The following is a 55,729-nucleotide window of genomic DNA, read 5'->3' on the forward strand; positions in this document are numbered from 1 at the left end:
GGTGACCTCGACCTCCGTCACGACCGGCTGGGCCAGGCAGACCCCGGCCAGCCGCTCCGCGAGCGTCTCGATCAGGTCGACGGGTTCCCCGGTCACCACGTCCACCAGCAGGCCGGACAGCGCGCCGTAGTCGACCGTCAGGGAGAGGTCGTCGGTCGCGGCGGCCGGCCGGGTGTCCAGCCCGAGCACGACGTCGACCACGAACTCCTGGCCCAGCTCCCGCTCGGCTGCCAGCACGCCGTGCCGGCCGCGGGCGCGCAGCCCGCGGATCGCGATCCGGTCGGCGGTCACTCTTCCTCGATCTGGTTGAGCACGGGGGACCCGTGGTGCAGGCAGAGCCGCCACTCGTCCCCGACGCGAACGAACACGTTGGTGGTCACCAGGCTGCCGCCGGCGACGAAACCCACGTCGGAGCCCTCCTCGGCGGTCAGGATGTGCTCCGAGCAGGTCACCACCCCCCGGTCGCCGAAGATCTCGGCCCGGACGTCGGTCAGCACGAACTGGATGTAGGGGGTGTTCGCCATGATCAGCGCCCATGACCGCATCACCTCCTCCCGGCCGCGCAGCATGGCCCAGCCGGGATGGACGCACGCCACGTCGGGGCCGTCGGCCCACAGCGCCTCCATCCGGTCGAGGTCGGCGCCCTCGAAGGCGGCGAAGAACTCCTCGTTCGCCGCCTCCAGATCGGTCAGGTCAGCCACCGGCGGCCTCCATCGCGGCGACGACGCGGACCGCGTCGGCGTTGGGCCGGACCCGATGCACCCGGACGCACCAGACGCCGGCCGTGGCGGCCAGCGCGGTGATCGCCAGGGTGGCGTCGTCGGATTCGGCGAACGAACGGGGGGTTCCGTCGGGGGCGGCCAGCAACCGGCCGAGGAAACGCTTGCGGGACGCCCCGATCAGCACCGGCACACCCAGCCCGACCAGCTCGTCCATCCGCCGCAGCAGCCCCCAGTTGTGCTCGGGCCGCTTGGCGAAGCCCAGCCCGGGGTCGAGCACCAGCAGGCCGGGGTCGACACCCTCGGCGACGACGCTGTCGACGCGCTTGCGCAGCTCCTCGGAGACCTCGCGGACGACGTCGTCGTAGTGCGCCCGGTTCTGCATGTCGCTGCTGTGACCGCGCCAGTGCATGACCACGTACGGCACCCCGGCCCGGCCCACCACCTGCGGCATCTGCGGGTCGGCCAGCCCGCCGCTGACGTCGTTCACCAGCCGGGCCCCGGCCGTGAGGGCGGCCTCGGCCACCTCGGCACGCATCGTGTCGACGCTGACCGGCACGCCCTCGGCCGTCAACGCCTCGATCACGGGCACCACCCGGCGCAGTTCCTCGGCCAGCGAGACCCGCTGCGCGCCGGGCCGGGTGGACTCGCCGCCCACGTCGACGATGTCGGCGCCCTCGGCCACCAGCTCCAGGCCGTGCCGGACCGCGGCGTCGTGGTCGAACCACTCGCCGCCGTCGGAGAACGAGTCGGGGGTCACGTTGACCACGCCCATGACGAGGCAGCGCCCCGGCTCGGGCAGCCCTGGTACGGCACTGGTCATGAGATCAACCCTATGCCCCGCGTCCACCGGAACGTCAGGGTCTCGCCACCAGGAGACGTCGGGGCGTCACCGGCGGTCGAGGATCAGGCTCATCGCCTCCGCGCGGGTCTCGGCGTGCTCGCGGAAGTCGCCGCGGACCGCGGAGGTGACCGTCTTGGCCCCCGGCTTGCGGACGCCCCGCATCGTCATGCACAGGTGCTCGGCCTCGACCACCACGATGACCCCGCGGGGCTCCAGCACGTCCATCATCGCGTCGGCGATCTGGCTGGTCATCCGCTCCTGGACCTGCGGCCGGCGGGCGTACACGTCGACCAGGCGGGCCAGCTTCGACAGCCCGGTGATCTGCCCCTTCTTGTTGGGGACGTAGCCCACGTGCGCCACCCCGTGGAAGGGCACCAGGTGGTGCTCGCAGACGCTGTAGACCTCGATGTCCTTCACCAGGACCAGCTCGTCGTGGTCGGCGTCGAACACCGTGGTGAGCGCGTCCTCGGGCCGCTGCCGCAGGCCGGCGAACTGCTCCGCGTACGCCCGGGCGACCCGGGCGGGGGTGTCGCGGAGCCCGTCGCGATCGGGGTCCTCACCGATCGCGAGCAGGATCTCGCGCACCGCCCGCTCGATCCGCGCATGGTCGAAGCCGGGTCGTTCGTTCGTGCTCGCCAAGCGGATCAGCCTTCTCCGCCGGGTTTGTCGAGCTCCACGGAACTACCCTGGCCATTGCCCTGGGTGAGGTCCTGGACATCCTTCGGGCCGAGCAAAGCGAGCTCCTTGGGGGTCAGCACCGGCGGCCGGTCGGACGGGGTGCGCTTGCCGTAGCCAGTGTAGGAGTTCTGCTTCGGCCGCTTCTGGATGGGGGCGAAGATCTCCAGCACCTGGTCCTTGGACAGCGTCTCCTTGTCCATGAGCTGGAGCACCAGATCGTCGAGGACGTCGCGGTACTGGACCAGGATCTCCCAGGCCACGTCGTGGGCCGACTCGATGTAGCGGCGGACCTCGTCGTCGATCGCGGAGGCGATGTCCTCGGAGTAGTCGCGCTCGTGGCCCACGTCACGGCCGAGGAACACCTCGCCGGCGCCGGTGCCGAACTTGCGGGCGCCCAGCCGCTCGCTCATGCCGTACTCGGTGACCATGTTGCGGGCGATCGCGGTGGCCTTCTCGATGTCGTTGGCCGCGCCGGTGGTCGGCTCGTGGAACACCAGTTCCTCGGCCGTCCGGCCGCCCAGCAGCATCGCGAGCTGGTCGTTCATCTCCGAGCGGGTGGTGAGGAACTTGTCCTCCATCGGGAGGGTCATCGTGTAGCCCAGGGCCCGGCCGCGCGGCAGGATCGTCACCTTGTGCACGGGGTCGGCGTTGGGCAGCGCGTGCGCCACCAGCGCGTGACCGCCCTCGTGGTAGGCGATGATCTTCTTCTCGGACTCGGACATGACCCGGGTCTTGCGCTCGGGCCCGGCCATCACCCGGTCGATCGACTCCTCCAGCGTGGCCATGTCGATCAGCTTGCGGTCGAAGCGGGCGGTCAGCAGCGCCGCCTCGTTGATCACGTTGGCCAGGTCGGCGCCGGTGAAGCCGGGGGTGCGCCGGGCGATCACGTCGAGGTCGACGTCGGGGGCGAACGGCTTGCCCCGGCCGTGCACCCGGAGGATGCCCTTGCGGCCCTCCAGGTCGGGCCGGTCGACGGTGACCTGGCGGTCGAAGCGGCCCGGGCGCAGCAGCGCCGGGTCGAGGATGTCGGGCCGGTTGGTGGCCGCGATCAGGATCACGCCGCCCTTGACGTCGAAGCCGTCCATCTCGACCAGCAGCTGGTTGAGGGTCTGCTCGCGCTCGTCGTGGCCGCCGCCCAGGCCGGCGCCGCGGTGCCGGCCGACGGCGTCGATCTCGTCGATGAAGATGATGGCGGGTGCGTTGGCCTTGGCCTGCTCGAACAGGTCGCGCACCCGGGAGGCGCCGACGCCGACGAACATCTCGACGAAGTCGGAACCGGAGATCGAGTAGAACGGCACCCCGGCCTCGCCGGCCACCGCGCGGGCCAGCAGCGTCTTACCGGTGCCGGGCGGGCCGTACAGCAGGACGCCCTTGGGGATCTTGGCGCCGATGGCCTGGAACTTGGCCGGGTTCTGCAGGAAGTCCTTGATCTCCTGCAGTTCCTCGATGGCCTCGTCGGCTCCCGCCACGTCCGAGAAGGTGGTCTTCGGGGTGTCCTTGGAGATCAACTTCGCCTTGGACTTGCCGAAGTTCATCACCCGCGAGCCGCCGCCCTGCATCTGGTTCATCAGGAACAGGAAGATCAGCACGATCACGACGATCGGCAGCAGGCTGAACAGCAGGCTCAGCAGGAGGTTCTGCTTGGGCACCTCGACGTTGTAGCCGCCGGACAGCTGGCCGGCCTGCGCCTGCGCCTGGAGCTGCTTCTGCAGATCCAGGCCCTGGCCGCTGACCCAGGACGACTGCCACTCCTGGTTGTTCTTGAGGGTGACCTCGATCCGCTGATCCTTGTCGATGATCTTGGCGGACTTGACCTGCCCGGTCTGGATCGCCTGGATCACCTTGGAGGTGTCCTGGTCCTTGCTGGACCCGTTGGAGCCGGCCCCCCACGTGAAAAGGAGGACTACCAGGCCGAACAGCAGGATCCACAGCAGCGGCCCGCGGAAATAGCGCTTCACGTCCATTTATCCGGCAACCTCATGCAGAGGTCCCGTCCCTCCTGACCAGCGTCTGTGAATACCTCGCCCGGCCGTGGCGCGTGCGCCCGGTCCGTCGAGGCGGCCTCCCTCAAAGCGGTTCCCCGGCAACGGGGCCGAGAACACCGACGGTACACCGGCCGGCGCGGACGACGCAGCCGCCGCCGTGCCGTCGTTCCCGGCGGCATGCCCGCGACCTGTGTCCATGATGTGCGCTCGTCGACGTCGGTCCGATGATTCGTTGTGCTCAACGAGTCGCGCCGTCCGGTTGTTCCCCGGGTGGGCCCTTCTCAGGACCCTCCGCCGCCGTACACGTGCGGCGCCAGGGTGCCCACGAACGGGAGGTTACGGTACTTCTCCGCGTAGTCGAGCCCGTAGCCGATGACGAACTCGTTGGGGATGTCGAACCCGATGTACCGCACGTCGAGTTCGGCCTTGACCGCCTCGGGCTTGCGCAGCAACGCGCAGATCTCCAGCGACGCGGGCTTGCGCGAGCGCAGGTTGCTGACCAGCCACGACAGCGTCAGGCCCGAGTCGACGATGTCCTCGACGATCAGCACGTCGCGGCCCATGATGTCGGTGTCGAGGTCCTTGAGGATGCGCACCACCCCGGACGACGTGGTGCCCGACCCGTACGACGACACAGCCATCCAGTCCATCGAGACCGGGGAGCTCAGCGCGCGGGCCAGGTCGGCCATGACCATGACCGCGCCCTTGAGCACGCCCACGAGCAGCAGATCCCGGCCGGCGTAGTCCGCGTCGACCTGCGCGGCCAGTTCGCGGATCTTCTCCTGCAGGGCGTCCTCGGGGATCAGCACGTCTGCGAGATCGGCGCCCAGATCCTTCTCGTCCACAATCCCACCGTCTCAGCTCGTGCGGCGCTCGGCCGCCCCTTCCACCAGGCCCGTTCGGCCGTCAGGCCGGACCGAAGATCAGCCTGCCACACCGTCTCCCGGCCCGGACCCGTCCGGGCAGATCGACGTGCCGCTGGCCGTGCCAGGCCGTCACCAGCCGGTCGACCTCGTCGACGTGGCCGGCCGCGAGCGTACCCGCAGGACAGCCCGCCTCGACCGCCGCCCGGCGCAGCACCCGGGTCCGCACGGCCCGCGGCAGGGCGGCGAGAACCTCCAGGTCGAGGTCGGTGCCGCCGGCCTGCGCGTGTGCCCGGGCCGCCCACTCGTCGAGGGCGGCGGTGTCCTCGCGGAGCATCCGGGCGGTCCGGGCGAGAGCGGCCGCGACCCCCGGCCCCACCGCGGTTTCCAGCGCCGGCAGCGCGTCGCGGCGGACCCGTACCCGGGCATAGGCGGGGTCCTCGTTGTGGGGGTCGTCCCAGGGCTCCAGACCCTGCGCCGCGCACGCCCGGCGGGTGGTCGCACGGTCGAGGTCCAGCAGGGGACGAAAGTAACGAACATCACTCCGGACGAACTCGACCGGCATCCCGGCCAGGGAACGGGCGCCCGAGCCGCGCGCCAGGCCCAGCAGGACGGTCTCGGCCTGGTCGTCCCGGGTGTGGCCGAGCAGCACCGCGGCGCCCAGCCGGGCCGCGGCGTCGTCCAGGGCGGCGTAGCGGGCGTCCCGGGCGGCGGCCTCCGGCCCGCCCGCGCGGCCCACCGTGACCGCCACCGAACCGGCCGGGTCCAGGCCCAGCCCGTACATCAGCCGGACGACCGCGTCGGCGCGGGCCGCCGACCCCTCCTGCAACCCGTGGTCGATCGTGACGCCCCCCGCCGGGCGGCCGGCCCGGGGCGCCTCGAAGGCCAGCGCGGCGGCCAGCGCCAGCGAGTCGGCCCCGCCGCTGCACGCGACGAGCACCGGCATGCCGGACGGCACCTCGGCCAGCGCGTGCCGCACCGCCACCCGCACGGTCGCGACCGCCGGATCGGGCCCCATCGGTTCCTCCCTGTTCCCGCCCGTGATCCTCCCGCATGCGGGGGCGTGGCGGAACCCGGACAGGACGGCGGGGTCAGGCCTGGTCGGCCTCCGCGGCCGGGCCGAGGGAGCGGGTGCCGACGACCCGGGCGATCCAGGCGGTCGGCTCCTGGATCTCGTCGATGGTGGGCAGCGACTCGGCCGACGCCCACACCTTGTTGAAACCGTCCATCCCCACCTCGGCGACCACCCGGCGGACGAACTTCGACCCCTCGGCGTACTGCTTCATCTTGAGGTCGATGCCGAGCAGCCGGCGGATGGTCTTGTCCAGCCGGGACCCGCCGTCGCGGCGGCCCTGGAACCGGGCGCGGATCTCCTTGACCGACGGGACGACCTCGGGCCCGACCGCGTCCATCACGAAGTCGCCGTGCCCCTCGACCAGGGTCATCACCGCGGTGAGCCGGTCGAGGATCACCCGCTGCTCGGGCGACTGGATGGCGTCGATCAGGCTGGACTCGCCGCCGCGCACCGCGTCCGCGATCGCCTCGGCGGCCTCGCGCATCCGGTCGAGCATGGCGCCGGGGTCGAGGTCGGAGGCCAGCAGGAACTCCGTCATCTGCTCCTGCACGTACGCCCGCAGCCACGGCACGCCGGTGAACTGCGCCCGGTGGGTCTCCTCGTGCAGGCACACCCACAGCCGGAAGTCCCGGGTGTGCACGCCGAGGTCGTTCTCGATCTGCACGATGTTCGGCGCGACCAGGGTGAGCCGCCCGGTCGGCGTCCGGCCGGACGGGTCCGGCGGCAGGAACAGCTCGTACTGCCCGAGCACCCGGCTGGCCATGTACGCCAGGATGGCGCCGACCTGCACGCCGGTGACCCGGGCGCCCAGCGCCTGGACGACCACGCCGCCGGGCCCGCCGAACGGGCTCGCCGGCCGGCGCTCCGCGAGCCGGTCCATGAGCGGTTCCAGGACCACCCGGAAGCCGTCGACGTTGGCCTTGATCCAGCCGGGCCGGTCGACGATCGTGGCGGGGCCTGGGTTGAGTTCGGCGTCCATGCCGGTGAACTCGCGCACGTGCCCCTGCGCCAGCCGCGACAGCTCGCGGAGTTCCGTGACCACCGCGCGGGCCTCGTCCTGGCCGATCTGCGGGCCCGGCCGGACGAGCCGGGTGCCCGTCTGCACGGCGAAATTCCAGTCGATCATCGAGGTGCCCACTAGCTCACCGCTTCCCTTGCACGACATGACGCCGTGGCGCCCCTTTGATGTCTCTAACGAATTGATGTCCTGGTTTATCTCCCGCAGGTGGCCCCCCACACCCGGCAGATCACCCGCACCCGCATCCGGCCACGGCCGCGGCGAGCAGGTCGAGCCGGCCCGGATCGACGGCGCCCTTGCCGTCGCCGGCCATGAACGCGAACGCCAGCAACCGGCCGTCCACGTCGTAGGCCATGCCCGCCAGCGTGCTCACCCCGTCCAGGGTGCCGGTCTTGGCCCGGACGTACCCCGCGCCGATCCGGGTGGCGGGGCCGGCATAACGGTCGGCCAGCGTGCCGGAGAACCCGGCCACCGGCATCCCGGTGATCGCGGCGCGCAGTCCGGGATGGTCCGGGGCCGCGGCCAGCGCCGCCAGCCGGGCCAGGGCCAGCGGAGTGATCCTGTTGCGGGTCGACAGCCCGCTGCCGTCGAACACCGTCACCCCGCCGGCCGCCCGCAGCCCCGCCAGCACCTCCTGGACGGCCTGCGCGCCCCCGGCGAAGGAGGCGGGACGGCCGCGGGCCAGCGCCGCCTGGCGGACCATCGCCTCGGCCATGTCGTTGTCGCTCTCGGTCATCAGGTGCTCGACCATCGCGGAGACCGGCGGCGACCGCACCGAGCCCAGCGCGGCGGCGGAGGGGTGCGCCCGGACCCGGGCGCCCCTCGTCGCGGCGACCCCCTGGCGGCGGAGCAGCCCGGCGAAGACCGCGGCGGCGGTGGCCGGCGGGTCGGCCACCCGGGTCCGCTTCCCGGCGGCGACCCGGCCCTGGTCGACCATCAGCGCGGTGACCGGGGCGACCTCTCCGTCGGGGATGTAGTTGGGCTTCCAGCCCGGAGCGGAGCGGGGCCCGGTGTACAGCGTGTCGTCGAAGTCCACCTTCACCCTGGCCGTCCCGGACGCCCGGAGCGCGGCGGCGGTCTGGCGGGCCAGTTCGGTCAGCGAGGCCGACCCCGGCAGGCTCGCCGGGGGCCGGACGGCGAGCGTGGGATCGCCCCCGCCGACCAGCACGACGCGCCCGGGCGCACCCTGCACCGTTTTCGTGGTGAGGCGGTACTCGGGGCCGCGCGTCGCCAGCACCGCGACCGACGTCACCAGCTTGGTGGTGGACGCCGGGGTGGCGGGCCGATCGGGGTTCCGCCCGTACAGGACGCGCCGGGCGGCGGCGTCGATCACCGCACCGCTGATCTTGGTGTCGGAGCCGGCCAGCACCGCGTTCAGCCGGGCGGACAGTCCCGCGGCGCCGGGGATCCGGGCGGCGGGGTCGGCGGACGGCAACGGCTGCGCGGCGGCCTGGACGACGGGACGGGCCGCCACGGACGGGGGCGAGAGCACCAACTGGGGGGCCGGTGTGACGTTAACCACTGCGATCCCGGTCGCAACAGTGAAAAAATGAAGGAGAAAGAGTGTGATCACTGCCATGATGCGGTCTCGCCTCGGCACGCGACCACCCCTCCCGCCCACCCGTCACTAGCCGATGTGCGACATCCTTGTATACGGCAAGTGCGACCCGGGGCGGCTGAGCCGGCACGGGTCCCCCCGAAGATTAGACACATCGACCGCACGGGGAGCGGAGGACAAGTTGGAATTCGACGTCACCATCGAGATCCCTAAGGGTCAGCGCAACAAGTACGAGATGGACCACAAGACGGGGCGCATCCGGCTCGACCGGATGCTGTTCACCTCGACGCAGTACCCGGCCGACTACGGCTTCATCGAGGAGACCCTCGGTGAGGACGGCGACCCGCTCGACGCGCTGGTCCTGCTCCAGGAGCCGACCTTCCCGGGTTGCCTGATCCGCTGCCGCGCGGTCGGGATGTTCCGGATGACCGACGAGGCCGGGGGTGACGACAAGGTGCTGTGCGTGCCGGCCACCGACCCGCGCAGCGAGCACCTGCGTGACATCCACCACGTGCCGGAGTTCGACCGGCTGGAGATCCAGCACTTCTTCGAGGTCTACAAGGACCTGGAGCCCGGCAAGTCGGTCGAGGGCGCGACCTGGGTCGGCCGGGTCGATGCCGAGATCGAGATCGAGCGCTCGCGCAAGCGCCTCATCGAGTTCGGGCACTGACGAAGCACGCTCCCCGTCATCGCCGCAAGGTCACATTCCTCTCGGAGGGGTGTGGCCTTGCGGCGGTGCTGGGCGGAAAAACCCTCACGTCACCGGCCTGACGGCGCCGATCAGACCGTTCCGCCAGATGCTGGAGATCCTGACGTGCGCCCCGGTGTAGGGGGCCTCGACCATCTTGCCCCCGCCGATGTAGATGCCGACGTGGTGGATCGTGTCCGGGTCGCCGGTGTCGTAGGCGAAGAACACCAGGTCACCGGGGCGCAGCATGCCGGTCGGGACGCGCGGCCCGGCCGTCCACTGGGTGCCCGTCCAGTGGTCGAGGCGGACCCCGACCTTGTCCCAGGCGTACAGCGCGAGCCCGGAGCAGTCGAAGCCCCTGATGTGCCGGCCGTGCGCGATGCCGTAGCTCGGGCCCGCCGCCGTGCCGCCGCCCCAGGAGTACGGGGTGCCGAGCCAGCGCAGCGCGGCCCGCACGACGGTCATGCCGCGGGCCGAGCCGTGCAGCTTGGCCAGTGACCGGCCGCTGCCCGCCGGATCGCGGCGCGCGGCCGCCCGCGCCGCCGCCAGCCGGGCCCGCCGGGCGGCCGCCAGCCCCTCGGCGCGCCGCCGGGCCAGCGCGGCGGCATGTGCCCGCGCCCCGTACAACTGCCGTTCGAGCTCCCGTTTCTCCTGCTCGATCCGCAGGGTCGCGGCGCGCTGCCGGGCCACCGCGGTCTCGGCCGCGCGGCGTGCCCGGTCGGCGCGGGCCGCCGCGGACCGCTGCTCGACCAGCGCGTTCCACGCGCGGCGGCGGAACAGGTCGGCGACCGTGCGGGCGGCCTCGACGCGGTCGATCATCCCGGCCTGCCGGCGGGCCATGATCTCGACCATGCCGGCCCGGTCCAGGAAGTGCTGCGGGCCGCCGGGCACGGCCACGCCCCAGGAACTGGTCCCGGTGCCCGTCCGGTAGGCGGACGCGGCGAACGCGGCCATGTCGGCTCGTTCACGCTCGTACCGCTGCTCGGCCTCGGCGAGCCGGCGCCGCGCGTCCTCGTACGCGCGGCCGGCCCGGGCGAGGTGGACCATCTCGCCGTGGTAGCGCTCGACCGCCGCCGCGGCCTGCACCGACAGCTGGTCGAGCTCGCCGTCCGCCCGGGCCAGCCGCCCCTTGGCCCGGCCGACCTCCTCGGCCCGCGCCCGGACCTTGCGCTTTCCCTCGGCGACGTCGCGCGCGCTCGGGACAGGATCGGCGGCGGCGCGCGGTGCGGGCACGCCGAGAACGGTCAGCGCGAGCGCGGCCCCCATCGACGCCGCGACAGGACGAAGCGATGCTTGTGGGTGCAGTGGCACGATCTCCCCCCTCGATCTGCCGGCACCAGGCAATCGTGACCGAGGGTAATTCACTCACGCCACTCTGTGAATTTTCGTCACGTGAGTCACAGGAGTGTCGCGAATCAGCCCGCCGAGGGCGAAGCCCCCTGATCGCTGGGTGGGGGCGGCGTCTCCGGCCCGGGGGCCGGGTCGCTCGGGGGCGGATCGGAGCGCTGCCCGGCCGGTGACGACGGGGTGTCGCGGGTGGGCGTCCCGCCCCCGGACGGGCGGGTCGGGGTGGGCGCCGGGCCGGACGGCGTGGGCTGCTGGGGGGCGCCGGAGGATCCGGGCCGCCAGGTGACCGTGACGGTGTCACCGCCGGGCCGGAACGAGATGCACCCCTCCCCCTTCGCCTGGGCGGCCCGGTCGACCCACACCCTGATCGTGACCGACTCGCCCGGAGCGAGCCGCCCGGAGTACCGGTCGAGCCGGATCGGCCCCTTGGTGCCGGCCCGCCACTCGACCGGCCGGTTGCGCGCGGCGAACGTGACCGAGCCCGCCGGGCCGGTGCCCAGGTCGAGGAAGAGCGGCGAGACGAGCGACAGCCCGACCTCGGGCAGGTCCGGCGCGGACAGGTGCTCGCGCTCCGGCCGGGGCGGCGGCGAGGGCAGCGCGGTCGGCGGTGCGGCCGAGGCCCGGGCGCCCAGCGGGAACGTCGCCGAGATCGGCGAGCCCTCCACGACGCCCTTGCCCCGCAGCGCCCGGAAGCCCTCGGGCTGCGGGAGCGTGCTGGGCCGCGGCGGCGGGTTCCCCGCGGCGATGGGGGCGCCTTCGCGCTCGTCGAAATCGAGCAGGCGCGCCACGCCGCCGGCCGTCAGGCCCAGGAGCAGGACGGCCGCGGCCGCCCCGACCAGCGCCCGGACGGTGCCCGAACGCCCCGCGGGAGCCGCACCGGATCGCTGCCGGGGGAACCCGTCCGGCCCGAAGTCGCGGGGCCGGGTAGCGACGCGCAGCCGGTGGTCGGCGTGCGCCGGGTCGGTGATGCCGGCCAGTACCGCCCACTGGACCGTCTCGTCCGGCCACAGCCGGGGCAGCAGCGCGTACACCTTCGCCGCCGACACCGTCTGCGGCCGGAGCGTCCCGCAGATCGGGCACTGGCCGGCGTGCCGCAGCAGGCGGGCGCGGACCTCGGGGCTGAGCGGCCCCCGGTGCCCGTCCAGCGCCTCCTTCCGGCCCGCGCAGCCGGATGGGCCCTGCCGGGTGAGGAGCTCCGCGGTGAGCGCGGCGGCCAGTTCGACGCGGGCGGCGGCCAGGAGGGCGCGGGCGTCCCTGGCCGGCCGGCCGAGCACCGTGCCGAGCTCGGCCTCCGGCAGCCCGTGCCGCAGCCGCAGCTCCAGGATCTCGCGGCTGGGCCGCGGCAGCCCGGCGACCGCGTGCCAGGCCATGATGCGCCGGGCGCTGTCGGCCCGCCCCGGGTCGGCGAGCGTGACGTCCGGCTGGTCGGCGGGCTCGTGCCGCGCGCACTCCAGCCGGGCCAGCGCGTACAGCCAGGAACGCAGCCGGGCAGGGTCGCGCAGGCGGCCGATGTGCGCCTCGGCCGCGATGAGGGTGTCGCGCAGCGCCACGTGGGCGGCCTCGCGCCCGCGCAGCAGGAACCAGCAGTACGCGTACAGACCGTCGGCGTAACCGGCGTACAGCGCCGCGGGTGCGCCGGGGTCCCGGGACCGGAGGGCTTCGACCAGGGCGTCGTCGCTCATGCCTAAAAGTTAGAGCCTTTCTGGACGCACTTCCTCGAAATTCGAGGTTTTGTTGAGCAGTCATAAGAAAAGAGTTTCATACATCCGGAACAGTCACGGTTCGCACCTTTTTCACCATTTGATTAACTTGCTCCACCTCTGTTCAGAGCAGCGAATCTTACTTTCCGTAGCCATCTGATCATTTCTCCTCGCACATCGGCCGGACCGGCGAATTCGCCGGAGAGAGCGGTTCAGGGAAAGATCCATATTGACACTGCAACGATTACAGTGACATCATGGCAGCGTGGAGAGCGAGACCTGGACGATCACCGAGCTGGCCGAGCGGGCCGGCGCGGTACTGGCCGACGAGCCGGCCGAGGTGAACGGCCGGGTGCGCGACCTGCCGAATGAGCGGCTGATCCGCTGGTACACCACGATCGGGCTGGTCGATCCACCCCTGGGGCGGCGCGGCCGGGTGGCCCTCTACGGGCGGCGGCACCTGCTGCAACTGGTGGCGATCAAACGGCGGCAGGCCGCCGGCCGCAGCATCGCCGAGATCCAGCTCGAACTGGCCGGCGCGCCCGACACCGCGCTCGGCGAGATCGCCGGGCTGCCCGGGCCCGGTTCCGAAGAGCGCGACGACCGGTTCTGGGCCGCCCGCCCGGCGGCCGACATCGCCTTCCGCCCGGCCGTCGTGGCGGAGGTGACGGCACCGGTCACGGTGCCCGCCCTCCGGCTCGCCCCCGGGGTGACGCTGGTACTGGACGGCCTCGCGCTCACCCCCACCGACCTCGCCGCGATCGGGGCCGCGGCCCGGCCGCTGATCGACGCGCTGCTCGACCGCGGCCTGATCCCCCACTCCGCCGACGACGTGCCCGGGAGGCATCCGTGACCGTCCCCATCGCCCCGATCACCGACGACGTGCCGCCGATGCCCGACGCGGGGTTCGGCGCGCTGCACACCGAGCGCGGCAACCTGCCGCTCGACAGCGTCGACGTCCGCGCCACCGTCACCGGCCTGGCCGCCGGAGTCGAGGTCACGCAGGGCTTCCGCAACCCCTTCGACGTGCCGCTGGAGGCCACCTACGTCTTCCCGCTGCCCGACCGGGCGGCCGTCACCGCACTGCGCCTGGAGGCCGCCGACCGGGTCGTCGACGGCACGCTCAAGGAGCGTGGCGAGGCGCGCGCCGAGTACACCGCCGCGATCGCGGCCGGGCAGCGGGCCGCCATCGCCGAGGAGGACCGGCCCGACGTCTTCACCATGCGGGTGGGCAACATCCTGCCCGGCGAGCGGGTCACCGTGCGCCTCGGGCTCGACCAGCCGCTGCCCTACGAGGACGGCTCGGCGACCTTCCGCTTCCCGCTGGTGGTGGCCCCTCGCTACGTCCCCGGCACCCCGCTGCCGGGCGGGGCGGCGGGCGACGGCGTCGTCGCCGACACCGACGCCGTTCCCGACGCCTCCCGCATCAGCCCGCCGGTGCTGCTCCCCGGCTTCCCCAACCCCGTCCGGCTGTCGCTGTCGGTCGAGATCGACCCGGCGGGCCTGCCGCTGGCCGGAACGCGCTCCAGCCTGCATCTGGTGACCGCCGACTCCGGCGGTGGCCGGACGACGCTGCGGTTGCAGCCCGGCGAGCGGCTCGACCGTGACTTCATCCTCCGGATCGACTTCGGCGCACCCGAGGAGACCGTGGCCCTGGCCCTGCTACCGGACGAATCCCCGGCCGGCGACGGTGCCGACGGGAACACGACCGAAGGCACCTTCACGCTCACCGTGCTGCCCGGGGCCGAGGCGGCCGCGCCGCGCCCGCGCGACGTGGTGCTGCTGCTCGACCGCTCCGGCAGCATGGGCGGCTGGAAGATGATCGCCGCCCGCCGCGCCGCCGCGCGGATCGTCGACACCCTGACCTCCGCCGACCGGCTCGCGGTGTTCTCCTTCGACCATGTGGTCGAGCGCCCTCGCGAGCTGGGCGGCGGCCTGGTCGAGGCGACCGACCGCAACCGGTTCCGGGCGGTGGAACACCTGGCCGCGCTGACGGCCCGTGGCGGCACCGTGCTGCTGGAGCCGCTCCAGCAGGCGGTGGGGCTGCTCGGCGACTCGCCCGGCCGCGACCGGGTGCTAGTGCTCATCACCGACGGGCAGGTCGGCAACGAAGACCAGATCCTGGCAGCCATCGAGCCCGCGCTGGGCGGCGTCCGTATCCATGCGGTCGGCATCGACCGGGCGGTCAACGCGGGCTTCCTCGGCCGGCTCGCCTCGATCGGCCGGGGCCGGTTCGAGCTGGTCGAGTCCGAAGACCGGCTCGACCAGGCGATGGAGCACATCCACGACCGAATCGGCGCGCCGCTGGTCACCGACCTGTCCCTCGACTGGTCCGGAATGCAGGTGCTCGACGAGACCGTGGAGCCGAACCGGCTGAACGCCCTCTTCCCCGGAGTCCCCCTGGTGATCTCCGGCCGCTACCGGGGCGGTACCGGCGGCGCCCGGGTCTCCGTCCGCGGCCGCACCGCCGACGGCACCCCCTGGGAGTGCCGTTCCGGGAACCCCGCACCCGGCTCGGCCTCCGCCGGGCGGCTCTGGGCCCGGGCGCACCTGCGCGAACTCGAAGACCGGTACGCGATCGGTGGCGGGCCCGACCTGGAGCGGCAGATCGTCGACATCTCGCTGCGGTTCGGCGTGCTGTGCCGGTTCACCGCCTTCGTGGCGGTCGACAGCCGGGTGGTCACCGACGGAACCGGCCCGCACCAGGTGATCCAGCCGGTCGAGTACCCCTCCGGCTGGGCCGGGCCCGAGAGCGCCGGCGCCATGCCGATGGCCGTTCCCGCCTCCTACGGCGGGGCGATGCCCATGAGCCAGTCCGGCGGCCCGCCCCCGGTCCCCGCCGGAATACCGCCCATTCCTCCCATGCCCGCTCCGGGTGGAATGCCGCCTACCCCCGCCATGCCCGCTCCGGCCGGCCCCCCGCCCGCCATGGCGCCGCCCCCTATGGCGCCCCCGGCTCCCGGCGGCCCACCGCCTCGTTCCCGCCCCGGCGGCGGGGGCTCCCGGAGCCGCCGTGCCGCGGAGCAGGCACCCGCGCTCGGCGGCACCGCGCCGCCTCCGCAGTCCGGAGGCGTCCCCGCCGGGCCCTCACCCCAGGAGCGCGCACTCGCCGAGATCCACCGACGGCTGCGCGACGAACTCGACCGGCTGGCCGAGTCCACGTCAGCGAGCGTCGGCGAACGCTGGCGTGAACTGTCCGACCTGCGCACCCGCCTCACCGCAATGGTCACCGAACTGGCCGGCGCGGGCGTGCCCGCCGAGCGATACGCCCCCCTCACCGCCCTCGCAGCGGAACTGGCGGTCGCCGACGACAACGCCCGCTGGGCCACCGACCTCCCCGCCCTGTGGAGCCGTACCACCCGGGTCCTCACCGACTTCACGAACCCCTCGCCAGAGCAGCCCCCCGCTTTGCAGCCCTTCTGGAAGCGCCGCCCCTGACCAGGAGAGGTAGCACAACCAGAAGAAGTAGCCCTGGCTGGACGCAACCCGTGTTGGCCGGTGGTGCCCGGGCCCGGTCCTCCAGCGGTCACGGCGCCCTCGGCCGGCGGCAAGCACGACCATGCCGCAGCAACCCGTCCCGTTCGGTCTGTGGGCGACCGGCTTATGCGGAGCCTGATATGGCAATTCAGCTCAGTCGGTCACTGTCATTAACAGCGCTGTTGCGCTCCGGCGGGTCGAGTTCAGTTGAAGATCCTGATCCGATCATCCGCACCGTCGCGGAAGTCGGCATGTGAGCGGTACTTGACCTGTGGTTCCCGCACTCCGAGAACAAGTCGCTTGGCTGTCTCCATGGGGGCGGGCAGCAACCCGCCGCCAAGGTGGGACGGGTTCCCCAGCCTGGTGCGTTCTCCCTGGCGACCGGCGACGAAGATGCCGGTGCGCGCCCCGCTCTCCTCATCCCACACCACCGCCTGGAGGGGTTGGCCGGGACGGCGGTACAGGATGGTGGCGTCACGGGGGCCGCTCGGGTCCATCCACCCGGCCGGAACCTCGAAGCCGTGGCCGAGCAGGGCTTCCACCAGCGCTGCGACATAGGGCCGAGGGAGGTTCACCCAAGGGTCTGGATGCGGTTGTAGGCGGCTGCTGTGGCGCACGACTACTTCCCCTTTCTGCAGGCAGCGAAAGCATTATGCATCGAAAGGGTCAACCTCGTCCATTTTTAAAATGCGTCGAGTGACACATTTATCTTGTTGTTCATGCGCCTACCAGGCATTCCTCCTCTCGCCCTGTGATCGGTGAGGCTGCAGTGGCGAATGGGAATTCACCTCTCACAGGTGTTCCCGGCGATGTGTGAGATCACCGGCCACGGTCGGCCGTGGCCGGTGATCTCACAGCCCCCGTCCAGGTGGGTTAGGCGAGCCGCCCGTCGGCCTCCTGGTCGGGCTCCTCCAGCACCGGCCTTGGGCTGCGCACGTAGAGGTGGACGGCGCGACGGGCGAGGTTCCGGGACAGCGTGCCGGCCGACCGGTGGAACTTGTCACCATGACTAGCGAGCACGAACTGCGCGAGGAACACCAGGAAGAGCAGGAAGACGAGGACGGCGAATGAGATGACGGTGAGGGCGAGCAGAGAGCCCATCGGGACTCCTTGGCGTCCGGCCGGCGAACGGCCGCTGGTCTCTTACACGACTGGCACGGTGGCGCGATCAGGCATCTTGGCTACTTGACCTGCCCCTTTGGCTAGCACCATCCCCACTGTCTGGAACTTCGCCTCATCCAGTCCGGCGGCCTTACCGGCCTTTGGATCATCCGATTCATACCAACGTTTCGATGTCCCATACATACCCACCCTTAGACTGATAAACACGACAAGTGCCGGTTCTTTCCCTAGACCCGGTTGCACAGAACTGATGTCAGGGCCGGATGTGTGGTACGTACGACATGGCCGCGCACGAGAGGAGACGGCGATGGCTCCATCGCGCTTCCGGCAGATCGCCGAGGAGCTCACCCGCCGGATCGACAGTGGCGAGTTCCCGGAGGGGGCACAACTCCCCACCGAGGTCGAGCTGATGAACGAGTACAGCGCGTCTCGCAACACCATCCGAGACGCGGTCAAGCTACTCATCGGCCGGGGCAAGGTAGCGACATCTCCCGGACGGGGAACGTTCGTACTCAAGGAGGTCGAGCCTTTCGCGCTCACCTTGTCCGCGGTCAGCCCTGGCAGCCCGGGCGGCGGCGAGGGCGACATGTACCGGTTTGAGGCACAACTGCAGGGGCGGGAGGCCAAATCCGACAGTCCCAGAGTGGAAATCCAGCGTGCCTCTCCGGAGGTCGCGGAAGCGCTCGACATGGCCCCTGGCGGCAGAGTGGTCAGCCGCCATCAGGAACGCCGCATCGACGGCCGCCCCTGGTCTCTGCAGACGAGCTTCTACCCGATGACCTTCGTGGGCCAGGGCGCCGATCGGCTGATCGATGCCGAGGACATCGAGGAAGGGGTCATCAGCTATCTCCGCACGACCCTTGACATCGAGCAGGTGGGCTATCGAGACAAGATCACCGCCCGAGTGCCCACCCAAGCCGAGGCCAACTTCTTCAACCTGCCGGATAGCGGCAGCGTCGTCATCGTGACGGACCGCATCGCCTACGACCGCGACAAAAAGCCCATTCGACTTACTAATACCGTTTACCCGGCAGACCGCAACCATCTTTACATCGAGGTAGGAGACGTCCCCACGGCCCCGCATATCCGGAACAGCGAGCATTTTACGGACAAGTAGGGGCGGCGGACTTCCCGGCCCCGCCATGGTCTACCATCCCAAGGTCTACGGTCCCATTCGACGTGGGCACCGCCCTTACCTAGACAATGCGGTCAAGGGGCATTCCGCACTCCACGGAGCAGTGACCATCGTGCCTTTTTCTCTACGTTGCGCCAAGGATGAGGACCTCTGCGTCATCATCGGCCTTATCGACAGCGCGGCCCAGTGGTTGGCAGCCAAGGACACCGACCAGTGGGCCCGGCCGTGGCCGGACGAAAGAGGCCGAGAACAGCGCATCCTGGACGGCCTTGGCACCGGTTTTACCTGGCTTGCGTTCGACGGCGAGACGCCCGTCGCCACGGTATCGATCACCGATCAGGGCAACCCGATCCTCTGGAACCGCCCCGGTGAGCTGGAAGAACGCGCTGTCTACCTGCACCGACTGGTGATCAATCAGGATTACGCCGGAAGGGGGCTGGGAGCGTCCCTGCTCGACTGGGCCGCCGACTATGGCAGCCGAGCATACGGGGCAGACATCGTCCGCATCGATGTGTGGCAGGACAACGAGGCTTTGCATGCCTACTACCGGAGACTCGGCTTCCGTCCGGCCCGACGCAAAATGACCGACATTGTTCGCAAAAAGCGTGTCGATATTCGCGCCACCAAGGAGGAATGGCCCTCCGGAGCGGTCTTCGAACGGAAGATCGCGCCTCGCCGAGCAGCGAGAAATAAATATCACGCACAGTTCGAACTGGCCGACGAAAATATACCAAGCCCCGGTACCACAGGTGGTTTTTCCGGTACGCGCTCTCCCGCGACCGCGCCGGCGGTCTAATCCCGCATCACCCAGGCGCCCCCTGCCCCGCTGTGAGCCCGCCTCTTCGCCGCCCGACGGCTCCTTGACCTCGCCCCGGGGTCGCCTTGGGGCGTCCATTGCCCACCGAGGGTGATGATCGGCGGGACGACGCCCGTCTCGGACGCAGGGGAGCATCGATGCGCTACGGATCGCTCGCGGAGGGCGGCAGCCGGGCCGCCGCCGAGTTGACCACCGCTCACCTGTTGCTGGTGGCGTTGAGCGCGGCGCTCATCTTCGTCGGCGTGCTGCTGGTCCGCTACAGCTCCCGGCGTGACTACAACCCCCGGCACTCCGACCGGCGCGGACTGTCGTAGGGCTCCGCCACAATGCCCGGGAACGGCCCGACCACGAACGCCGTCCCCGAGGCGACCGCCAGGCTCTGCCGCAATGCCCGGGGGACGACCCCTCCCGAACGGAGCTCCGATGCGGAAGATCCTCGCCTTCATGATGGTGACCGTGGACGGCTACCACGCGGACACGGCCGGGACGACCGGCTGGCACACCGTCGACGCGGAGTTCGGCGAGTTCGCGGCGGAACAGCTGGACGAGGCCGACACCCTGCTGTTCGGACGGGTCACCTACGAGATGATGGCCGCGTACTGGCCGACTCCGGAGGCGACGGAACGCGATCCCGAGGTCGCGGGCCGGATGAACTCCACCCCTAAAATCGTGGTCTCCCGGACGCTCGGCACGGCCGGCTGGTCCGGCACCCGCCTGGTCCGGGACACCGGGGAACTCGCCCGGCTCAAGGGGGAGCCCGGCGGCGACATCATGATCCTCGGCAGCTCCGCCCTGACGGTGAGCCTCCTCGAAGCGGGCCTGGTGGACGAGCTGCGGATCATGGTCAGCCCGCTCGCCCTCGGCGCCGGTCAGTCCGCGTTCCGGAACGAGGCCGGGCCCACCTCGCTGGAGCTGCTGGAGGCCAGGGCCTTCAAATCAGGGAACGTCCTGCTGTCCTACCGTCCCGCCGGTTAGCCCGGCACCCGCCCGACCCCGGAATACCGGCGGGCCGCCCGGTGCCGTCAGGTCGCCACCGCTGCACCGGCACGGCCCCGGGTTCCACCGGATCCAGCCCGCGGATCTCCTCCTCGGTACGGAACCGCCCGGAAGCGGGCGACCGGGAGTAGACCGCCGGGAGCTGCCCGACCGCGGCCGGGTCGGCGCCGGTGGAACCGGCGTGCGAGACCGCCGCCAGGGACCTCGGGGGAGCCGGTCCCGCAGTGCCGCCATGCGCCGGTCGGCGACCCGTTTCCCCTGCGGCCCGCGGAATCGGCGAACGGCCGTTTCCTGGTGGCTCGGCGTACCGAATCCCACGGCGGGCGCGTGTGTCCGCCGGGAGCGGAGGACCTGTCGGCCGTGGGCATCGTCCCGGCGGGCCCGCCGTGCCAGCATCGGGGCATGGAACACCCCGGTGACCCCCCGGCCCGGGCGGCCTCGCTGCCCCTCGCCGCGACGCTGGGTCCCGCATGGGGACGCGCCGACGTCCGCACCCGGTTCCTCGCGTTCGCCGACCGTTGGAAGGGCGGCCGGTGGACCTGGGCGACCGGCGTCCTCAGCACCGAACTCGTCCGCACCGTGGAATGCGAACGCCCCGGCGGCGAGCACGCCCGCGACTCCCTGGAGATCGGCCTGGAACTGGTGGCCCATGGGAACCCGCCGGAGCCCCCCGGCTGGACGGTGATCCTGGCGTTGAACGTGCAGTGCTGGTGCCCGCTGGAGCACCCCGACCACGGCTACCACCGGGTGCGCACCGCCGAATGGACCACCGCCGCCCCGGCCGCCACGCTGGCCGCGCTGGACGAGGCCCTCACCCACACGGCGCAGTGGCTGCGCACCTTCCCCGACCCCGACGGCTGGCGCCACCGCCACGGCCTGCCCCCGCGCACCGGCCGTCCCTGACACGGCGCGAGCACCGGCCGGCCGCGCCCCGGTATCGGGCGAAGCCTGGGAACGCGCAGCCCCCGCGACCTACCCTGGCCGGGTGGACATCAGGGAAACCATGGCAGCCGGCGCACCGCCCACCGGCCATGCATGACGACCTGGCGGCCCGGCCGATCCAGGAGCGGAACCCGTCCCGGAACGGTCAATCGACGTACGGCTCGGAGCCGGTCAACCCGTGGTCGATGCGCCGGCGCAGTGCCGGGTGAATGTCGTATCGGGAGAGATCGTCTGGCGATACCCACCGAACCGCCGATGCCTCGTCGGTAGTGGTCGTCTCCCCACCGACCGGGCGGGCGTGCAAACAGATGTTCACCGGTTGGCGGACCTCGGTCACCTTCCCGCCCTTGCGGTACTCGATCACATGGTCCGGAGTGGTGAACACCCCGACCAAGCCGGTGATCTCAATGTCGACTCCGGTCTCCTCCTTGCACTCCCGTACAGCGCACTGCCTGATCGTCTCGCCCTTCTTGAGCCCGCCCGTGGGAATCGTCCACAGTCCGTTGTCGGTCCGCCGCAGCAACAGCACCTGGCCGTTCTCATCACGGACCAGTACCGACGCCGAAGGTTTCCGGGTGGTCGGCGGCGGAGCGTCCGGATCCCGCCAGTGGTCGATGCGCCGGCCCTTCTTGCCCATCACCCGGCTCCGTCCAGGGGGCGGGCCGAAGCCCAGACCCGTTCGAAGCTTTCGAGGTAGGTGTTGAAGTATGCGCCGTCCACCCGTCGCAGGCGCATGACCGGGGTGTAGGCGGCGAGGATCCCGTACACGTGGGCGTTGACGAGCATCTCGTCGTCGAACCGGTAGATGGAGTTGTACAGCGGGGTGTCGTGCAGGCGGATCTGTATCGCCCCGGCAAGCGGCCGGTAGTACGACAGCACCGCGGCGACCCGGCCGGCGACGCCCCCGCCGATCTCCTTCTCCGTGTCCCGGGCGGCGAGTTGGGCACCGTCCGGATCACCGACGAGCAGCCGTACCCGGGCTCCGGCCTCCGCCCGCTCGCGCAGTAGCGGAAGCCATTCAGGGTGCTCCTCGGTGAGGAAAAGTCCGGCGAACGCGAGATAGTCGACGCTCCGCTGGGCTTGCCGAAGCAGGTCGGTCCACAGGTGCTTGGGGACGTCCGTTCGCCTCGGCCAGGCTGACACCAGTTCGGCCCCGGTCAGCGAAGCCTTGTCGACCGCACCGGGCCACAGGTACGACTCGTCCTCCTGAAGGAGCGTGGCGACCCGATAGCGGGTTCTGGGATAGGGGACGACGTCCCCGCGGATCCACCGCTCGACGCTCTTTCCACTGACCTCAGCGGCCTCGGCCAGCCCCTCCAGGTCGAGGCCGCGGCGGAGCATCGCCCGCCTGAGACGTTCGTTCATGCCTGGAGATGCTTCCACCAACTGACAGCTCCCGACAGATGACAGACAGATAGATGTTCCTAGATGTCTTCTCGTGTCATCGCGGTGGGTTATTCACCCACTGCAATCTGTCATCGCCAGCGATGTTCAAGGGTCGGCGAGAAGGGTCCGCCATGTCTGTATCTGCCCCTCCGCCAAGGATGTGGTCCTGGGAGGTCCGCGGCAACGATGGTCTCGGCGCCACGGGCGTCACCGACGACCAGGGCCGCGCCGAGCAGCGTCTCGGAGACGCCCTCCAAGCAGCTCCTGCCGGCACGACCGGCTCCGTGCACCGGATCGGGCTGCATCCCGCGAAACCGCAGTACGAGTACGGGCGTCCGGTCGCGACGGCCGAGGTGACGGAAGCCGGGGTGCGGTGGCTGTGATGTGGCTCAGCGGTTTCGCGGCCCCGAGTCCGTCCGTGCCCGCCGGGACGGGCCGGGAGGACCCGGGAAGGCTGGCGGGGATCCGGGCGGCGCAGCGCGAGTTGCGGGCACGGTTCCCGAGCGCCGTGATCTGGTACGGACGGGCCACCGGGCGCTGGTGGGCGACGGTCGATCACCAGCGCGGCCCGGGACGGCTGTACAAGGCGCGTATCCCAGCCGAACTCGCCGCCCTGCTCCATGGCCGGGTGGGGTCCCCTCCTCGCCGGCCGCCCGTTCGGTGAACGCGAGCGCACCTCGCTGCCCGGCAAGGGCCTGTGGCCCTCGGCCACTTGCCGCCATGATCGTTGAGGATCCGAGGTGCTATTACCCCTCGGATCCTCAACGATCATTGCCGGACAGCGTCCTGCCTTGCCGCTTCGGCGCTGCTTATCGGTGGTTTCGTCACAAATAACACCGATATTGTCACGTCCGGTTACTACTGGGTTGCCAGGAAGGGACGTTGCCAGACGGGAACGCGGGGTTAATTTCGATGCATGGCGTGGTGGCAGGCAGCGGGTTGGGAACTGGCCGGCGGGATGGCGGCCGGGCTGATGTCGTTGATGATGGCGATCGCCACGGCCGGGTTCGCCCGGCCGTGGCGAGGCCACCCCGGGCTGGTCGGCCCGCGGTTACTGGTGTTCGCGAGCGGGCTGGCGCTGGGCGCGCTGGCCGCCGCGGCGATGCATGCGTCGATGAGCGGGGCGTGGCCCGCGTTCGTGATCGGGGTGGGGGCTCCCGCGGCGATGCGGGGCCTGCTGTCCGGAGTCGAGGTCAGCGAACGCGACAGTCCCCCCACCGCCCGGCAGGGAACCCGATCGGGCCGCGCGGGAGGAGACCGCCCATGTTGATGGTCCCCGACAGCAGGCTCGCCCGGCTGATCACGGCGAGCCGCCCGGCCCGGCCGTGGCTGCGGCTGACCGTCTCGACCTGGTGGGCCGACGCCCTGATCGCCGCCGGTGCCCACGCCGCGGCCACCGGGGGCCGGCCGCCGGGTGCAGCCCCGCCCGTCCGCTCCCGGCTCGCCGTCGGCCCCGAGGTGTGCCTGTCCGGTGTCGACTTATCCGGGACAGACCTGCACCGCGCGGACCTCACCCGCGCCGACCTGACCCGCAGCACCCTGGCCGACGCCGTCCTGGGCGAGACATCCCTCCCCGGCGCGGACCTCGCCCGGGCGAACCTGAGCCGCGCCGACCTGACCAGAGCGAACCTCAGCGGTGCGAACCTGGCCCGCAGTGCCCTGATCGGCGCGAACCTGACCGAGACGTCCCTTCCCGACGCGGACCTCACCCGCGCCGACCTGTACCGCGCGAACCTGACCGGGACGAACCTGACCCGCGCGGACCTGCGCCGCGCCGACCTGACCGAGGCGACGCTGCACCGCGCCCTCCTGCTCGGCGCCGACCTGGCCGAGGCGACCCTAGGCGGCGCCGACCTGTCCGGCGCGGCCCCCTTCGGCGCGAACCTGTGCCACGCCGACCTCTCCGACGCGACCCTGAACCGCACGATCCTGGCCGGTACGACCCTGATCGGCGCGAACCTGGCCCGCGCGGACCTGACCGGAGCGGACCTGACCGACGCCGACCTGACCCGCGCCACCCTGATCGGCGCGGACCTCACCGGCGTGAACCTCACCGGCGCGACCCTGGTCGACACCGACCTCAGCGGCGCGGACCTCACCGGCGCCAAGCTGGCCGGAACACGCCTGGCGGCGGCCTGCTGGTCCCCCACCACCCGCTGGCCGGACGAGCAGGCCGGGTGCATGCACGCCCGCTCCCAGGAAGTCGAACCGGAGGTATGGGTGATCACCTCCGGCCACCCCCGCACGCCCGCCCCCACCGACTGACCGCCCTCCTTCGAGGCTCCACGACATCTGAAATCCGAAGGATCGACCGCCCGGCGCGAACCTGTACTACGAAGTCCGCGGCTCCGCCCCCGTCCTGCTGCTGATCTGCGGCGGGGTCTACGACGCCGCCGGGTACGCGGCCCTGGCCGGCTCGGCGAAGGCCCGTGGGCCGGGCTCACCGGAGGGCCCCGCCGGACGCATCCGGCGGGGCCCTCCGGGACCAGGTCAGGCAGGGGCCGGGATCTTCTCCAGGGAGATGACGAACCGGTTGCCCTCCGCCCGGGTCCACTTGAGGTGGCCGGGGAAGTTGGTGCTGTCAGCGACGTCGACCTGCTTGGTCTCGTCGTTCCACCGCAGGTGCAGGGCCCCGTTGGGGTCCAGGTACTGGCCGGTGGTCTCGTCGCGGACGAAGATGGCGGTCGTCACGGGCGGCCCGCCGGCAGGCATGATCCCGATCAGTTTGAAGGCCGGGTCGCCGGCGCAGGACTTGACCTTGCCGTCGGAAACGCCCGCGGCCTGCACGTACAGGCAGTGCTGGTGCCCGTTGTCGGCGTTGTCCTCGAACCGCACCGCGACGGCCTGCGTGGCGTGCGCGATGATCCTGAACTTCGACAGGCCGTCGATGGAGCCGATGTCGGCGTTGTCGGCCTCCCAGACCTCGTGCTTGCCGCCCCCGTCGCTGTGCTGCCAGGCCAGCACCTTCACCAGGGAGCCGACCTTGACCGACTTGAACTTGTCGTTGAGGTCCTCCGGGTACTGGAAGACGACCTCGTCACCCTCCTTGTAGTGGTGCTCCTTACCGGTGTAGTTCGTGCCCTCGTAGAAGCACACCTGCGTCTGGTCCATGAGCCGTCCTTTCATGAGCGCCCGGCAGGGCTCACCCCGGAGCCCGTGCCGGAGCACCGCAACCGATGAGCGGAGCCGGCCGGCGGCATCCGCGCCGAGCCGGCAATATCGATACGCTATGTAGCTAATTAACTACTTTCCGCAGTCGATAGGGGTAAACCATGCACTCATGCAGGCCTGGCCGACCGCCTCGGCCGTTGTCAGCACTGGCGTTCGCAATCTCGTGGCGCTGAGGATCTGGTGGCTCAGCCTGGCAGCTCGTCTGCGGAGTCAGGGTCTGGCCATGTACGGGCGAGGTAGATCCGATCGATACGCCGGACGAGACGGCGTAGGTGCCTTTTGGCCAAAGGAGGAAGGCATGTGATCGCTTCCTCCAGCAGTTCGCGGGGGTAGTCCCCGCAGCAGGCCCGCTCTCCGCAGTGGTCAGCCGGCTTGGCGAGTCCCGATCTGGCCAGTTGCTCCCAGTCGCGTAGCGCTCGGCGGACGGTACCGGGAGGCAGCCTGCGGTGTTCGACCACCACAAGGGCGATCAAAACCCGTGCCGGGACTCCATGAACACGATGAAGAGCTGGATCGTGGGACGTGCAGCGGGCACCGCCGGCCCGGACATCCGCCGGCCGTCTACGCGGCATCGGCCTTTCGTGAAGTGATCATCTGCCTGATTGTGGCATACGACGTTCTCATCCAGGGGTGGCGGTCTGGCCTAGGTTCGCCTGCGCAGTGGTGCAGTTAATGGGGTTGCGGCAGGTCCCTTGGTCGATCAGCTCGGTGCGCAGGGAGTCTGAGGCGTTGGGGTGGTGGGCGATGTACTCGCGGTGGATGAAGTTTCTGGAGCCGAATTCTCGGCTCTCCTGTGCTGCGAGCTGGCGCAGTCCCGTTTCAGGCATCCGGGGGTTTCTCAGGGCGTACCACTGAACGGTGCCGTGTTCGTCGTGGGCGAGACGGTCCAGGACTTGTCGGGGCTTGCGTGGACTGCTGCTCGATGAGCAGGAGTGTTAGCAAAAGGCCCCTTCCGGGGATCGGAAGGGGCCTTTGACCTGGAGCCGCCTATCGGAATCGAACCGATGACCTATTCATTACGAGTGAATCGCTCTGCCGACTGAGCTAAGGCGGCCGGTCGGTGCTCGGAAGAGTCTACAAGGTCCGGGTGGGTGGGCGTGCACCCGTTTTCTCAGCGGCAGGTGGTCCCGTCGGCCGGTGGGGTGCCGTTCACCAGGTAGGCGTCGACGGCCTGGGTGATGCAGGCGTTGGCCTGGAAGTAGGCGGTGTGGCCGTCGCCGTCCAGGGTGACCAGGCGGCCGGAGGTGAGCTGGCCGGCCAGAGCCCGCGACCAGGCGTAGGGGGTGGCGGGGTCGCGGGTGGTGCCGATGACGACGATGGGTGGCGCGCCGGCGGCGGTGGGCGGTGCGGGTTCGGCGGCCGGCTTGACGGGCCAGTGGACGCAGGGCAGGCCGCCCCACACGACGAAGGCGCCGAAGCGGGAGGACGCCTTCTCGGCCTTGGCGACCTCCTTCTTGAAGGCGGGCACGTCGGCGGGGTGGGGCTTGTCCACGCAGTTGATGGCCATGTTGGCCTCCATCAGGTTCCCGTAGGAGCCGTCGGGGCGGCGCTCGACCATCTGGTCGGCGAGCCTGAGCAGGGCGGTGCCGTCGCCCGTCAGGGCCGTCGCCAGGGCGGCGCGCAGCGCAGGCCAGAGCTGCTTGGTGTAGAGGGCCTGGGCGATGCCGGAGGTGACCAGGCTCTCCTGGACCTTGCGGCCGTCGCCGGAGGTGTTGCGCAGCGGCTTCCCGTCGGCGCGCTTCTGCAGCGCGGCGATCCGGTTCAGGGCGCCGTCGACAGTGCGGCCCAGCGGGCAGCCGGACTGTGTGACGCAGTCGGCAGCGAAGGAGCGCAGGGCCTCCTCGAATCCCTTGGCCTGGTGTTGCAGGACGTCGGTGGCCGACAGGGTCGGGTCGACCGCGCCGTCCAGCACCAGGGCGCGGACCTGCCGGGGGAACCGTTCGGCGTAGTAGGCCCCGAGGTACGTCCCGTAGGACAGGCCCATGTAGGTGAGCTTCTCGTCGCCCAGTGCCGCGCGCAGCACGTCCATGTCGCGGGCGGCGTCCTGGGTGCCGACGTGCGGGAGGACCGAGCCGGAGCGTTCCTTGCAGCCGTCGGCGAAGCCGCGGCCGACGTCGGCGAGGTCGTCGATCTCGTCCTGCGAGTCGGGGGTGGCGTCGGTGGCGAAGAAGGTGTCGAGTTGCTCGCCGTCCAGGCAGTGGACGGGGTTGCTCTTCCCGACGCCGCGCGGGTCGAAGCCGACGATGTCGAACCGCTCCCGCAGCCGGTCGTTGAAGCCCTGGGCGGCGCCCCGGACCCAGTCGACCCCGGAGCCGCCGGGGCCGCCGGGGTTGATCAGCAGCGAGCCGATCCGGTCGGAGCCCCGGGCGCGCATCCGGATGACGGCCAGCTTCAGCCGGCTCTTCGAGGGGGCGGCGTAGTCGAGCGGCACCTCGACGTGGGCGCACTCGAAGCCGTCGCCGCAGCCGGCCCAGGCGACCTGCTGGTTGTAGAACGCGCCGAGGCCGGGCGGGATCGACTTCTGTCCGGGGGCCTGTGCCGAGTCCGTACAGCTGGCGACCATGATCAGCGCCGTTACCACGGCAGCCGCTCGCAATGCCCTCACTTCGCCCCGCCCTCCCTGCTGGATACACGCCATCCTTACCGCACGTGCGGGCGTGTCACTCCCCGCCTCGCCGGGGCGGATTCCGTGCCCGGTCGACAACTGATGACCTGTCCGGACATGCCCGGCCAGGAGAAAAGAGAGGGGCCGCCCGTCCCCGGGGTAAGGACGGGCGGCCGGGCGGCCCGGTCCCGGGGGAAGGACGTCGGGCGGCCGGGAACGCGGCAAGGGGCGCACGCTCCGTCCCCTAGTCGTCCGGGCGGGGCGAAAGGTTGCCGCCTTCCCAAAGAAAATTTCGGGAGTCTGCTGCTAATCTCGGCAATCGGCCCACCGGGGATATTTCACAACTGCGAGAGGCGTTGTGAACGATGGCGCGTGAGCGGTCGACGACCTTGTGCGATGACGACGAGTCCGAGTTCCACCGGTTCTTCGAGCAGCACCATCGCGGTCTGGCCCGGCTGGCGTACGTGCTGATCGGAGACCCGGACACCGCCGACGACCTCGCGGCCGACGCCTTCGTCGCCGCCTGGCACCGGTGGGAGCACGTCCGCGGGACCGAGCAGCCCGTCGCGTACGTCCGCCGGATGGTGATCAATCTCTGCAACAGCCGGATCCGGTCACTGGTCCGGGAACGCCGGCGGCTGGTCGCGCTGGGCGGTACCGTCCAGGAACACGCCCCGGGTCCCGACATTCCGGCCGTGGTCGACGTGCGCGCAGCGTTGCGCCAGTTGCCCGAGCGCAAGCGCGCCTGTGTGGTGCTCCGGCTCGCCTTCGACCTCTCCGAGCAGGAGACCGCCCGTACCCTGGGCATCTCCGTCGGCACCGTGAAGAGTCAGACCTCGCGTGGCGTGGCCGAGCTGGAGAAGATGCTCCGGCCCGCGGAGGTGCTCTCCGCGGCGGCACTGCTGGAGGGCGAAGGGTGACCGACGACGACCCGATCCCGGACCGGCTGCGCGCGGAAGCCGAGCGCCACGCCCCCGACCGGGACCGGATGTGGGGACGGGTCGAGGCCGCCATGGCCGACTCGGCCCGGAGCGCGGAGATCCGGCGCTGGGGTGCGCCGCTGATCGCCGCCGCCGTGCTCGCGGCCCTCGCGCTCACCGGCTGGAACCTGGTCGGCCCGCGGATGGGCGAGCGGCCGGCGCAGCCGATCGCCGGGGCGAACTCCGTCACACCGGGCTCCCCCACGGGCACCCCGTCGCCCGACCCGTCGAGCACGCCCGCCCACGAGGTGCTGCGGCCCAAGGCCTCGCCGACCGCCAAGCGCCGCGCCCCCCGGCCGCCGAGCGGCCCCCTGATCACCGTGCGCGGCACCGGCGGCGCGCACGGCGGCCGATTCTGGGGAAGCCAATGCAACGTCGTCGTGACGGCGCGGCGCCCGGTCACCGCGCTGACCGTGACGATCAGGGTGTCGGGGTCCCGGGCGGCCGGCGCGTGGACGTCCGCGCCGCAGCAGGACTTCGACGTGGACGTCCGGGAGTCCCGCGGCGAGCTGATCTACCGGTTCGTGCTGGAGCGGGGACGCACGCTCCAGCCCGGCACCCACACGTTCACGGCCCACTACCTGCAGGACCGCGGCCGTGACCGCGACGGGCGCCGGGCGGCGAGCTTCTCGGTGGTCGCCCGGTCGGGCAGCGGCCCCGCGACGACCGTGCGGGGCCGCTTCTGATCACCGGTAGGTGATGTCGGACGTGCCGTACAGGCAGTGCCTGCCGTCCGCGCCGGTGCCCGTCTTGACCGGTTCGTCACCGCTGCTGTTGCCGGTGTAGCGCTCGCAGATGACGATCTTCCGGCTGGAGTCCCCGACGATCGTGATGCCGGAGAAGCGGGCCGTGTCGCCGTAGTTGGTGTTGACGCCGGCCAGCGCCTTGCCCGGCGCGGTCACCGTGATGTTCTGCAGGACGAGGTTGCGCCGGTACTGGGTCGAGCAGTTGCCGCACGAGCGGTAGAGCTTGCCGAAGTCCTGCGCCTGGAAGTTGCGGACGGTCAGGGTGCCGGCGCCGTTGTGCTGGAAGACCTTGTCTCCGGCCTTCCGGGCGCCGCCGCCGTCGACCAGGAACGTCGCCGAGGAGGACGAGCTCCGGAAGGTCGCCGCGTCCTCGCCGACGTCCTCCCACCAGACGTTCTGGAGGGTGCAGGAGCCGGCGCAGTGGATGCCGTCGGCGGCGGGCGCGCCGAGGATCACGTTCCGCAGCACCGCGCCGTCGGCGAGCCGGAAGATCGGGTCCTGGCCCTCGTTCTGGCCGCCGTCGCCGAGGTCTCCGGTGCCGTAGAAGCGCCGCAGTCCCCCGTCGTAGCTGCCGGAGACGGCGATCGTGGCGCCGACCGCCTGCTGGCCGCGCGGCGCGGGCCAGGAGCCGGGCGGCGGGTTGGTCGGCGGCGGCTCGGTGGGCGGCGGGCCGCCGGAGACCGGCCGGAGCGTCCAGACCTTGGCCCGGGACCCGTCACAGGTGTTCTGCTGGACGATCGCCGCCGGCGCGGTGGAGTTGCCCTGGATCGTGGCGCACTTGCCGCTGCGGTTGTTGACGAGGTGGTAGTCGGAACCGCCCAGCGAGCGCAACTCCCACCGCTGGTGCGCCTCCCCGGTGGGGGTCTGCTGCTGGATCTGGACGTTGCCGGACAGGGACTTGGCCCGCACCCCGGCCACCTTGCCGCTGTGCACGGCGGTCAGCGTCTGCCCGGTCCCGGAGCCGGACACCCGGAACTGCTGGTTCACGTCGCCGTGGCAGTTCCACTGGATGAGCTGGGCGTTCTCCTCCTGGCTGTAGGACAGCACGTCCAGGCAGAGACCGCTGCCCGCGTTGACGAGCGTGTACGTGCCCTCGGGGGCCGCGGCGGCGCCGGCGGACGCGGCGAGGCCGCCACCGCCCAGCACGGTCGCGCCGAGCGCCGCGACGGCGATCAGGCTCCTGCGCATCGGAGTTCCTTTCCCGCGGAACGAGGGGGGACGGAGACCGGTCGGGCCTCCGCGTTCCGCTGCCCGTTAGTCGCCTGGGCCGGGACCTCGCGTTGCTGTGCCGCCGCTCAGCATCAACCCGCCCGCTTTGGGCATAGGTGACCGGAATCGCTCGCCCGCGAGCGGGGTTGTCGCCTCCATGGAGAAACCGCGGATCGAACCGAGCGCTAAGCGGGTCCGGGCCTACCTGGGCGGCCAGGCGGTGGCCGACAGCACCCGGCCGATGCTGGTCTGGGAGCACCCGTACTACCCGGCCTACTACTTCCCGGTGGACGACGTCCAGGGGCTGGTACCCGACGGCACCGTCACCAGCACGCCCGGCCTGGGCGACGGCCACGGCTTCACGATCTCGGCGGGCGGGTCGCGGGCCGCCGCGCTGCGCTACTCCGACTCGCCGGTCGAGGAACTACGCGACCTGGTCCGGCTCGACTGGAACGCGATGGACGCGTGGTTCGAGGAGGACGAGGAGGTCTTCGTCCACCCGCGCTCCCCGTACGTCCGGGTGGACGTGCTGAGCAGTTCGCGGCACGTCCGGATCGAGGTCGACGGGGTGACGGTCGCCGAGTCGCACCACCCCCGGCTGCTGTTCGAGACGGGGCTGCCGGTGCGGTACTACCTGCCGAAGACGCACGTCCGGATGGACCTGCTGGAACCGTCCGACACGGTCACCCGGTGCCCCTACAAGGGGCAGGCCGAGTACTGGTCGATCAACGTCGAAGGCCGGACGCACCCCGACCTGGCCTGGTCGTACCGGGCGCCGCTGGCCGAGAGCCAGCAGGTCGCCGGGCTGGTCTGCTTCTACGACGAGAAGGTCACCGTCTTCGTGGACGGCGTGCGGCAGTAGGACCTCAGGCCCGGGCGACCCGCCAGATGGGGCTGTCGAGGAAGTGCGTGTCGAAGCGTTCCTGCGAGTCGATCAGTTCCTCGATGGTGGCCAGGCCGTCGCGCAGCCGGTCGAGCAGGCGGAAGTAGCCGAGGCCGGCGGTGCCGGGGGTGCTGACGACCAGCAGGTCGGCGTCGTGGCCGAACGCGGCGGCGATGGCGTGCGGCGTGTACGGCGGGACGATCACCAGATCCCCCTCGCGGGCGGTCAGCACGTCGTCGCCGGACAGCAGGTGGGCGGTCCCGCCGAGCACGTAGAGCAGTTCGGTGGCGCCGGTGTGGTGGTGCGGCACCGCACCGTCCGCGCCGTCCTCCAGGGTCACCCGCAGCGCGCTGAGCGCGCCCGCGGTGGCTCCGCCGTCGGCGAGCAGCCGCAGGGTGTGGGGCGACCCGCCGAGGATCTCCGCGTCGGCGGCCCGGATGACGACGGTGTCATCGACAGGGATCAAGGACATGTCCCCTTCTCTACCCAGCATCTCCCCCGGCGCATCGCCGAAAATCTTCCGGTTGGCCGGTGCACTGTGACAAATTCCGTCACTTTGCCGCTCATATGGGTGAAGCGGAGACCACCGTCCACCTATCGTGGAAGCGTCGGATGCGAACGGGAAGACGAAGTACATGCAGCAACGGCTCGACCGATCCGAGAACGACGTGAGCGCCGGCGGCGGGCCGAAGGTACTGGACGTGGTGCCCGGCGGCTACGCGCCGGTCCGCGGGTTCGACGGCATCTGGCACAGGCAGCAGGCCCCCGGCCACCCCCGCTCGTTCCGGGAGTACCTGGTGCTGCGCGACGAGGGGCGTTCGGCCGTGTGGTTCTCGGTCCGCGACTCCTCGTTCGACCTGCTGACCGTGACAGCCTTCCTGGAGTTCCTCGGCGAGCACCGGGACCTGGCGTTCGACGGGCTCTCCCACCACAAGGAGCCGCTGCCCCGGCCGGTCGGGCGGTTCGGCCACGCCCTGTTCTGCTCGCCGTCCCTCGGCGGGACGCACCGGGCCTACCCGGAGATCGAGAACAGCGTCGCCAAGGCCTTCCCCGTCTTCGACTGCGAGATCGGCGACGCCGACACCGAGGCGTTCGTCGACGCACGGCTGCGCGGCACCGCGCCGCTGCCCTACAGCGACTGGGACCGCGCCCCGCACCCGGTGATCGACCTGCGCTACGAGATCGGCGAGTGCCACCAGCGAACGTTCAAGGCCGTGTCCCGGCAACGCCTCGACCGGGTGCTGGACATGCCCGCCGACGCCGGCCCGGACGCCTGGCTGGAACTGCGCTCCTTCCGCGGCGACCTCCGCCGCGCCACCCCGGACCGGCCCATCGAGGACGTGGACGCGTTCCTCCTCGGCACCGCGGGTTGAAAATTCACCGGACGGGCATGTCCGCCTTCCCCCCGCCGAATCTAGGGTGGGTACCGATCATCGGCTACTGGGAGGTCGTCTTGCTGGTCAAGATGTTGCTCAACCTGGTCAAGAGCGCGCTCGCCGTCGCAACGGCACTGATCCCTGCCTCCGTCCCCGCCGTGGCGACCGTCGCCGCACTCGGCGGCACCATCGCCATCACCGCGGGCTGCGCCGTCGAGGGCGACGGCGATGACGACGGCGACGACGATGGTGGCGACGACGGCGGCGACGACGGCGACTGACAGAGACGATCCAGGTGAGCACCTCCCGCCGGGGCCTGACCCAGCAACTGACCGACCTGAGTCCTAACGGGCTCTGTCGGCCTCGGCCGGGAGGTGCTCCCGTACCAGTGACCCGCGGGAGCGGCGCCCGCGCCGTCTGGACTGAGGAGCGGTGAAGATCGTGAGGAACGAGCGATCTTCACCACGACGAGGGAAGACGGCGCACCAAGGGCGCCGTGACCAGCGAGCGAAGCGAGCCAGGCCGGCAGGGAGCGGCGCCCGCGCCGTCTGGACTGAGGAGCGGTGAAGATCGTGAGGTACGAGCGATCTTCACCGCGACGAGGGAAGACGGCGCGCCGAAGGCGCCGCGACAAGCGCGAGGAACGAGCGCCAAGCAAACACAGCTCACGGGCCGTAGGTCTCGTCGTGGGCGCGGCGCGGGGCGCAGACCGAGGCTGACGGGCAGGCGCAGCGGCGCCCGGCGACCTTGACGTTCACCTGGTCGCCCGGGACGTTGTAGCCGACCACCACGCCCTGGCCTTCGGGGGTGTCCACGGTCGAGCCCAGCCGGGGGGCACGTTCCTTGAACTCCTGGTACAGCGGGTGCTCGTACTTCAGGCAGCACATCAGCCGGCCGCACGCGCCGGCGATGCGCAGCGGGTTGACCGGCAGGTCTTGTTCCTTGGCCATCCGCACTGAGACCGGCTCGAAGTCCTTGAGGAAGGTGGCGCAGCACAGGTCGCGCCCGCATGGGCCGATCCCGCCCTGGAGCCGGGCCTCGTCGCGCGGGCCGACCTGCCGCAGTTCGACCCGGGCCTTCATAGCGCGGGCGAGGTCGCGGACCAGGGCGCGGAAGTCGACCCGGTGCGGCGCCGAGAAGTACACCTTGTAGACGTTGTCGGCGTCGAGGTAGTCGATGCCGATCACCTTCATCGGCAGTTCGTGCTTGCGGATCAGGCGTTTGGCGGTGCTCCGCCCCTCGGCCCGGTGGCGGCGGTTGGCCTCGTCCCGGGCGAGGTGTTCCTCGCCGGCGAGGCCCGCGCAGACCGGCAGCCCGCCGATGTCCTCCGAGACCCATTGCGGCGCCCAGACGCATTCGGCCACTTCCGGGCCCGCGTCGGTCGGCACCAGCACCCGGTCGCCCACCTGGGGGGTGTGCGGCCCGGGGTCGAGGTAGTAGAGCCGCCCGTACCGGGTGAAGCTGACGGCCATCATCATGCCCATGCGTCCCGCTCCCGTCCGCCGGCTACGTAACGTTCAACCTACGTCGTCCGGGAGAGTGAAGCATGTCCGGATTTACCAGGCGAGGTCGCCGAGGTCCGGGGCCGCCAGTTCGCGGGTGCCGCCCGGGAGGCCCGCGAACAGCCGCCCGTCCGCCGTTCCCACCAGCAGGTGCGTGCCGGTGCGGTCGCGGGCCAGGCGGTCGATCCGGGCCCGCACGTCCAGGCGCTGCTGCCAGCGCGTCCCGGCCCGCTGACCGGTGGCCGCCGTGTACTCCTCCACCGACAGCCCCGTCTGGCTCCCCACGGCCGTGACGAACGTCTGGGCGTTCCGGCCGAACAGCGCCTCAGTGGCGCCGGTGGGCAGCGTGAGGACGGCCTCGCCGGTGCGCAGGTCGTCCTCGCGGGACGCGGTGTCGAGGGTCCGTACCGAGCGCTGCCGCCACACGTAGGACAGCGTGTCGCCGGACCAGGACAGGCCGCCGATCCGGCCGGTCGCCGGGGTGGTCCAGGTCCGCGGGACGCCGTTCCCGACGGGGAGGACCTCGATCCGGGGACGTCCCCGGGAGTACGTCACGTACGCGATCCGGCCGTCGCCCGCCACCGCCATGTCGGACGCGGCGCTCGACTCCCCGCGCAGCCGGACCCGGGGCAGTGCGGTCAGGTCGCGCGGCCGGCCGGCGGAGTCCAGGCGGAGCCGGTGGAAGGTCACCTCACCGGCGGCGTAGGCGGAGACGAGGTAGCCGCCGCCGGGTTCCCGGGCGATCTGGTGGAAGCGGGCACCGGCCGGTGCGGCGACCGTCACGCCCGCGTCGGCGCCGGTCCGCAGGTCTCGGACGACGACCGCGGTCCCGTCCCGGCGCACGGCCGCCACCAGGGACGGGGGCCGGGCCTCGCGGGCCGACAGGGTGGTCCGCTTGGCCGCCCCCTGTTTCGGCCCGTCGTCGCGCCGCCCGTTGACGAAGTCGATGGAGGCCGCGACGCCCAGCGCGACGATCACCGCCGCAGCCAGCGGGCCGCTGCCCCGCCGCATCGGCTTCCAGATCGAGCGACCGTCCGTGTCCGTACCGTTCATAGCGGGCGCCGAGCCAACCTCTCCGTCTCACCATCGAGATGCGCGAAGGCTCACCCTAGTGGGTGGCCGAGATCGGCCACCAGATGATCAACTTCTTTCCCCGAACCAGCGCGCCCGGTCGGCATATCCTGATATGCCGGTCAATCCTGCGGGGCCAGGGCCGCCCGAGCCGCCCGCACGGTGTCCTCCCGGTAACCGCCGCCGAACAGGACGACATGGACGAGCAGCGGATACAGCTGATACAAGGGCACCCGCCCGCGATGGCCGGGTGACAGCGGCGCCACCTCCCGGTACGCCGCCAGGATGCGATCAAGGTACGGGGCGCCGAACAGTTCCAGCATCGCCAGATCGGTCTCCCGGTGCCCGCCGTAGGCCGCCGGATCGACGAGCACACCACGCCCACCCGACCACACGACGTTGCCCGACCACAGATCCCCATGCACCCGGCTGGGCGGCTCCGGCGGGCCGGCCAGATCCTCGACGCACTCGATCACCCGCTCGACCAGCCGCACGCCCGCGGCGCCCAGCACCCCGGCGGCCCGCTCCAGGTAAGGGGCCAGCCGCCGCTCGGCGTACCAACGCGGCCACTCCCGCGAGCCGGGAGTGTTGTCCATCGGCAGCTCGGCGATGAAGCCCGGCCAGGGCGCCCCGTGGCCCGGCGCCCCCGCGGTGTGCAGCACGGCCAGGTCCCGGCCGAACCGCTCGGCCGCCGCGGCGTCCGGACGCTGCGGCGGCAGCCAGGGCAGCACCAGCATCCGCTCGTCCACCGCGACCACCTCGGCCACCGGCGCCCCGTCCGGGAAAGGCGCGGCCAGCCAGCGCAGACCGGCCGCCTCGGCCGCGAACACCGCGGACCGCTCGGCGGTGGCCTTGACGAAAACCTCCCGGCCGTCATCCAGCCCCGCCCGGTAAAGCCGCCAGGCATGCCTGCGCCCCAGGCCAGCCCAGTCGCGCACCCGCGCTCCCACCAGGTCGGCGAGCCGCGCCCGGTCGTCCATACCGGTGTCACCCCCGCTCTGTTTGCTTGGCTCGCTTCGCTCGCTTGTCGCGGCGCCTTCGGCGCGCCGTCTTCCCTCGTCGCGGTGAAGATCGCTCGTACCTCACGATCTTCACCACTCCTCAGTCCAGACGACGCGGGCGCCGCTCCCTGCCGGCCTGGCTCGCTTCGCTCGCTGGTCACGGCGCCCTCGGCGCGCCGTCTTCCCTCGTCGCGGTGAAGATCGCTCGTACCTCACGATCTTCACCACTCCTCAGTCCAGACGACGCGGGCGCCGCTCCCGCCCGGATCCGGGCCGGCGTCACCCCCGCCGGGCGGTGGAACCGGTGCGGATCTCGGCGAGCAGGGCGGGGACGGCGGCCTCGATCATCGCCAGGACGGTGGTGAAGTCGGTCTCGTCGCCGTAGTAGGGGTCGGGTACGTCGAGGTCGTCGCCCGCGGCCGGGTCGAACTCGCGCAGCAGCCGGACCCGGTGCCGGGCCGCCGCGTCGGGGGCCAGCCGGCGCAGTTCGCGCAGGTGCCCGCCGTCCAGCGCGAGGATCAGGTCGTAGTGCGCGAACCAGGACGGGTCGAACTGGCGGGCGGCGTGCGCCGACCGGTAACCGCCCTCCCGCAGTGCCCGCACGGTGCGCCGGTCGGCGTCGGCGCCCACATGCCACCCCTCGGTGCCGGAGCTGTCGACCTCGGCGTCCAGCCCCGCCTCCTCGATGTGGTGGCGCAGCACCCACTCGGCCATGGGCGACCGGCAGATGTTGCCGGTGCAGACGAACGTGATGCGGTACGGCATGCCGCCCATCCTGCCTCAGCGGGCGCCGAGGGCCACCGCGAGGGCCTCCACCGCCAGCAGCGGGTTCACGTTGGCGTTGAGGCGCTCGCGGCACTGCATGATCGCCTCCAGCCGGCGCAGGGTGGCCTCGGGCGGGCCGGCCGCCGCGGCGGTGCGCAGTTCGGCGCCCCGGTCGCCGTTGACCAGGTCGACGGGCGCGCCGAGTTGCAGGGTCAGCACGTCGCGGTAGTACGAGGCCAGGTCCAGCAACGCCAGGTCGAGGGAGTCACGCTTGACCCGGGTGGCCCGCGACTTCTGCTGGCTCTCCAACTCCTTGAGCGCGCCGGCCGTGCCGCGCGGCATCCGCCCCTTGGCGTTCTCGCCCAGCGCCTGGCGCAGCGCGGCGGTCTCGGGCTCGTCCAGTTCCTCGGTGGTCGCCTTGGCGTCCGCGTCGGCCGTCGCGACCAGCGCCGCCGCGGCGGCCACCGCGGCCCCGACCGTGCCGACCCGGCCCGGCACGCCGAGCACCTCGGCCCGGCGCCGCCGCGCCTCCGCGTCGGTGGCCAGCCGGCGGGCCCGCCCGATGTGCCCCTGCGCGGCGCGGGCCGCCGCCACGGCGGCCTCGGGTTCGACACCGTCCCGGGCCGTGAGCACCTCGGCGATCGCCCCCGCGGGCGGGGTGCGCAACGTGACCAGCCGGCAGCGGGACCGGATGGTCATCACCAGGTCGTCCGGGGACGGCGCGCACAGCAGCCAGACGGTGCGCGGCGGGGGCTCCTCGATCGCCTTGAGCAGGGCGTTGGCGGCGGCCTCGGTGGCCCGGTCGGCGTCCTCGAACAGCACGACCTGCCACCGCCCACCACTCGGCGAGGACGCCGCCCGCAGGATCAGCTCACGGGTGGCCCGCACCGAGTACGACAACCCTGACGGCCGCACCACCTCCAGATCGGCATGCGTCCCCTGCAACACCTGATGGCAGTCCGCACAGTGCCCGCACCCCGCGGGCGTCTCACGGCACTGGAGCGCGGCGGCGAACGCCCGAGCGGCCGCCGACCGCCCCGACCCGGGCGGCCCGGTGAACAGCCACGCGTGGGTCATCCCCCCGCCCGACCCACCCGCCAACGCCGCCGCAGCAGCCTCGGTGGCCGTCCGCAACTGCGCGACGACCGGCCTCTGCCCCACCAGCTCGTCGTACACACCCATGCCGACCAGGCTAGGGCCTGTGGGCTTGGCTCGCCGCCGATGCGAAGCGAGGCGGTCAGAGCTCAGGTGCCGATGCGAAGCGAGGCGAAAAGGGAGCGGCGCCCGCGCCGTCTGGACTGAGGAGCGGTGAAGATCGTGAGGAACGAGCGATCTTCACCGCGACGAGGGAAGACGGCGCGCCGAAGGCGCCGCGACAAGCGCGAGGAACGAGCGCCAAGCAAACACAGCAAACTACGCGTCTCTGATGGCGGGGAAGGTGCTCGTCACGTCCTCGGACTGGGCCGGGACGGGGTCGGGGAGGATCTGGCGGATGCGGTCCTGGATCTCGCGGCTGATGTCGGTCTGGGAGCGGCTCGCGTCCACCACCAGGTAGCGGTCGGGTTCGGCCGCCGCGAGGGTGCGGAAGCCGCGCCGTACCCGGTCGTGGAAGTCGCGCGGCTCGGACTCCATCCGGTCGGCGGGGTAGGCGAACCGGTCGAACCCGGCCTCCGGCGGGATGTCCAGCAGGATCGTCAGGTCGGGCACGAGGTTCGCGGTGGCCCACTCGTTCACCTTGGCGATCTCCTCGACGGGCAGTTGCCGCCCGTATCCCTGGTAGGCCAGTGAGGAGTCGATGTAGCGGTCGGTGACCACGATCGCGCCGCGTTCCAGGGCGGGCCGGATCACGTTGGCGACGTGGTCGGCGCGGTCCGCCGCGTACAGCATGGTCTCGGCGCGGGCGGACAGGCCGGCGCTCTCCCGGTCGAGGAGGATCGCGCGCAGCCGCATCCCGACCTTGGTGGCCCCGGGTTCGTTGGTGGACACCACGTCGAAGCCCTGGTCGCGCAGCCAGATCGCGGCCAGCCGGGCCTGGGTGGTCTTGCCGGCGCCCTCGCCGCCCTCGAAGGCCAGGAACAGGCCGGGGGAGCGGGGCCGCGCCGGCGGTTCGGGCTCGTAGGGCACCCCTGTCAGCGCTCCCATCAGGTCGCGGCTCAGGGGGACGCCACGGCGGTCGTCCATCTGCCGGTATGCGATCACGCCGGTGATCAGGGCCACCAGTGCGGCGGCCAGCAGCACCACGTTGATGCCGTCGAACCGGTACGACACCTCGCCGAGATCGAACTCGTGCGCGCCGATCACCCCGGCCGCCAGCGGCGTCACCGCCAGCACCACCAGCAACACTATCCGGACGAGCGACTGGAGGAAGGCGAAGGTCCGGCCGCGGACCTCGTCCTCGACCTCGCTGCCGACCAGGGTGTAGCCGGTGACCCAGGCGATGCCGGCGCCGGCGCCGAGGAAGGTGGTGAGGACGACCACGACGGGCAGGTTGGTGATCACCGCGATCAGGACCAGCGCGAACGCCGCGCCGATGATCGACAGGCCGAACAGCCGGCTGCGGCTGAACCCGCGCAGCATCCGCGGGCCGAGGAAGATGCCGACGGCCATGCCGAGGAAGACCGCGCCGAAGACCGCCCCGTAGGCGGCGTCGCCGCCGCGTAGCGCCTCGACGTACATCCGGGCCACGCCGATCACGGCGCCGCCCGCGGCGAACGCGCCGATCATGCCGATGACCAGGCCGCGGACCAGCCGGGTGCGGCCGACGAACCGCCAGCCCTCGGTGATCTGCCGGAACACCGACGGCACCGAGACGTGCTGCCGGTCGTGCCTGGGGATCTCCTTCAGCGTGTAGATCGTGATCGCTGAGATCAGGAAGGTCACCGCGTTGAAGTACAGCGCCAGGTCGGCCCGGTGGTCCTGCGCCAGCAGCGCGTTGGAGATCAGCGCCAGCACCGAGAACAGCCCGGCCGCGACCGGCGCGGACCCGTAGGTGCTGAGCAGGCTGAGCTGGTTGGCCCGCTCCAGCCGCTCCCGGGGCACCAGGTTGGGCACCGTGGCGTCCTTGGCCGGCAGCCAGAACAGGGTGACGCACTCGACCAGGAACGTCGCCACGAACAGCCATGGCAGCGTGCCCACCAGCGGGATGGACACGAACAGCCCGAACCGCACCAGGTCGACGATCACCATGGTCAGCCGCCGGTCGAACCGGTCGGCCACCGCTCCCGCCAGCGGCCCGAGGAGCACCGCGGGCAGCATCTTGACGATGAGGACGCCGCCGACCGCGTAGGACTGCGCCTGGAAGCCGGAGCCCATGGTGATCGAGCTGGCCAGCGCGGTGAGCGCGAGGATGCTCAGCCAGTCGCCCAGGCTGGACAGCGAGAGAGCGATCCACAGTCGCCTGAACGGTTTGATCGACAGCACACCAGGCGGTTCCGCCGTGCCCGTTCTCGTCATGTTGGTCAGAGTATCGGCGCTGGTGTCCTCACAGAGCGGAGTTCCCCATCATGAACCCGACTTGGCAGTCCGCCGTCGCGTGGTGGTGGCCTTTTTCTTACCGCCACCTGCGGCGACCTTCTCGCGGCGCTCGGCCAGCAGCTCGGCCGCGCGCTGAATCGTTATGGACTCCACCTCGTCGCCCTTGCGCAGACTGGCATTGGTCTCACCGTCGGTGACGTACGGCCCGAACCGGCCCTCCTTGACCACCACCGGCTTGCCGCTGGCGGGGTCCTCGCCCAGCTCACGCAGCGGCGGGGCGGCGGCGGCCCGGCCCCGGCCGCGCTGCTTGGGCTGGGCCAGCAGCTCCTTGGCCTGCTCCAGGGTGACCGTGAAGAGCTCCTCCTCCGCGCCGAGCGAGCGGCTGTCGGTGCCCTTCTTCACGTACGGGCCGAACCGGCCGTTCTGTGCGGTCACCGGCTGGCCGTCGAGCTCGCCGAGGGTGCGCGGCAGCGACAGCAGCTTGAGCGCGTCCTCCAGCGTGATCGTGTCCAGCGACATCGACTTGAACAGCGAGCCGGTGCGCGGCTTGGGCGCGGCGGGCTTCTTCCGTGTCTTCTTCTCGCCCTCGGGCGGCTCGGGCAGCACCTCGGTCACGTACGGCCCGAACCGGCCCGACTTCGCCACGATCAGGTGGCCGGTCTCCGGGTCGCGGCCCAGCTCGCGGTCGCCGCTGGGCTGCGCGAACAGCTCCTCGGCCTTCTCGGCGGTCAGCTCGTCCGGGGCGAGGTTCTCGGGGACGTTGACCCGCGCGCCGTCCCGGTCCAGGTAGGTGCCGTAGCGGCCGACCCGGATCACGATGTCGGTGCCCTTGACCGGGAACGAGCTGATCTCCTTGGCGTCGATGTCGCCGAGGTCGCCGACCAGGTCCTTCAGGCCCTCCTCGCCCTCGTCGCCGAAGTAGAAGCGGTGCAGCCAGCGCACCCGCTCGGCCTCACCCCGGGCGATGCCGTCGAGCCCGTCCTCCATCTGGGAGGTGAAGTCGTAGTCGACCAGGTTGCCGAAGTGCTGCTCCAGCAGGTTGACCACGGCGAACGCCAGGAAGGACGGCACCAGCGCGGTGCCCTTCTTGAACACGTACCCCCGGTCGAGGATCGTGCCGATGATCGACGCGTAGGTGGACGGGCGGCCGATCTCGCGGTCTTCGAGCTCCTTGACCAGGCTGGCCTCGGTGTAGCGGGCCGGTGGGCGGGTGGAGTGGCCCTGCGCCTCGACGCGCAGCGCGGCCAGCGCGTCGTCCTCCTCCAGCGCGGGCAGCCGCCGCTCCTGGTCGTCGCGGTCGGTCGCCGGGTCGTCGGCGCCCTCGACGTACGCCTTGAGGAAGCCGTAGAAGGTGATCGTCTTGCCGGAGGCGGCGAACTCGGCCTCCTCTCCCCGGGTGGACGTGCCGGTCACCCGGACCGAGACCGACTGGCCGGTGGCGTCCTTCATCTGGCTGGCGATCGTGCGCTTCCAGATCAGCTCGTACAGCTTGAACTGGTCGCCCCGCAGGCCGGTCTCACCCGGGGTGCGGAAACTGTCACCGGCGGGACGGATCGCCTCGTGCGCCTCCTGGGCGTTCTTCACCTTGCTGGTGTACACCCGCGGCTTGTCCGGGACGTACTGGGCGCCGTACAGGGTGGTGGCCTGGGCGCGGGCGGCGGCGATCGCGGTCTCCGACAGGGTGATGCTGTCGGTTCGCATGTAGGTGATGAAGCCGTTCTCGTACAGCTTCTGCGCCACGCTCATCGTGTACTTGGCGGAGTAGCCCAGCTTGCGGCTGGCCTCCTGCTGCAGCGTGGTGGTGCGGAACGGCGGGTACGGCTTGCGGGTGTAGGGCTTGCGCTCGACCGACTTGACCGCGTACGGGCGGTTCTCCAGCCGGGCGGCGAGTTCCCGGGCGGCCGTCTCGTCCAGGTGCAGCGCGCCCTTGGTCTTCAGCGTGCCGTCGGAGGCGAAGTCACGGCCCTGCGCCACCCGCTTGCCGTCCACCCCGACCAGGTTCGCGGTGAAGACGCCGTCGGCCTTGCCGGTGTCGAAGTCGGCCTCGATGTCCCAGTAGTGCGCGACGACGAACGCGATGCGCTCACGCTCGCGCTCGACGACCAGCCGGGTGGCCACCGACTGGACGCGGCCCGCCGACAGCTTCGGCATGACCTTCTTCCACAGCACCGGGCTGACCTCGTAGCCGTACAGCCGGTCGAGGATGCGCCGGGTCTCCTGGGCGTCGACCAGCCGCAGGTTGAGCTCGCGCGGGTTCTCGGCGGCGGCCCGGATGGCGTCGCGGGTGATCTCGTTGAAGACCATCCGCTTGACCGGGACCTGGGGCTTGAGGACCTCGCGCAGATGCCAGGCGATCGCCTCGCCCTCGCGGTCCTCGTCCGTCGCGAGGTACAGCTCGTCGGCCTCGGCGAGGAGCTTCTTGAGCTTGGCGACCTGCTGCTTCTTGTCGCTGTTGACGACGTACAACGGCTCGAAACCGCGGTCGACGTTCACACCGAGCTTGGCCCACGCCTCGCCCTTGAACTTGGCGGGAACCTCGCTGGCGCTGCCGGGCAGATCCCGGATGTGGCCGATACTGGATTCCACCACGTAGCCGCGCCCCAGGTAGCCGGCGATCGTCTTCGCCTTCGCTGGCGACTCGACGATCACCAGGCGGGTGCCGTTGTTGGCCGCCACGGTCGCTCCAACCTCGCTGTCTCTACTCGCTCACATGACCCGTCAGGGCGCGCTGCGCGCCGTCGTACTCCAAGCTTTTAGGACGCCGTTCTCGTGCCCCGTGTTCCCGAACCCCCGACAGGATGACACGTCCCCGCGGTTCTCGTGGACGACGGGCATACAGCTAGGTCTCCCCCTGCCGCGTTAACCAGGACATAATGGCTTGTAATGGCGGAGTACACCTACATGGTTCTGCGGCTCCCCCGCGGCACGACCCGGGACGTCGCCCGACAGGTCATGACCGAGCATGCCGAGTACGGCGGCTGGGAACTACACCGGCTGCGTCTCTTCCCCGACGGTAGCCGGAGAATCCAGCTGCGCAAGAGGATCATCAGGCAGCGGCGCACCTTCTGAGCCGGATGGTAGCAGCGGCCCGGCACCCGTCGATCCGCCGCGCCCGGCGCCCGGGACGGCCCGAGAGCCGCGCACGCAGGCCGTCCGGGCGCTGGAGGACGCCGGGTCGCCGTTCCCGGAACGACCGTTTCAGGCCAGGTCGAGGAAGCGGTCGAGCACCCGCGCGCCGAAGCGGAGGCCGTCCACCGGGACCCGCTCGTCCACGCCATGGAACATGCCGGAGAAGTCCAGGTCCGCGGGCAACCGCAGCGGCGCGAAGCCGTAGCAGCGCATGCCCAGCCGGGCGAACGCCTTGGCGTCCGTGCCGCCCGACAGGCAGTACGGCACCGGCAGCGCGCCCGGGTCCTCGGCGGCCAGGGACTGCTCCATGGCGTCCACCAGCGCGCCCTCGTAGTCGTACTCGATCGCGTCGTCGTGGTGGACGAAGTCGCGGGTGACATCCGGGCCGAGCAGTTCGTCGACGGTCGCCAGGAACTCCTCCCCGTAGCCCGGCAGGAACCTGCCGTCGACCTGCGCGGTGGCCTCCTGCGGGATCACGTTGGTCTTGTAGCCGGCGTCCAGCCGGGTGGGGTTGAGGGTGTTGCGCAGGGTGGCGCCGATCATGCGGGCGAGCGGGCCCAGCTCCGTCAGGCACCGCTCCGGGTCGTCCGGGTCGAACTCGACGCCGTACGCCTCGCAGGCCCGCTCCAGGAAGGCGCGCACGGTCTTGGTCAGCCGGATCGGGAACTCGTGCCGGCCCAGCCGGGCAACGGCCTCCGCCAGCGCCGTGACCGCGTTGTCCGGGTGCACCATGGAGCCGTGGCCGGCGGTGCCGCTCGCGGTCAGGTTCATCCAGGCGATGCCCTTCTCCGCGGTCTCGATCAGGTACAGCCGCCGGTCGCCCGGGACGGTCAGACTGAAGCCGCCCACCTCACCGACCGCCTCGGTGCAGCCCTCGAACAGCTCGGGGTGCTCGGCGACCAGCCACTGCGCGCCCCAGTAACCACCGGCCTCCTCATCCGCGAGGAAGGCCAGGACGACGTCCCGCGGCGGCCGGCGCCCCTCCCGCAGCCGCTGGCGGACGACCGCGAGGATCATCGCGTCCATGTCCTTCATGTCGACGGCACCGCGCCCCCACACACAACCGTCGGCGATCTCGCCGCCGAACGGGTCGTGCGCCCAGTCGGCGGCCCGGGCCGGGACGACGTCGAGGTGGCCGTGCAGCAGGAGGGCGTCCCGGCTCCGGTCCTCACCCTCGATCCGGGCGACCAGGCTGGTGCGGCCGGGGTGGGACTCGAAGAGCCGCGCCTCCAGGCCGACTTCGGCCAACTGCTCGGCGACGTACTCGGCCGCCACCCGCTCGCCCGGTCCCGAATGATCTCCAGGGTTGCTCGTATCGATGCGGATGAGCTCCTGGCAGAGCCGTACGACCTCGTCCTCTGCCGTGATCCGGTCGGCCATGGTGATCACCCTTGCTCCCGGGGCGGCCTCGCCCGCCCGTACCTGCACCATCGTGCCGTGCGATCGACTTCGCCGCGAGTCGGCAGCTTTGGTATGGTGGGGCCGCCGCAGCGCGCTGAAGCGCGCACGCAAGTCCGGGTGGCGGAATAGGCAGACGCGCTAGCTTGAGGTGCTAGTGCCCGTTAAGGGCATGGGGGTTCAAGTCCCCCCTCGGACACAAACCATTTGCACATGTGGGGGTCGGGGATCACCCGGGCCTCCACTAGTTGTTTTTGCGGGTAGTAGGTCATTTTCAGGCCGATTTGCCGGTACAGGTCGGCCTTGTCGTCGGGATCGGCTCCGGCGATCGCTGCCGTGAGGTCGCCGATCTGGTGCAGCAGGTCGGCGATGTCCTGGTGGGACGGTTGTTGGCCGCGTGGGGCGGCGGTGCGCAGGTTGTCTTCGATTTGGGCGCGTTTTTGCTTGATGTCGTTGATCCAGGTGGTGACTTCCTTTGGGTCGGCTCCGGCGTCGAGGGCGGCCCGGTACTGGTTGAGTTTGTGGTCGCACTGGGTGAGTTGCTTGCGCAGGTCGGCCGTGGCGGTGTCCGCGAAGGCCGGTGCTTGGGCGGCCAACGCTTGGAGGGTCGCGTCGATGCGGCCGGGGCCGAAGGCCGTCAGTAGCCAGGCGTCGATGTCCTGGATGATCTCGGCTTCGCGTAGGTAGACGACCTTGGGGTGGTCGATCTTGTTGGCGAGGGCGTACTCCTCGGGGAACCGGCACCGGTAGTAGGCCTGCCGGTTGTTCCAGTTCCCTTGCATCTTGCGTTCGCAGTAGCCGCAGTACAGGCAGCCTCGGAAGGCGTACGGGCGGCGGGTGCGATGCGGTTTGTGGGCGGCCGGGCCTCGTCCGCGAGAGGCCAGGGTCTGTTGCGTGCGTTCGAAGTCCTCGGTGCTCACCAGCCCGTCGTGGACCTTGTCTTCGGACCAGATCCACGAGTCGCGGTCGTTCCAGCGCATCTTGGTCGTGTGGCCGAGGGCGACGTCGTTGACGTCCAGCAGGACCTCGTCCTTGCGCTGTTTGTTCCACACCTGGTGGCCGGTATAGCGCGGGTTGGTGATGATGACCCGCACGGCGCTCTTGGACCAGGCGATCTGGCAGCGGTGCCGGTTACGGGTGGGGTCGCTGGCCGATGGGGAGGGGATGCCTTGGCGGGTGAGGTCTTCGGCGATGTCGAACAGGCCCCGGCCGCCGATGAACTGGGCGAAGATCCACTGGACTACCAGCGAGTGGACCGGGTGGGCGACCAGACGGCGCAGGCGTTTACCGTCGGCGGCCTTGGCGGGGTTGGGGTGCGGTCCGACGTCTTGCAGTTCGTATCCGTAGGGCGGCCGACCGCCGAGGTAGCGGCCTTCGGTCGCGGTGATGGCGCTCATAGCGGCACGGACCCGGATCTTGACCCGGTTACGTTCTCCCTTGGAGAGGCCGCCGAACACGCCCATGATCATGTCGTGGGCCTCGTTGGCCGGATCGATCGGCCCGCCGACCTCGGGCACCCACAGCGGTACGGCGAAATGTTCGAACAGCGGGAACGTCAGGGAGTACTGGTTGCCGTAGAAGGCCCGGTGCGGCTCCCCGATCACCACCGCGTCGAAGTCCCGGCCCGGGTTCTTGAGCTCCTCGATCAACGCCGAGGCATATGGCCGGCGCGCCCAGGGAATCGACCGTGACTTGTCGACGTCGAAGAACTCGGCCACAATCTCGCCGCCGCGCGACTCGATCAGCGCTCGGGCCCGCCGAAGCTGCCATGACCGGGAAGCCTCCGGGTCCTGGTTGTCCTCGGTGGACACCCGCCCGTAGAAGGCGAAACGCGTCATCGCCGCCCTCCCCGCTGCCAGTGGTCGTCCCCGGCGATCGTCTGCGGCTGAGGGCCTGAACCTCGCAACCAGGAGCCGGTCGATGCCGGGTACTTCAGCCCCGGATCCCATGTGACCCGGTCATGGAAGAGAGCCTTGAAATCGCTCACTTCGTGATCCCTTCTGTTGTCTGGTCGATGGCCTTGGCAGGGCCGGCGGCTGCTTTGAGCAGGATGGTCAGCAGCGCTCTGGCCACACCGGGAGTGAGCAGGGGCGGCTCCTCCGGTACGACCAGGCGCAGCTTCCTGCGCCTTGCGATCACCTCTGGCTCCGAGGTGGGACGGCACCCCACCGCCGCCGGTCATCCGGCCGGACGTGTTGTGCGGCCGGGTACCAACGGTCGCCATATGCACGCTCGACTCGGGCTGTCCAGTCAAGGCCACGGCCCTCACCGAACCGGGCCTCTACAGCTCCGATGAGCACACTGACGCCTCGCCGGTGACCGCCTGGGCCGTCCAGGTGCCAGAACCTCGCGCATCGGTGGGGGCGCAGCCAGGCGGCATGGCGGGCTTCGCGGCGGCTGAAGTACCGGATGAGTCCGCATGCCGGGCAGGTGTCGAGTTGCAACCAGGCCAGCAGCTCGGCGACTCTGCCCGCGGTCGGCGAGCAGGGGGGCCAGGTCCGGCGGCCGGTGGGATGGTGGTTCATCGCGGGCTCCCCGGCAGGTCGCACGCCCGGTGGAAGATCAGCAGATCTTCATGGGCGGTGGCGCAGGCGGGAACGCCCCTGTCGCGGGCGCGGCGGGCCTCGAGCTTCTGGAAGAACGAGGCCCGGTTGACCAGCCGCCCATCCCGCAGCCCGCACAGCAAAGCGACCAGCTGATCAACGAGCACCAGCCCGGATCTTTCGGCCGTCTGGACCACCTGGCCGGGCAGGTCGATCAGTTCGCCCTTCACCCGGATCGGGCGCACCGTGACGGCGACGACGCCTCCCGGTACCAGCAGTTCGGCGCACCCGTCGAGGATCTGCCCGAAACCCTCCAGCAAGTCGGGCAGCCGCCGGTGGGCGAGATTGTCGCGGTCGGTGGAGTAGCGGTTGTTCTGCTTGGTCACACCGTCTTCACCGGAGTCACGGGTGGAGCACACGTGCCCATGGGTGGAGGACCCGTACGGCGGAGAGGTGAGCACCAGCGCGATCCGGCCACGGACCTGCTCGGGCACCAGGCGGATGATGCGGCGGGAGTCCCCGCCGATGACCAGCCCGGACCCGGTAGCACCCTGACGATGGGCCAGGTGCAGGTTCGCGGCGGCCATCTGCGCCCAGCGCCGCTCGTACTCCACGCCGATGCCGTTGCGGCCCAGGTGGGCGGCCTCGACCAGGGTGGTGCCGATCCCGCACATCGGATCGAGCACGTACTCCCCGGTCCGGGTGTAGGTGGCGATCGTCCGTGCGGCGATGGCGGGCAGCATCTTGCCCGGGTGCTTCATCGACTCCGGCAGATACCGGCCCCTGCGCTGCACCTGCGAGGGCTTCTGCCCCGTCGCCCACACCGATACCGGCACCTCGGCCGGCGTGATGGGGTTCACCGGCCACCGTCCCGGCCAGGACGTGCACCGGGTTTGGTGAACAGGCACACATCAGCGTGCACCCGGGCGGCCGGTGGGACCGCCCGGGAGCGGACATCGCGCAGCTGCCCCATCCCCTCCGGACCGGCCTGGACGACCAGCACGTCGCCTTCGACCGGTACCCGCAGGGCGATGACGTGCTGGACGTAGCGGAACCCCAGGGCGCTGGCCCGCTGAACGATGCGGGGAGACGGGTTGACCAGACGGCCGTTCTCGTACCGCGCCGTCGTGATGACCGCCAGATGCCCTCCGGGGCGCAGCACCCGCCACGAGGCGGCCAAGAACCCGGCCAGCCGCTCGTCGGTCAACATCCCCGCACTGACCTCGCACGCCGGGCACCGGCCGTTGGTGACGTCCTGGGCCGCCCGTCCGCCGATCTCGTACCGCGGTGGCTCGGCCACGACGAGGCTCACTTCCCCGAGCCGGTCGGACAGCCCACGGACCATCTGGTCCGGGCGGCAGGGCCGCATCGCCAACCCAGTCAGCTTCTCCTTGGGCAGGGCCGCGCCCAAGCGGACGAGGATGTGCCGCACGAGGGGATGGCTGGGCACACAGGCGATCGCCTGCCGACCCAGTTCGGCAGCCGCACGCAAGGTCGCCTCACCGGTGGTGAACGCCTCAACGACCAAGTCCCCTTCGCCGGTACAGGACGTGATCAGATGCCGGGCCAACTCCGCGCCCACGGCATGCCGGTGACGTGAGCAAACCCGGCTGCTCTTCTCCGGCCCACTCTCGTCGGCCGTGTCCGAGCACAGCCACACGGTCAGCGGCAGCAACCGCCGGACCTTCGCACCGGTACCAGGACCGCGACGACCCGGACCAGGAGCGTCCGGACAGGAAGGTGTGTTCATCGACTGGGTGAACCCGAGACGGCCACCCGATCCCCATGCACCCGTAAAACACCGCTCGACCTCCAAGATCTGGAACGTGGGCGGGTGCAAAGATTCAGTCGAACGCGGTAAGCAGCACGGTCCCGAGAATGTGGGCTTCCCCCCCGCGGCATGGGCGGGTTTGTTCAGCCGGCGGCTCTGGCACGAATCCGGTGGTGAAGACCGTGCAGGCCCGTACGGGCGGCTGATCTGAGGGTCACTGCCGGGGGTGCTTGCGTTCGCGTTCCAGCATGTCGTCCAGTGAAGGCGGGGGTGCTGGGAGGGGTTGCTGGGGTCGTGTGGCCGACCTTCTTCTGGGGGCGGGGGCTGTGGTGGTGCCCATGGTGTCTTCGGCTTCGGGTTCTTCCGGCTGGGCGGGCTCGGGGTTGATGTCACCGAGTTTCCACAGCTGGACCAGGTACCGCTGGTGTCCGTGGGAGCCGGCGCGCAGGGCTGCGAACTCGGTGTTGCCGGGGTCGAATCCGGTGCGGCTGCCGACCTCCCAGTAGAGGTCCTTGATCCGTGTGCGGTCCCATGCCGTGATCCGGGCCTGGTAATGGCCGGGAGGCAACTCCAGGACCTCGGGGATCCAGCCGCGCAGGGTCAGGTCGATGCAGACCTGTCCGGTGGGCAGGTCGATGCCGGTCGTCTCGCTGAGTTCGTGGTCTCGGGGCGGTGGGGGCGGGCCGTCCCAGGCTTCCAGCCGGAGGTGGACGTCCATCCCGTCCTGGCCCGTGGCGATGAGGATCTCGTTGGGGTTGACTCCGAGGAAATCCTCTCCGGGCACGACGGATTCCTGGGCGGTTGCGGCGACGGCATCGGCGATCCCGACCATCCGGTGGTCGGGGCGGACGTACCGCGTCGCCGCATCCAGCAGGGAGCTCATGTGGATCTTCTTCTCACGAGGCGGGCTCTGGTCGGTTCATTGTCATGACACCACGAGGCAGTGCCCGCCGGGCCCCAGCACGGGACCCGGCGGGCGTAGTCGGCGGGCGTGTCAGCTGGTCGGGCCGATGCGGACCCAGAAGCCGTCGCGCAATCTCCCATCAGCGCAGACCGGGCAGCTGCCGCCTGACGCCCAGTCCAGGATCCGGTCGTTGTTGTACCAGGTGTTCAGGTCCCGTCCGCCGTTCTGGTTCTGCGTCGAGTTGATTCTCTTGATCGAGAACTGGTTGGGTTCGACGCCTCCGTAGAACTCGCTGGCGGGCCGCTCCGATGCGGCGGCGCCCTCGTAGGTGGAGGCGAAGGGGAACTCGTCGCAATCCTTGCTTCCCGTTGACGGGGTCGAGGGGGTACCGGCGTTGCAGTTGCGGTCCTTGGCGTTGCTGTTGGCGTCGTAACGTTCGGTGTTCTTACCGCCCTTGGCGGGTGTGAGACGGTGCAGCAGGTTGTTGATGTCGCACCCGGGGATGAACTTGTCCCCGCCGGTGTACGGCGGGAAGGTGTTGTTGACCCGGTCGAGGTCACATGCTTCCGCGATGTGCTCGGCCAGTTCCTTGACCCGGGGTTTAGTGGGGTCGTAGCTGAGGTGCGGCACGACCCCCCGGAAGATCGCGCCTCTGTGGGTGCTGAGGTACTGCGCCGAGTCGAACCGCCCGTAGGCATTGAAGGACTGCACCCCGATGAACGGGGGGTCGGCGCTGGTAGTCGGGGTTTGCCGCTTGTTTTTGGCGATGGCGGGGCTGAACAGGGTGACCTGCGGTGTGAAGCCCACCATGACGACGTTCTCTTGTCCCTCACCGGTGGGCGTCTGGTCTTCGGGGCTGAGTTCCTGCGACCACAGGGCCTGCGTCACGTAGGGCTCGTCTTCCCAGTCGTCTATGGTCTTGGTGACGGGGTCGGCGGCATTGCACGCACCCGGCTTGACCGGTTGTGGGGTCTGCACCGAGCAAATCACCTGCACGGTCACGGGCGTGGATTCTGATATCGGGAATTCGTCGTCGACCTCGACGTTCAGCAACTCCTGGTGGATGGTGAGCGTCCGCTGGCTGCCGCTGCCGACGCTGCCGGTGGCGTAGACCAGCCAGTCGAACCAGACGACGCCGGGACGTCCGGTCCCGTTATCCATCACCGAGAGCATGAGGTTGTTTTTGTGGTTGCAGAAGTGGGCTCGATCTCGGACCCAGCCGACATCGGTGTCCTCGATCTCGTGGGCGAGGCACTCATCTCGCCATGTCGCAACCGAGGGCGCCATCGTTCTCCCGGTGGTGACCTGGCTCATGTCGACTTCGTAGGTGTGCCGCTTCTCGCGGGCCCGCAGGTCCGCCAGTGAGGGCGGCGGAGTGGGTTTTGCTCCTCGGAACGCAGCGAACCTATCGTCCTGAGCGGTGGCGGGCGTCGGGATGAGGGCGAGGAAGGCCAGCAGGACCACAACGGCCGCGCCGACGACGACTCGAGATTTCGAGAGCTTCACACTGTCCCTTCCGGGGTGGGGGCGTGGGGCAGCAAGTGGTTAAGCGCAGTAGGTGGTGAAGAAGTCGGCCCTGTTGTCGGCCTCGGTGCCGACGCTGACCGCCTCGGTGGTGGGATGCTCTGTCCACAGCAATTTCCACGGCTGTACGTCTTCGTCGAAGACCTCGACGGTGTGACCGGTGTGGTTCTGCCAGGACGTGGTGTAGTTCCGGAATCCGTAATCGCCGAGGAACTGGTCCCCGCCACAGTCCTGAAATTGCAGCATCCGGCCGCGGTAGTTGGAGTACTGGAAGAAGCAGTACCAGCCGCCGGGACAGGTGGCGGCTTGTCTTGCCGATGGGATGATCAGCTTTACGGCGCCGTTGCGGTAGGTGATTTCCCCCGGTCCGGTCTGAGTGCCGCCATGGGCGGCAATCTGAGTGGCGACCTGGCGCTGCACCTCCCCGTCGGGTGTGCCGGCGTGCGCGGTGGTGGACATGGCAGCACCCACTGAAATGACAACAGCACAGGTCACTGCGGTGCGAGCGATGGCGGTGCGGGTGATGGCCCTGATGGGGCGCATGCCCCTCCTCCTTGGGTCGGGAGTGCGCCAGCCTGCTGGGAGCGGACCGTCAGGCCAGGCAGGTACCCGATCATCATTTGGGCCATAACCGTCCCCGACAAGCCTTTCGTCCAGTCCGGATGTGGCATCAAATCTGCGGACTGCAACCTTTGCTGCTTACTACTGCTGGCCAAGGCCCGAACGGCGACACTATGTAGCCACCTAATTTCAGTCAGAAAACTTGACATCATCTGTTTCTCTACTTAAGGTCGCCAGTTTTACCCAGTTGGGTGCGACCCTCTTGCACAAAAGACGAGTCGTCGCCACCACCGCCTAATGACCCAGTGTGAGCGATCGAGCTTCCAATGAATTTGCTATGGAAGTCATCAATAATTCACTGTGGCGAAACCCGCCTGTGCGCACGGCATGAGCTGGATCTTGGCGGCTTGGATCAGTTTCCCGCCGATCCTGGAGCCTCAGCCACCACGCTCACCACGGGTCAAGTTTCGACAACCCTCGCCTGCTGGTTTCCGATTTCGGTCCCTGGCGCGGTTCTTCAGGGGTCCACGGCAGTTCGCGGCCGAGGCGGTTCGAGCAGGGCGGTCGCCCGGTCCCCACCGCATCCACCGTCCCGCGAGTTCCTTCGAGGAGGACACCCCAGGGCTCGGGCCGTCTCCGGCCGCGAGTTGCCGTGGCAGCCGAATCCCTGAACGCCTTGCAGCTTTCGGAGGTCTGCCGTCATGCGCGCTCACCATCTGCTTCCACGACCGCCCCGCCGACCCGGGCGGATCCGACTCTGCTCCGCTCTCTGCCTGTGGTGCGCCGGTGTCGTCACTGCCACCTCGCTGGCGATGCCAGATCTTGCGCAGGCCGCGACGAATCTGGCCGCGCCCGCCTCGCTCGACCAGGTCATCAAGAACATGCGGGATGTCATCGTCGGGTTGCTGGTCGGGCTGGCGACGTTGTTCGCCACCATCGGCGGGGTCCGCTACATCCTGGCCGGTGGCGATCCGAGCGAGGTCGAGGCGGCCAAGAAGACTCTCAAGTACGCCGCCGTCGGTTACGGCATCGCGGTTCTGGCTCCCGTGCTGGTGCAACTGCTCCAGCGCATCGTGGGGACTCCGTGAACATGCGGACCGCCAGGGCCGCGGGGACGTTGCTCCTGGTCGCGTTCTTGCTCATGTCAGGCGGACCGGCCGGTGCGTCCGTGGCGGAACCGACCCCGCCGGTGCGCACACCCGACGCCCAGACGCCGTCGCCGTCGCCGTCGCCGAGGGCGTCCTCTCCTCCGGCGGTCTCGCCTTCACCGGGTCGGCCGACGCCCACCCCGAGTTCCGGGGAGCGGACTTCGGACGACTCGGAGGAGTGCGGTCCCTTCAACGTCGGCTGTCACACCGGTCAGGCGGTGACGGGGTGGTTCCGGAACCTGGTGAAGTCCTCGATCGGGCCGACGTTCGCGTTCCTGGGCGGGAGCGTCTTCGGCACCCCGGATTTCGATTCCGCGGAGATGGAGCGGACCCGCGAGATCTGGAACACCTCTTTGATCATCGCGAACGCGTGCTTCGTGCTGCTGATCAGCATCGCGGGTCTGATGTTGATGGCCGGGACCAGCCTGCCCCGGGAAACGGGCCTTCGGGAGTTGCTGCCGCGGGTCGTGCTGGCGTTCCTGGCGGTCAATCTCAGCCAGTTCCTGATCAGCCAGGGAATCCGCTTCGCCAACGGTCTCTCGGGTGGCTTCCTCGTCATCGGTCAGCACAAGATCGACCCCGAGCAGGCGGCCGAGGTCATGGGGCGTTCGGTCGAGTCGGCCGTCAACGGCGGTCCGGTCTTCCTGATCCTCGTGGCGCTCGTGGTGGTGGTCCTGGCGCTCGTCGTCGTGGTGATCTACATCGCCCGGCTGATGATCACGATGGTTCTCATCGCCGCGGCTCCTTTGGCGTTGATGTTCCACGCCCTGCCGGCCACCGAGCAGATCGCGCTGCTGTGGTGGCGGGCCATCACCGGAGTCCTCGCGATCCAGGTGTGCCAGGCGCTGGTCTTCGTCAGCACCCTCCAGATCCTGCTCTCGACGGATCCCGACGCCAAGTACAACACGTTCTTCTCCTACGCCCCCACCACCAAGAAGGACGGCCTGGACCTGCTCCTGCTGATCTGCCTGCTGTACATGCTGATCCGCATCCCGTCCTGGGTGGCGCGGACCATCTGGCGGCAGGCCATCCCCCGCCTGCCGACTCAGGTCCTGAAGACACTCCTGATCTATCGAGGCACCTCCGCCGTGCTGAGGTCCGCCCGTACGAGGCGGCACCGCCCGCGCCGCGGAAGGGGCGGAGGCGGCACTGGCCCGGGCGGCGGCAGATCTCGCGGCCCCCGGCCGGGCGGCGGTGGCCGCAGTGGTTCCGGTCCGGGGCCCAGGAACGGCAACTCCGGTGGCCGGAGCCCCGGTGGTAGCGGTAATCCCGGCGGCCACGGCTCCGGCCCTGGTTCCAGCGATTCCGGCGACAGCGGGCCCAATGGTCCCTCGCCGAGGGGGAGCCGGGCGGATGGCCGTTCGGGGGCACGCCCTGGACCTCTGCCGAACGGCGGTCCGTCACCATCCGGCGGTCACCGGCAGGCGAGCGGGGCCATGCCTGGCGGATCTCGCCCACGTTCCCCAGCGCCGTCGGGCGTGAGCTTGCCGGCTTCTCGTACCCGTCCCGTTCCCCGGGCTCAGCGGCATGCAAGGGCCGAGCCGCCCCGGCCCCGCCAAGCGATCGCCTTGCGGCTGGAGCCCCATCCACGCCGCCCTACCGGCAGGAGGAGATGAGA

General features: G+C 70.6%; 56 protein-coding genes and 2 tRNA genes (2 of these 58 cut by a window edge). 22 read left to right on the top strand and 36 right to left on the bottom strand.

What is annotated here, in order from left to right; all coding sequences use genetic code 11:
* The 9 genes from folB to dacB form a co-directional block, all read right to left on the bottom strand.
* A protein-coding gene (gene folB, locus DPM19_RS36235) for a dihydroneopterin aldolase (protein WP_233510044.1) crosses the window boundary here: on the bottom strand, positions 1-291 show its 5' portion. 75 nt of this gene lie to the left of the window's left edge; only the first 291 of its 366 coding nucleotides appear in the window; the start codon lies at positions 289-291; its stop codon lies off the left edge, out of view.
* On the bottom strand, positions 288-692 hold the full coding sequence (locus DPM19_RS11740; RefSeq protein ID WP_111866406.1) for a nuclear transport factor 2 family protein: 405 nt from the start codon (positions 690-692) through the stop codon (positions 288-290). The genes folB and DPM19_RS11740 overlap by 4 nt, the downstream gene beginning before the upstream one ends.
* A 1-nt stretch (position 693) precedes the next feature.
* Positions 694-1,542: a dihydropteroate synthase gene (folP, locus tag DPM19_RS11745; protein WP_456049244.1), complete on the bottom strand. Its 849-nt coding sequence runs from the start codon at positions 1,540-1,542 to the stop codon at positions 694-696.
* Between the two features lie 66 nt (positions 1,543-1,608).
* Positions 1,609-2,211 carry a GTP cyclohydrolase I FolE gene (gene folE / locus DPM19_RS11750; RefSeq protein WP_111866115.1) on the bottom strand — a complete coding sequence of 201 codons (603 nt, stop codon included), beginning with the start codon at positions 2,209-2,211 and terminating at the stop codon, positions 1,609-1,611.
* Positions 2,208-4,205, bottom strand: coding sequence for an ATP-dependent zinc metalloprotease FtsH (gene ftsH / locus DPM19_RS11755; protein ID WP_111866117.1), 1,998 nt, complete (start codon positions 4,203-4,205; stop codon positions 2,208-2,210). Before ftsH ends, folE begins: the two co-directional genes overlap by 4 nt.
* 302 nt (positions 4,206-4,507) lie before the next feature.
* Positions 4,508-5,071 carry a hypoxanthine phosphoribosyltransferase gene (gene hpt / locus DPM19_RS11760; RefSeq protein ID WP_111866119.1) on the bottom strand — a complete coding sequence of 188 codons (564 nt, stop codon included), beginning with the start codon at positions 5,069-5,071 and terminating at the stop codon, positions 4,508-4,510.
* Positions 5,072-5,132: 61 nt separating this feature from the next.
* Positions 5,133-6,107, bottom strand: a complete 975-nt coding sequence (tilS, locus tag DPM19_RS11765) for a tRNA lysidine(34) synthetase TilS (protein ID WP_111866122.1) — start codon at positions 6,105-6,107, stop codon at positions 5,133-5,135.
* A 73-nt stretch (positions 6,108-6,180) separates the two neighbouring features.
* Positions 6,181-7,290 carry a zinc-dependent metalloprotease gene (locus DPM19_RS11770; protein ID WP_111866408.1) on the bottom strand — a complete coding sequence of 370 codons (1,110 nt, stop codon included), beginning with the start codon at positions 7,288-7,290 and terminating at the stop codon, positions 6,181-6,183.
* 121 nt (positions 7,291-7,411) lie between these two features.
* Positions 7,412-8,704 (bottom strand): D-alanyl-D-alanine carboxypeptidase/D-alanyl-D-alanine endopeptidase, encoded by a 1,293-nt coding sequence (dacB, locus tag DPM19_RS11775; RefSeq protein ID WP_233510045.1) that lies wholly within the window; start codon positions 8,702-8,704, stop codon positions 7,412-7,414.
* Positions 8,705-8,921: 217 nt separating this feature from the next.
* Here dacB and DPM19_RS11780 point away from each other — a divergent pair, with 217 nt between their 5' ends.
* Entirely contained in the window at positions 8,922-9,410 is a 489-nt protein-coding gene (locus tag DPM19_RS11780; RefSeq protein ID WP_111866126.1) for an inorganic diphosphatase, read from the top strand.
* Between the two features lie 84 nt (positions 9,411-9,494).
* Here DPM19_RS11780 and DPM19_RS11785 read toward each other — a convergent pair whose 3' ends face one another.
* On the bottom strand, positions 9,495-10,694 hold the full coding sequence (locus tag DPM19_RS11785; RefSeq protein WP_111866128.1) for an NlpC/P60 family protein: 1,200 nt from the start codon (positions 10,692-10,694) through the stop codon (positions 9,495-9,497).
* Between the two features lie 149 nt (positions 10,695-10,843).
* A complete protein-coding gene (locus tag DPM19_RS11790) occupies positions 10,844-12,457 on the bottom strand; it encodes an RNA polymerase sigma factor (RefSeq protein ID WP_111866131.1) in 1,614 nt (537 codons plus the stop codon).
* 283 nt (positions 12,458-12,740) lie between these two features.
* Between DPM19_RS11790 and DPM19_RS11795 the strand changes: the two genes are divergently transcribed.
* Both DPM19_RS11795 and DPM19_RS11800 read left to right on the top strand, forming a co-directional pair.
* Entirely contained in the window at positions 12,741-13,328 is a 588-nt protein-coding gene (locus DPM19_RS11795) for a MerR family transcriptional regulator (RefSeq protein ID WP_111866134.1), read from the top strand.
* Positions 13,325-15,913, top strand: coding sequence for a VIT domain-containing protein (locus DPM19_RS11800; RefSeq protein WP_199484998.1), 2,589 nt, complete (start codon positions 13,325-13,327; stop codon positions 15,911-15,913). Before DPM19_RS11795 ends, DPM19_RS11800 begins: the two co-directional genes overlap by 4 nt.
* A 242-nt stretch (positions 15,914-16,155) precedes the next feature.
* Here the strand turns inward: DPM19_RS11800 and DPM19_RS11805 are convergent, their stop codons facing one another.
* Positions 16,156-16,527, bottom strand: a complete 372-nt coding sequence (locus DPM19_RS11805; protein WP_146778820.1) for a DUF6292 family protein — start codon at positions 16,525-16,527, stop codon at positions 16,156-16,158.
* Positions 16,528-16,825: 298 nt separating this feature from the next.
* Positions 16,826-17,053: a hypothetical protein gene (locus DPM19_RS11810; RefSeq protein WP_111866139.1), complete on the bottom strand. Its 228-nt coding sequence runs from the start codon at positions 17,051-17,053 to the stop codon at positions 16,826-16,828.
* A gap of 328 nt (positions 17,054-17,381) precedes the next feature.
* On the opposite strand from DPM19_RS11810, the gene DPM19_RS11815 reads away from it, so the two are divergent.
* The 4 genes from DPM19_RS11815 to DPM19_RS11825 all read left to right on the top strand — a co-directional run bounded on the left by DPM19_RS11815 (position 17,382) and on the right by DPM19_RS11825 (position 20,001).
* Positions 17,382-18,191, top strand: coding sequence for a GntR family transcriptional regulator (locus DPM19_RS11815; RefSeq protein ID WP_158566760.1), 810 nt, complete (start codon positions 17,382-17,384; stop codon positions 18,189-18,191).
* 121 nt (positions 18,192-18,312) lie between these two features.
* Positions 18,313-19,005 (top strand): GNAT family N-acetyltransferase, encoded by a 693-nt coding sequence (locus DPM19_RS11820; RefSeq protein ID WP_158566761.1) that lies wholly within the window; start codon positions 18,313-18,315, stop codon positions 19,003-19,005.
* Between the two features lie 158 nt (positions 19,006-19,163).
* Entirely contained in the window at positions 19,164-19,340 is a 177-nt protein-coding gene (locus DPM19_RS35205) for a hypothetical protein (protein ID WP_158566762.1), read from the top strand.
* A 109-nt stretch (positions 19,341-19,449) separates the two neighbouring features.
* Entirely contained in the window at positions 19,450-20,001 is a 552-nt protein-coding gene (locus DPM19_RS11825) for a dihydrofolate reductase family protein (protein ID WP_158566763.1), read from the top strand.
* Here DPM19_RS11825 and DPM19_RS37065 read toward each other — a convergent pair.
* Complete coding sequence (locus DPM19_RS37065; protein ID WP_111866150.1) at positions 19,958-20,494, bottom strand: SAM-dependent methyltransferase; 537 nt, start codon at positions 20,492-20,494, stop codon at positions 19,958-19,960. The genes DPM19_RS11825 and DPM19_RS37065 overlap by 44 nt on opposite strands.
* On the opposite strand from DPM19_RS37065, the gene DPM19_RS34815 reads away from it, so the two are divergent.
* Positions 20,425-20,925, top strand: coding sequence for a hypothetical protein (locus DPM19_RS34815; RefSeq protein WP_146778821.1), 501 nt, complete (start codon positions 20,425-20,427; stop codon positions 20,923-20,925). The two genes, DPM19_RS37065 and DPM19_RS34815, sit on opposite strands and share 70 nt — an antisense overlap.
* A 184-nt stretch (positions 20,926-21,109) precedes the next feature.
* Here the strand turns inward: DPM19_RS34815 and DPM19_RS11840 are convergent, their stop codons facing one another.
* Positions 21,110-21,601: an NUDIX hydrolase gene (locus tag DPM19_RS11840; RefSeq protein WP_111866156.1), complete on the bottom strand. Its 492-nt coding sequence runs from the start codon at positions 21,599-21,601 to the stop codon at positions 21,110-21,112.
* A complete protein-coding gene (locus tag DPM19_RS11845) occupies positions 21,601-22,329 on the bottom strand; it encodes a helix-turn-helix domain-containing protein (RefSeq protein WP_199485000.1) in 729 nt (242 codons plus the stop codon). Before DPM19_RS11845 ends, DPM19_RS11840 begins: the two co-directional genes overlap by 1 nt.
* 152 nt (positions 22,330-22,481) lie before the next feature.
* On the opposite strand from DPM19_RS11845, the gene DPM19_RS11850 reads away from it, so the two are divergent.
* From DPM19_RS11850 to DPM19_RS11865, 4 genes are all read left to right on the top strand, one after another.
* Positions 22,482-22,733 (top strand): hypothetical protein, encoded by a 252-nt coding sequence (locus tag DPM19_RS11850; RefSeq protein ID WP_146778822.1) that lies wholly within the window; start codon positions 22,482-22,484, stop codon positions 22,731-22,733.
* A 35-nt stretch (positions 22,734-22,768) separates the two neighbouring features.
* Complete coding sequence (locus DPM19_RS11855) at positions 22,769-23,014, top strand: hypothetical protein (RefSeq protein ID WP_146778823.1); 246 nt, start codon at positions 22,769-22,771, stop codon at positions 23,012-23,014.
* 252 nt (positions 23,015-23,266) lie between these two features.
* Positions 23,267-23,620: a hypothetical protein gene (locus DPM19_RS36240; protein ID WP_233510046.1), complete on the top strand. Its 354-nt coding sequence runs from the start codon at positions 23,267-23,269 to the stop codon at positions 23,618-23,620.
* Entirely contained in the window at positions 23,614-24,615 is a 1,002-nt protein-coding gene (locus tag DPM19_RS11865; protein WP_111866164.1) for a pentapeptide repeat-containing protein, read from the top strand. The genes DPM19_RS36240 and DPM19_RS11865 overlap by 7 nt, the downstream gene beginning before the upstream one ends.
* 225 nt (positions 24,616-24,840) lie before the next feature.
* On the opposite strand, the gene DPM19_RS11870 is transcribed toward DPM19_RS11865, so the two are convergent.
* The 3 genes from DPM19_RS11870 to DPM19_RS11880 all read right to left on the bottom strand — a co-directional run bounded on the left by DPM19_RS11870 (position 24,841) and on the right by DPM19_RS11880 (position 28,084).
* Positions 24,841-25,461 (bottom strand): beta/gamma crystallin domain-containing protein, encoded by a 621-nt coding sequence (locus DPM19_RS11870; RefSeq protein ID WP_158566764.1) that lies wholly within the window; start codon positions 25,459-25,461, stop codon positions 24,841-24,843.
* A gap of 1,038 nt (positions 25,462-26,499) precedes the next feature.
* Positions 26,500-26,575: transfer RNA gene (locus tag DPM19_RS11875), tRNA-Thr, on the bottom strand.
* Between the two features lie 57 nt (positions 26,576-26,632).
* Positions 26,633-28,084 (bottom strand): alpha/beta hydrolase, encoded by a 1,452-nt coding sequence (locus DPM19_RS11880; protein WP_199485003.1) that lies wholly within the window; start codon positions 28,082-28,084, stop codon positions 26,633-26,635.
* A 407-nt stretch (positions 28,085-28,491) separates the two neighbouring features.
* On the opposite strand from DPM19_RS11880, the gene DPM19_RS11885 reads away from it, so the two are divergent.
* Positions 28,492-29,046, top strand: a complete 555-nt coding sequence (locus DPM19_RS11885; protein WP_111866172.1) for a SigE family RNA polymerase sigma factor — start codon at positions 28,492-28,494, stop codon at positions 29,044-29,046.
* Complete coding sequence (locus DPM19_RS11890; protein ID WP_111866174.1) at positions 29,043-29,792, top strand: hypothetical protein; 750 nt, start codon at positions 29,043-29,045, stop codon at positions 29,790-29,792. The genes DPM19_RS11885 and DPM19_RS11890 overlap by 4 nt, the downstream gene beginning before the upstream one ends.
* Here the strand turns inward: DPM19_RS11890 and DPM19_RS11895 are convergent, their stop codons facing one another.
* Positions 29,793-31,040, bottom strand: coding sequence for a pectate lyase (locus tag DPM19_RS11895; protein ID WP_111866177.1), 1,248 nt, complete (start codon positions 31,038-31,040; stop codon positions 29,793-29,795).
* Positions 31,041-31,218: 178 nt separating this feature from the next.
* On the opposite strand from DPM19_RS11895, the gene DPM19_RS11900 reads away from it, so the two are divergent.
* Positions 31,219-31,923: a DUF427 domain-containing protein gene (locus DPM19_RS11900; protein ID WP_111866180.1), complete on the top strand. Its 705-nt coding sequence runs from the start codon at positions 31,219-31,221 to the stop codon at positions 31,921-31,923.
* A 4-nt stretch (positions 31,924-31,927) separates the two neighbouring features.
* Here the strand turns inward: DPM19_RS11900 and DPM19_RS11905 are convergent, their stop codons facing one another.
* Positions 31,928-32,416 carry a cupin domain-containing protein gene (locus DPM19_RS11905; protein ID WP_111866182.1) on the bottom strand — a complete coding sequence of 163 codons (489 nt, stop codon included), beginning with the start codon at positions 32,414-32,416 and terminating at the stop codon, positions 31,928-31,930.
* Between the two features lie 127 nt (positions 32,417-32,543).
* Between DPM19_RS11905 and DPM19_RS11910 the strand changes: the two genes are divergently transcribed.
* Together DPM19_RS11910 and DPM19_RS11915 are read left to right on the top strand one after the other, a co-directional pair.
* Complete coding sequence (locus tag DPM19_RS11910) at positions 32,544-33,317, top strand: hypothetical protein (protein ID WP_146778825.1); 774 nt, start codon at positions 32,544-32,546, stop codon at positions 33,315-33,317.
* Between the two features lie 17 nt (positions 33,318-33,334).
* The gene (locus DPM19_RS11915) at positions 33,335-33,601 is read left to right on the top strand and encodes a hypothetical protein (RefSeq protein WP_111866188.1); all 267 of its coding nucleotides are present in this window, start codon (positions 33,335-33,337) and stop codon (positions 33,599-33,601) included.
* A gap of 384 nt (positions 33,602-33,985) precedes the next feature.
* On the opposite strand, the gene DPM19_RS11920 is transcribed toward DPM19_RS11915, so the two are convergent.
* From DPM19_RS11920 to topA, 7 genes are all read right to left on the bottom strand, one after another.
* A complete protein-coding gene (locus DPM19_RS11920; RefSeq protein WP_233510047.1) occupies positions 33,986-34,804 on the bottom strand; it encodes a PSP1 domain-containing protein in 819 nt (272 codons plus the stop codon).
* Between the two features lie 72 nt (positions 34,805-34,876).
* Positions 34,877-35,875 carry a hypothetical protein gene (locus DPM19_RS11925; RefSeq protein WP_111866191.1) on the bottom strand — a complete coding sequence of 333 codons (999 nt, stop codon included), beginning with the start codon at positions 35,873-35,875 and terminating at the stop codon, positions 34,877-34,879.
* A 140-nt stretch (positions 35,876-36,015) separates the two neighbouring features.
* Positions 36,016-36,873 carry a fructosamine kinase family protein gene (locus tag DPM19_RS11930; RefSeq protein ID WP_111866193.1) on the bottom strand — a complete coding sequence of 286 codons (858 nt, stop codon included), beginning with the start codon at positions 36,871-36,873 and terminating at the stop codon, positions 36,016-36,018.
* Between the two features lie 300 nt (positions 36,874-37,173).
* A complete protein-coding gene (locus DPM19_RS11935) occupies positions 37,174-37,659 on the bottom strand; it encodes a low molecular weight protein-tyrosine-phosphatase (protein WP_111866196.1) in 486 nt (161 codons plus the stop codon).
* Positions 37,660-37,674: 15 nt separating this feature from the next.
* Positions 37,675-38,841, bottom strand: a complete 1,167-nt coding sequence (locus DPM19_RS11940; protein ID WP_111866199.1) for a DNA polymerase III subunit delta' — start codon at positions 38,839-38,841, stop codon at positions 37,675-37,677.
* 231 nt (positions 38,842-39,072) lie between these two features.
* Complete coding sequence (gene tmk, locus DPM19_RS11945; RefSeq protein WP_111866201.1) at positions 39,073-41,112, bottom strand: dTMP kinase; 2,040 nt, start codon at positions 41,110-41,112, stop codon at positions 39,073-39,075.
* A 48-nt stretch (positions 41,113-41,160) separates the two neighbouring features.
* Positions 41,161-43,809, bottom strand: coding sequence for a type I DNA topoisomerase (topA, locus tag DPM19_RS11950; protein ID WP_111866204.1), 2,649 nt, complete (start codon positions 43,807-43,809; stop codon positions 41,161-41,163).
* 207 nt (positions 43,810-44,016) lie between these two features.
* Between topA and DPM19_RS11955 the strand changes: the two genes are divergently transcribed.
* A complete protein-coding gene (locus tag DPM19_RS11955) occupies positions 44,017-44,202 on the top strand; it encodes a DUF5703 family protein (RefSeq protein ID WP_111866207.1) in 186 nt (61 codons plus the stop codon).
* 129 nt (positions 44,203-44,331) lie between these two features.
* On the opposite strand, the gene DPM19_RS11960 is transcribed toward DPM19_RS11955, so the two are convergent.
* Positions 44,332-45,642 carry a M20/M25/M40 family metallo-hydrolase gene (locus tag DPM19_RS11960; protein ID WP_111866415.1) on the bottom strand — a complete coding sequence of 437 codons (1,311 nt, stop codon included), beginning with the start codon at positions 45,640-45,642 and terminating at the stop codon, positions 44,332-44,334.
* A 132-nt stretch (positions 45,643-45,774) separates the two neighbouring features.
* Between DPM19_RS11960 and DPM19_RS11965 the strand changes: the two genes are divergently transcribed.
* Positions 45,775-45,859: transfer RNA gene (locus DPM19_RS11965), tRNA-Leu, on the top strand.
* Here DPM19_RS11965 and DPM19_RS11970 read toward each other — a convergent pair.
* The 7 genes from DPM19_RS11970 to DPM19_RS11995 form a co-directional block, all read right to left on the bottom strand.
* Positions 45,825-47,609 carry a recombinase family protein gene (locus DPM19_RS11970; protein WP_325050218.1) on the bottom strand — a complete coding sequence of 595 codons (1,785 nt, stop codon included), beginning with the start codon at positions 47,607-47,609 and terminating at the stop codon, positions 45,825-45,827. The genes DPM19_RS11965 and DPM19_RS11970 overlap by 35 nt on opposite strands.
* A 34-nt stretch (positions 47,610-47,643) precedes the next feature.
* The gene (locus tag DPM19_RS35210) at positions 47,644-47,799 is read right to left on the bottom strand and encodes a hypothetical protein (RefSeq protein WP_158566765.1); all 156 of its coding nucleotides are present in this window, start codon (positions 47,797-47,799) and stop codon (positions 47,644-47,646) included.
* Between the two features lie 382 nt (positions 47,800-48,181).
* Positions 48,182-49,063, bottom strand: coding sequence for a TRM11 family SAM-dependent methyltransferase (locus DPM19_RS11975; protein ID WP_111866210.1), 882 nt, complete (start codon positions 49,061-49,063; stop codon positions 48,182-48,184).
* The gene (locus DPM19_RS35215) at positions 49,060-49,731 is read right to left on the bottom strand and encodes a hypothetical protein (protein ID WP_158566766.1); all 672 of its coding nucleotides are present in this window, start codon (positions 49,729-49,731) and stop codon (positions 49,060-49,062) included. Before DPM19_RS35215 ends, DPM19_RS11975 begins: the two co-directional genes overlap by 4 nt.
* 457 nt (positions 49,732-50,188) lie before the next feature.
* Positions 50,189-50,857, bottom strand: a complete 669-nt coding sequence (locus DPM19_RS11985; protein WP_111866216.1) for a hypothetical protein — start codon at positions 50,855-50,857, stop codon at positions 50,189-50,191.
* Between the two features lie 111 nt (positions 50,858-50,968).
* Positions 50,969-52,384, bottom strand: a complete 1,416-nt coding sequence (locus DPM19_RS11990; RefSeq protein WP_146778826.1) for a NucA/NucB deoxyribonuclease domain-containing protein — start codon at positions 52,382-52,384, stop codon at positions 50,969-50,971.
* Between the two features lie 39 nt (positions 52,385-52,423).
* Complete coding sequence (locus tag DPM19_RS11995; RefSeq protein WP_111866221.1) at positions 52,424-52,945, bottom strand: peptidase inhibitor family I36 protein; 522 nt, start codon at positions 52,943-52,945, stop codon at positions 52,424-52,426.
* A gap of 830 nt (positions 52,946-53,775) precedes the next feature.
* On the opposite strand from DPM19_RS11995, the gene DPM19_RS12000 reads away from it, so the two are divergent.
* From DPM19_RS12000 to DPM19_RS12010, 3 genes are all read left to right on the top strand, one after another.
* Positions 53,776-54,051, top strand: a complete 276-nt coding sequence (locus DPM19_RS12000) for a pilin (protein ID WP_111866224.1) — start codon at positions 53,776-53,778, stop codon at positions 54,049-54,051.
* A 380-nt stretch (positions 54,052-54,431) separates the two neighbouring features.
* Positions 54,432-55,727: a hypothetical protein gene (locus DPM19_RS12005; protein WP_146778827.1), complete on the top strand. Its 1,296-nt coding sequence runs from the start codon at positions 54,432-54,434 to the stop codon at positions 55,725-55,727.
* Position 55,728: 1 nt separating this feature from the next.
* A protein-coding gene (locus DPM19_RS12010) for a PrgI family protein (RefSeq protein ID WP_158566767.1) crosses the window boundary here: on the top strand, position 55,729 shows a 1-nt sliver of it. 950 nt of this gene lie beyond the right edge of the window; only 1 of the gene's 951 nt is visible here; the start codon is cut by the window's right edge — 1 of its three bases falls inside, at position 55,729; its stop codon lies beyond the right edge, outside the window.

It is taken from the genome of Actinomadura craniellae, from assembly GCF_003289645.1.
GTDB lineage: Bacteria > Actinomycetota > Actinomycetes > Streptosporangiales > Streptosporangiaceae > Actinomadura_D > Actinomadura_D craniellae.

Excerpts from the sequence above, each read along its gene's own strand:
- folP (WP_456049244.1), bottom strand. The coding sequence starts at position 1,542 with ATGACCAGTGCCGTACCAGGGCTGCCCGAGCCGGGGCGCTGCCTCGTC.
- ftsH (WP_111866117.1), bottom strand. The coding sequence starts at position 4,205 with ATGGACGTGAAGCGCTATTTCCGCGGGCCGCTGCTGTGGATCCTGCTG.
- tilS (WP_111866122.1), bottom strand. The coding sequence starts at position 6,107 with ATGGGGCCCGATCCGGCGGTCGCGACCGTGCGGGTGGCGGTGCGGCAC.
- DPM19_RS11770 (WP_111866408.1), bottom strand. The coding sequence starts at position 7,290 with ATGATCGACTGGAATTTCGCCGTGCAGACGGGCACCCGGCTCGTCCGG.
- DPM19_RS11785 (WP_111866128.1), bottom strand. The coding sequence starts at position 10,694 with ATGGGGGCCGCGCTCGCGCTGACCGTTCTCGGCGTGCCCGCACCGCGC.
- DPM19_RS11790 (WP_111866131.1), bottom strand. The coding sequence starts at position 12,457 with ATGAGCGACGACGCCCTGGTCGAAGCCCTCCGGTCCCGGGACCCCGGC.
- DPM19_RS11810 (WP_111866139.1), bottom strand. The coding sequence starts at position 17,053 with ATGGGCTCTCTGCTCGCCCTCACCGTCATCTCATTCGCCGTCCTCGTC.
- DPM19_RS11815 (WP_158566760.1), top strand. The coding sequence starts at position 17,382 with ATGGCTCCATCGCGCTTCCGGCAGATCGCCGAGGAGCTCACCCGCCGG.
- DPM19_RS35205 (WP_158566762.1), top strand. The coding sequence starts at position 19,164 with ATGCGCTACGGATCGCTCGCGGAGGGCGGCAGCCGGGCCGCCGCCGAG.
- DPM19_RS11825 (WP_158566763.1), top strand. The coding sequence starts at position 19,450 with ATGCGGAAGATCCTCGCCTTCATGATGGTGACCGTGGACGGCTACCAC.
- DPM19_RS34815 (WP_146778821.1), top strand. The coding sequence starts at position 20,425 with ATGGAACACCCCGGTGACCCCCCGGCCCGGGCGGCCTCGCTGCCCCTC.
- DPM19_RS37065 (WP_111866150.1), bottom strand. The coding sequence starts at position 20,494 with ATGCGGGACCCAGCGTCGCGGCGAGGGGCAGCGAGGCCGCCCGGGCCG.
- DPM19_RS11840 (WP_111866156.1), bottom strand. The coding sequence starts at position 21,601 with ATGGGCAAGAAGGGCCGGCGCATCGACCACTGGCGGGATCCGGACGCT.
- DPM19_RS11845 (WP_199485000.1), bottom strand. The coding sequence starts at position 22,329 with ATGAACGAACGTCTCAGGCGGGCGATGCTCCGCCGCGGCCTCGACCTG.
- DPM19_RS11850 (WP_146778822.1), top strand. The coding sequence starts at position 22,482 with ATGTCTGTATCTGCCCCTCCGCCAAGGATGTGGTCCTGGGAGGTCCGC.
- DPM19_RS36240 (WP_233510046.1), top strand. The coding sequence starts at position 23,267 with ATGGCGTGGTGGCAGGCAGCGGGTTGGGAACTGGCCGGCGGGATGGCG.
- DPM19_RS11865 (WP_111866164.1), top strand. The coding sequence starts at position 23,614 with ATGTTGATGGTCCCCGACAGCAGGCTCGCCCGGCTGATCACGGCGAGC.
- DPM19_RS11870 (WP_158566764.1), bottom strand. The coding sequence starts at position 25,461 with ATGGACCAGACGCAGGTGTGCTTCTACGAGGGCACGAACTACACCGGT.
- DPM19_RS11880 (WP_199485003.1), bottom strand. The coding sequence starts at position 28,084 with ATGGTCGCCAGCTGTACGGACTCGGCACAGGCCCCCGGACAGAAGTCG.
- DPM19_RS11885 (WP_111866172.1), top strand. The coding sequence starts at position 28,492 with ATGGCGCGTGAGCGGTCGACGACCTTGTGCGATGACGACGAGTCCGAG.
- DPM19_RS11895 (WP_111866177.1), bottom strand. The coding sequence starts at position 31,040 with ATGCGCAGGAGCCTGATCGCCGTCGCGGCGCTCGGCGCGACCGTGCTG.
- DPM19_RS11900 (WP_111866180.1), top strand. The coding sequence starts at position 31,219 with ATGGAGAAACCGCGGATCGAACCGAGCGCTAAGCGGGTCCGGGCCTAC.
- DPM19_RS11905 (WP_111866182.1), bottom strand. The coding sequence starts at position 32,416 with ATGTCCTTGATCCCTGTCGATGACACCGTCGTCATCCGGGCCGCCGAC.
- DPM19_RS11915 (WP_111866188.1), top strand. The coding sequence starts at position 33,335 with ATGTCCGCCTTCCCCCCGCCGAATCTAGGGTGGGTACCGATCATCGGC.
- DPM19_RS11920 (WP_233510047.1), bottom strand. The coding sequence starts at position 34,804 with ATGGGCATGATGATGGCCGTCAGCTTCACCCGGTACGGGCGGCTCTAC.
- DPM19_RS11925 (WP_111866191.1), bottom strand. The coding sequence starts at position 35,875 with ATGAACGGTACGGACACGGACGGTCGCTCGATCTGGAAGCCGATGCGG.
- DPM19_RS11930 (WP_111866193.1), bottom strand. The coding sequence starts at position 36,873 with ATGGACGACCGGGCGCGGCTCGCCGACCTGGTGGGAGCGCGGGTGCGC.
- DPM19_RS11935 (WP_111866196.1), bottom strand. The coding sequence starts at position 37,659 with ATGCCGTACCGCATCACGTTCGTCTGCACCGGCAACATCTGCCGGTCG.
- DPM19_RS11940 (WP_111866199.1), bottom strand. The coding sequence starts at position 38,841 with ATGGGTGTGTACGACGAGCTGGTGGGGCAGAGGCCGGTCGTCGCGCAG.
- tmk (WP_111866201.1), bottom strand. The coding sequence starts at position 41,112 with ATGACGAGAACGGGCACGGCGGAACCGCCTGGTGTGCTGTCGATCAAA.
- DPM19_RS11955 (WP_111866207.1), top strand. The coding sequence starts at position 44,017 with ATGGCGGAGTACACCTACATGGTTCTGCGGCTCCCCCGCGGCACGACC.
- DPM19_RS11960 (WP_111866415.1), bottom strand. The coding sequence starts at position 45,642 with ATGGCCGACCGGATCACGGCAGAGGACGAGGTCGTACGGCTCTGCCAG.
- DPM19_RS11970 (WP_325050218.1), bottom strand. The coding sequence starts at position 47,609 with ATGGGATCCGGGGCTGAAGTACCCGGCATCGACCGGCTCCTGGTTGCG.
- DPM19_RS11985 (WP_111866216.1), bottom strand. The coding sequence starts at position 50,857 with ATGAGCTCCCTGCTGGATGCGGCGACGCGGTACGTCCGCCCCGACCAC.
- DPM19_RS11995 (WP_111866221.1), bottom strand. The coding sequence starts at position 52,945 with ATGCGCCCCATCAGGGCCATCACCCGCACCGCCATCGCTCGCACCGCA.
- DPM19_RS12000 (WP_111866224.1), top strand. The coding sequence starts at position 53,776 with ATGCCAGATCTTGCGCAGGCCGCGACGAATCTGGCCGCGCCCGCCTCG.
- DPM19_RS12005 (WP_146778827.1), top strand. The coding sequence starts at position 54,432 with ATGGAGCGGACCCGCGAGATCTGGAACACCTCTTTGATCATCGCGAAC.